Origin of the sequence: Amycolatopsis oliviviridis (genome assembly GCF_014654365.1) — a bacterium.
GTDB lineage: Bacteria > Actinomycetota > Actinomycetes > Mycobacteriales > Pseudonocardiaceae > Amycolatopsis > Amycolatopsis oliviviridis.
On record NZ_BNAY01000008.1, the window covers coordinates 1 to 56,701 of the forward strand.

Below are 56,701 nucleotides of genomic sequence, written 5' to 3' on the forward strand. Positions count from 1 at the left end.
GATCGAGGCATAAAAGTAATGCTCTCAAAGGAACCTCAAACGAGGTTCAAAATAAGCTCTACTGGCTTAGTTCACTAGCACACTGTTGAGTTCTCAAGCAACACACCCCAGATCGCACCGTGGCTACACGGCCTTATCCGAAGCGGTCATTCCTAGCAGTTTTTGGTGGGACACCCACTCAATCGCTATGAGCGAGAGCTTGGTTCGTGTCCCGGTCGGCCGCTCGGTTTCCCTGGCGACGAAGAGAACTTTACATGGCCGGAAACCCTCGAAAACAGGGGGGTACCTTAACGGCGTTTACGCAGGTCAGGAGCCATAAACAGGGTCGACCGGGCCGATCACGCGGTGATCGGCCCGGGAGACCCCAGGTGAACTCCCAGGCAAGAACATTGCTCCGAGTACATTGCACCGTATTGAACCCATCGATTGCACCGATTAGCGTCGGGCTCATGAGTACTGCGGAACTCGACGGCATCTCCGTCGCTTACGACGACCTCGGCACCGGGTTGCCCGTCGTCCTCGTCCACGGCCACCCCTTCAACCGTTCGATGTGGCGTCCCCAGGCCGAACGCTTCAGCCGGGAGGGCTACCGGGTCATCACCGCGGACCTTCGCGGGTACGGCGAGACCGCTCTCCCCGCGCAAAGCGAGAAGACGGGGCTCGACGTCTTCGCCCGGGACATCGCCCGTCTAGCCGACCGCCTCGGTCTCGGGCGGTTCGTACTCGGCGGCCTCTCCATGGGCGGGCAGATCGTCATGGAGTTCCACCGGGCCTACCCCGAGCGCGTCGCCGGCCTCCTGCTCGCCGACACCTCTCCTCAAGAGGAGACCGAAGACGGCAAGCGCGTCCGGAACGAGACGGCGGACCGGGTCCTCGCCGAGGGCATCGGCTGGTACGCCGACGAGGTGCTCACGAAGATGGTCTCCCCGGACAACGTCCGCACGATGCCGGACGTGGCGGCGCACGTCTTACAGATGATGCGCACGACTCCCCCGGAAGGAGCAGCGGCCGCGCTCAGGGGACGGGCCGAACGCCCGGACTACCGGGACAGCCTCTCCCGTGTGAAAGTGCCGAGCCTGATCGTCGTCGGGACCGAGGACGAGTTCACCCCGGTCTCGGACGCCGAACTCATGCACGACCTGATCCCCGGCTCCACCCTGGCGGTGATCGAGGGCGCCGCCCACATGCCTAACCTGGAGCGCGAGGCCGAGTTCAACGACGTGTTCGCACGGTTCTTGAAAGAGACAGACTGATGCCCTCCATGCCCCAGAAGACCGTTTTCGTGACCGGTGCCAGCGCCGGGTTCGGCGTCGAGATCGCCCGCCGGTTCGCCGCGGACGGCGCCAAGGTCGTCGCGGCCGCGCGCAGCAAGGACCGGCTCGACAAGCTGGCCGACGAGCTGGGTGACAACGTCCTGCCGATCGAGCTGGACGTCCGCGACGCCGACGCGGTGGCCGCGCTCCCCGGCACGCTGCCCGCCGAGTTCGCCGAGGTCGACCTGCTGGTCAACAACGCCGGCCTCGCGAAGGGCCTCGAGCCCGCCCATCGGGCGAAGCTCGACGACTGGGACCAGATGATCGACACGAACATCAAGGGGCTCGCGCACCTCACCCGCGCGTTGCTGCCCGGCATGGTGGAACGCGGCCGCGGGCACGTGATCAACATCGGTTCGGTCGCGGGCACGTACGCGTACCCCGGCGGCAACGCCTACGGCGCGACCAAGGCGTTCGTGCACCAGTTCAGCCTGAACCTGCGCGCGGACCTGCAGGGCACCGGCGTCCGGGTGACCAACGTCGAGCCGGGCCTGGTCGGCGGGACGGAGTTCTCGGTCGTCCGGTTCGAGGGCGACCAGAGCAAGGCCGACAACGTCTATAAGGGAACGACGCCGCTGACCGCCGCCGACGTGGCCGAGTCCGTCTTCTGGGCGGCTTCGCAGCCGGAGCACGTGAACATCAACGTCATCGAGCTGATGCCGGTGGTCCAGAGCTTCTCGGCGCTTCATATCCATCGGGAGAGCTAAGGGCGAAGAGGTCGAAGAGCGCCTGCTGTTCCGGGTTCCGCTCGGTCAGCAGGCGCCGCGTCCGCGGGCGGCCGCCGGTGGACGGATACCGCAGCACCGTCTCCCCTATCCCGGCGAGACTGTCCATCAGTTCGCGGACCGACAGGTTCATCCCGGCGCGGTCGGCCTCGCGCCGCATGAGGTGGGTGACCGTCGACGCGAGCACCGTGACCAGCGTGTGCACCGCGATCCGGTGCGGGGTCCAGTCCCAGCGCGGGGCCGGACCGGCGACGGCGGGACCGGTCAGCCAGCGGAACGTCGAGTCGAGGTGGGTCCGCGCCCGATAGGCCGTGACGACCTCGGACACCGGCCAGTCGTGGTCGGTGACCAGCACCTGTTTACCGAAGAACTCGTCATGCAGCCTCGATACGGCGGTGTCGTCGACCTTCCAGGTCAGCCGGATCTCTCCCGGTCTGGTGCCCGCGAGCGACGGCGAGAGCACCCGTTCGACGCGGCGGCCGCGGGTGATCCGCGCGATTTCGGCGTTCACCTGGCCCCGGTCGCCCCGATAGGTGCCCGACGCCAGCGCGGCGTCGAGGCCGGCGAGCTCGCGGGTCGCGGTGCCCAGCTCCTCGCCGAACGCGCGGGCCTGCGCGTTGTGCAGGGTTTCCGAATGGGTCAGGAGCACGCGCCGCCGCACGCCCGCGACGACAGCCCTGGTGTCGAAGGCGGTGAGCCCGGCGAAGCGTTCCGGGTCGACGGGCTTGCGCGCGGACGCCGGTTTCGCCAGCAGGTCCGGGTACTCCGAAAGCGGCAACGCGCCGACGAAATGCCGTCCGAGGTCCAGCTGGGCGGCTTGGCCCGCGGTGAAGATCAGCGTGACCTCGCCCGGGTGGCGGTCGCGGAGGTCGTCGGCGAGCGCGGCGAACGGCGGCGCTCCTTCCCTCGGGTACGCGTGCGACGCCAGCGGGATCGCGCCGTCCTTGGTCACCACCAGGCCGAGCCCGGCGAGTTCGCAGTGGCAGGGGTCGGCCGTGCTGAACGTAGCGAACTGCGGGACGTCGACGGCGAGCGCGGCGTTCCCCGTCCCCAGCCAGGAGAGCACCGCGTCGGCGACGGCGGCCTCGATCCGCGCGATCCGCTCGGGGGTCAGCCGTTGCAGCGCCCGCCAGTGATTCGGCAGGTCGGCCTTCAGGAACTCCCGCGCGACGCCGTCCTCCCACCAGGCGGCCAGCTCCGTGTCCGGCGCCGTCGCCCGGTGCAGGACGGCGAGCGCGAGGTGCGTGCCCAAGGTGGTCGCGGCGCGCTGGGCTCCGACGGCGTCGTCGACCCGGCGCACGAAGTCGAGCCGACGCAGCGTGGCCCATACGGCCGCGACGTCGCCGAAGGTCCGGTGCCGCGCTTCGCCGGGCGCCGAGACGTCGCCCTCCATCGCGCGCCCGATCTCTTCGGCGGTGCCGAGGTAGCGCTGGGAGACGACCCGCGGCTCGCCGTCGACCCGGGCGGAGGTGACGAGGTAGTAGTAAGTCCGCCCGCCGACCTTCTTGCCGATCACCGAAGCCACACTTTAGGTAATACACCCCGGCCTGCTGATCGGCAACGAAGATCATGCGCTGACCAGCGCAAACAGTGACCGTACCCACATGGGTGACGCGGTGGCGGGATGCACACTGGCAGGTGGAGCGAGTCCGGCCATAGCGTGCGGGAATGGCATCCCCTGCTGACGCGACCGCCCCCACCACCTCGGCGATGCGCCGTGCGCTCGCCCGGGCCCGCGACGGGAAGACCCTCGACCTCACCGAAGCCTCGATCCTGCTCCAGGCGCGCGGCGACGACCTCAAGACGCTGTCCGAGCACGCCTCGCGTGTCCGTGACGCCGGGCTCGTCGCGGCCGGCAGGCCGGGCGTGGTCACCTACAGCCGTTCGGTGTTCATCCCGCTGACCCGGTTGTGCCGGGACCGCTGCGGTTACTGCACCTTCGCGACCGTTCCCGGCCGCGTCGAATCGCCGTTCCTCTCCCCCGACGAGGTCCTCGACATCGCGCGCAAGGGTGCCGCGATGGGGGTCAAGGAAGCGCTGTTCACCCTCGGCGACCGTCCTGAGGACCGCTGGACGGCGGCGAAGGACTGGCTCGACGCGCACGGTTACGACGACACGCTGTCCTACGTCCGGGCGATGGCGATCCGGGTCCTCGAAGAGACCGGCGTGCTGCCGCACCTCAACCCGGGCGTGCTGACCTGGCAGGACTTCCAGCGGCTCAAGCCGGTCTCGGCGTCGATGGGCATGATGCTGGAGACGACGGCGAAGCGGCTCTACACCGAGAAGGGCGGCCCTCACTACGGCTCGCCCGACAAGGATCCCGACGTCCGCCTGCGGGTGCTGGAGGACGCCGGCCGCAGTTCGGTGCCGTTCACCACCGGCATCCTGATCGGCATCGGCGAGAACTTCGAGGAGCGCGCCGACGCGCTGTTCGCGATCCGCAAGGTCGCGAAGACCTACGGCGGCATCCAGGAAGTCATCGTGCAGAACTTCCGCGCGAAGCCGGACACGAAGATGCGCGCGACCCCGGACGCCGATCTCGAAGAACTCGCGGCGACCATCGCCGTCGCGCGCCTGGTGCTCGGGCCGACGATGCGCATCCAGGCGCCGCCGAACCTGATCGGCCAGCAGTACGAGCTGATGCTGAACGCCGGCATCGACGACTGGGGCGGCGTCTCCCCGCTGACCCCGGACCACGTGAACCCCGAACGCGCGTGGCCGCAGATCGACGAGCTCAAGCGCCGCACCGAGGCGCTCGGGTTCACCGTGCGCGAGCGGCTGCCGATCTACCCGGAGTACGTCAAGACCGGCGAGCCGTGGCTGGACCCGCGGATGAACGCGCACCTCGCGCCGCTCACCGAGACCGAAACCGGCCTGGCGATCGAAGAGGCCATTCCGGTGGGCATCCCGTGGCAGGAGCCGGACGGCGGCTGGAAGGAGGCCGGGCGCACCGATCTGCACGTCGAGGTCGACACCGTCGGGCGTACCGAGGACCGGCGCAGCGACTTCGACTCGGTGTACGGCGACTGGGACGAGATCAAGGGCAACATCAAGACCGGACCGCAGCGGTTCGACACCGACATCCGGGATGCCTTGCGCAGCGCGGAAAAGAACCCCGCCGGGCTGTCGGACGACGAGGCACTGGCGCTGCTGCACGCCGACGGACCGGAGCTGGAGGCGTTCACCAAGATCGCCGACGACCTGCGGCGCGAAGTGAACGGCGACGACGTCACCTTCGTCGTCACGCGGAACATCAACTTCACCAACGTCTGCTACACCGGCTGCCGGTTCTGCGCGTTCGCCCAGCGGCGCACCGACGCCGACGCGTACACGCTCTCGCTGGAGCAGGTCGGCGACCGGGTCGACGAGGCGTGGGCCGCGGGCGCGACCGAGATCTGCATGCAGGGCGGCATCCACCCGGATCTGCCGGGCACCGCGTACTTCGACCTCGCGGCCGAGGTGAAGCGCCGTCAGCCGGACATCCACCTGCACTCCTACAGCCCGATGGAGGTCGTCAACGGCGCTTCGCGGACGAACCTCTCGATCGAGGACTGGCTGGCGCGCGCGAAGGAAGCCGGCGTCGACTCGCTGCCGGGCACGGCCGCGGAGATCCTCGACGACGACGTCCGCTGGGTGCTGACGAAGGGCAAGCTGCCGACGTCGGAATGGATCAACGTCGTCACCACCGCGCACAAACTCGGCATCACGACGACGTCGACGATGATGTACGGCCACGTCGACACCCCGGCGCACTGGGTCGGGCATCTGAAGCTGCTGGCGAAGTTGCAGCGGGAAGGCCTGGAGCGCAACGGGCGGCGCGGGTTCAGCGAGTTCGTGCTGCTGCCGTTCATCCACCAGAGCTCTCCGATCTACCTCGCCGGGCTGGCCAGGGCGGGCACGACGCTGCGCGAAAACCGCGCGGTGCACGCGCTGGCCCGGCTGCTGCTGCACGGGATGATCGACAACATCCAGAGTTCGTGGGTGAAACTCGGCGAAGAGGGCAGCCGCGCGGTGCTCCAGGGCGGGGTCAACGACATCGGCGGGACGCTGATGGAGGAGACGATCAGCCGGATGGCGGGTGCGGCCAACGGGTCGTACAAGACGATCAGCGACATGCGGGCGATGGTCGAGCCGCTGGGCCGTCCGCTGCGGCAGCGGACCACCGAGTACGGCACGCCGACGGCGGAGCGGATCGCCGCGGCGCAGGCGTCCGACGGCGTCGCGACCGCGGTGCGACGGCCGCTGCTGCCGCTTGTCACCAGCTGACGAAAAGTCCGTGACGGCCCCCTGACCCTCGTACAACGGGAGACAGGGGGCCGTCACGTTCCGTGTGGCACCGCTCACAAGGCGCGGGGGTCACGGGCGTTTTCTGTGCTAAACCCGAGAATCACTTCCGGGCAGCCGAGAGGACGTCGATGACCGCGAGCGCAGTCCAAGTTGCCGACACCGCCCGCTATCCGCTCTCCGAACCGGGAAGCCCGGCGTGGCGCGAAATCGTTTCCCGGACCCGCTACGAACTGCGGGAGACGGGCTGCAGCGTACTGGCCGACTTCATCCGTCCGGAGCTTCGCGACGTCCTTCGCCACGAAGGCGCGAAGATCGCTCCGGAGGCGTACGCGAAGGTCGAACGCGTCAACGCCTACAACATCGCCATCGACACTCCGCTACCGGAAGACCATCCCGGGCGCACGATCATGGAACGCGGCAACGCCTTCGTGGCGCGGGACCGGATCCCGGCGACCGCGGTCATCCAGCAGCTGTACGCGAGCCCCGAGTTCCAGCGGTTCGTCGCCGACTGCTTCGAACTCCCCGCGCTGCACGAACTCGCCGATCCGCTTTCGGGCCTGGTGCTCAACGTGATCGAACCGGGCCGCTCGCATCCGTGGCATTTCGACACCAACGAGTACACCGTCAGCATGCTCACGCAGGAAGCGGCCGAGGGCGGTGTCTTCGAATATTGCCCGAACATCCGCTCCGAAGCGGCGGAGAACTTCGACGACGTCCGTGCCGTCCTCGCGGGCGAAGGGGATCACCTGATCCGACGACTCACTCTGCGTCCTGGCGATCTTCAACTGTTTCGCGGACGCTTCGCGTTGCACCGCGTGAGTAGTGTTCAGGGGGCAGTCGCCCGCCATTCCGCGATCTTCGCGTACAGCGAGCGCCCTGGGGTCATCGGCAGTCCGGAACGGACCAGACAACTGTTCGGCCGGGTCCTGCCGGAACACGTCGCTTCGGCGGCCGTCCGGGGCGATCAGCTGCTCGACTAAGTCAGGAGCTTGGCCGTGCCCTTGGATGCCACCGGCAAGATCAATTTCGACGACATCTACACCGAGCCCGATCCCCGTGCCTTCTTCGGCACTTTGCGCAGGCTGGACTACGACATCCCCCAGCAGGCCAAGGCCTACTTCGCGAAGCTGATCGACGAGTACCGCTCGGAGCGGGACGTCAAGGTCCCGACCGTGCTCGACCTCGGCTGTTCCTACGGCGTCAACGCGGCCCTGCACAGATGCGACACCACCATGGAGCGGTTGTACGACCACTACGCCTCCGCCGAAGCGCTGAGCCGGGACGAGCTGATCGCAGACGACCGGCGGATGGTCGAGAGGCTCGCCGTCGGCGACGAAGTCCGCTTCATCGGTCTCGACGCCTCCGCGCCCGCGTTGGACTACGCGCTCGCCGCGGGCTTCATCGACGAAGCGATCCACGCTGATCTGGAGAACGAGGACCCGACGGAGGACCAGCGCGCGCTGCTGGCCGACGTCGACATCGTCATCTCGACGGGCTGCGTCGGCTATGTCACCGAGAAGACCCTCGTCCGGATCGCGCGGGAAAACCGGCCGTGGATGGCGCATTTCGTCCTCCGGATGTTCTCCTACGGCCCGGTCGCCGACAGCCTCGGCGAGCTGGACTACGAGACCGCCGGGATCGACGGCGTCTTCCGGCAGCGGAGGTTCGCTTCGGAAGAGGAACAGACGCAGATCCTGGACAATCTGTCCGTCGCGGGTCTCGACCCGCGTGGGCTGGAGGCCAACGGCCGGCTGTACGCGCGGCTGTTCGTCTCCCGTCCGAACGGCGCGGCGGGCGGGCTCGCCTCCGCGCTGAACGCCCTTCCCCTTCGAGATCAAGGATGATCGTGAGCAGTCCGGAACTGTCCACCCGCACGTTCGGCAACGAGGACGTCCTGCCGCGGGTCCCCGTCCCCAGCCTGGAGGACACCTGCCGCCGGTTCCTCGAGTGGTGCTCGCCGCTGCTCACCCCCGGAGAACTCGCGGAGACCGAAGGCGCCGTCGCCGAGTTCCTCGCGGAGGGAAGCCCGGCGCACGAACTGCAGTGCGCGCTGGAGGCCTACGACAGCCGCGAAGACGTCCGCAGCTGGCTCGACACCTTCTGGCCGTACCGCTATCTCGGCCGCCGCGACCGGATCGCGCTCAACGCGAACTTCTTCTTCCTGTTCTCCGAATCCCCGCTGGGACAGCTGGAGCAGGCGGCCGAACTGGCCGCGTCGGCGGTGGACTACAAGCTGAAGCTCGACGAGGAACTGGTGCCGCCGATCGTGCTGCGCGGGCAGCCGCAGTCGATGGTGCAGCACAAGTTCCTGTTCTCGGCGACGCGGATCCCCGGCGCCGTGCAGGACACCGCGCGCACGCCGTACCGCGAGGACTGGCCGGGGCCGTCGAGGGCACGGCACATCGTGGTCTTCCACCGCGACACCCCGTTCCGGATGGACGTCATCGCGCCGGACGGCCGCCCGTACTCCCCGGAACAGCTGGTCGCGGGGCTGCAAGCGATCCTGAAGTCCGGGAGCTTCGTCGAAGACCCGCAGACCGCCGCCGGGCACTTCACCACCAAGGCCAGGGCCGAGTGGGCGGCGACGCGGGAGGCGTTGCTGGCCGCCGGGAACGCGGCCGCGCTCGACGACATCGAGACGGCGTTGTTCTGCCTGTGCCTGGAGGACTTCACCCCGGCGGACACCCAGGAGGCGTGCGACAAGCTGCTGCACGGCGACAGCGGGAACCGCTGGTTCGACAAGGCCGTCTCGCTGATCGTGTTCGAGGACGGCACGGCGGGGATCAACGTCGAGCACTGCGAACTGGACGGGACCACGATCCTCGGGTTCACCGACGCGCTGCTCAGCGGGACACGGCTGGAGCGGCCGCCCGCCGACGGCGTCCCGGCGTCCGAGGTCATCGAGTTCGTCCTGGGTGAGGCCCTGCGCGAAGACGCCCGTGCCGCGGCAGCGTCCTTCGCCGCGTACGCCGACGCGACCGCTACGAAGACGGTGTCCTTCACCGACTTCGGCGCGAAGCGGGCGAAGGAGCTGGGGATGTCCCCCGACGGCTTCGCGCAGATGGCGTACCAGCTCGCGCACAAGCGCGCGAAGGGCATCACCGGCGCGACGTACGAATCGATCGCGACGCGGCAGTACCAGAACGGGCGCACCGAAGCGATGCGTGTCGTGACGCCCGAGGTGCTGTGGTTCGTCCAGGTGATGACCGATCCGGAGGCCGACCGGCAAACACGTCAGGCGGCTTTCCGCGCGGCGGCCGCGAAGCACGTCACGCGGGCGAAGGAATGCCAGGCGGGCGACGCGCCGGAGCAGCACCTGTGGGAGCTGCAGCTGATCCAGAAGCGGCGCGGCGTCGAGGAGTCGCCGTCGCTGTACTCGTCGCCGGGCTGGCTGAAGATGCGCAACGACTACCTGAGCACCAGCTCGGCGCCGTCGGTGAACATCCGCTACTTCGGTTTCGGGTCGACCAGCCCGCAGTGCATCGGCGTCGCGTACGTGCTGCTGCCGGACTCGTTGAATCTGTACCTGTGCACTCCGAAGCACGTGGCGCACGAGATGGAGCTGTTCGCGGCGGAACTCGCCACGGCCGTGGTGGAACTTCAGGAGCTGCTGGCCTGATCGAGCGATGAGGCCAGGTGCCTTGGCGGGGTGAAGGGGGCTTTCCCCTCATCGCACGCGCGGAACGTCCCCTTCACCTCGGGTCCTCACGGTCCGCAGGAGGGGCACGCCGCCCGAGAGGGTTGTGAAAGCCACCTTCGCAACGTTGAAGGTTGCGAAAGTGGCTTTCACAACACCCCCGGGTCGATGCAGCGGAGGGACAGAGCACGTCAAGATCGCCTTCCCCGCATCGATAGGATCCGCGGGTGCTGGGGAAAGCGATCTTGACCGTGGCCGGGACGGCGCTGGTTGTGGCGGGGTGCAGTACGCCCCCGCCACCACCGCCGGCCCCGCCGACTGTCCTCACTCCCGTGCCGGGCGAGGTCGAACCGGCGGGCTGCCTCGGCACCGGGGTCACGGTGAAGTCCGGGCCGGTCGAGGCCGCGTTGGGCCATCGCGCGGTCGTGCTGACCCTCACCAACTGCGGCACGACTCCGCGCACACTCACCGGGTATCCCGAAGTCCGCTTGCTGGACAAGGAAAAGCGGCCGATGGCCGTCGAGGTCGAGCACGGGACGTCGTACATGGCGATCGACCCTGGCGTCAGCCCGCAGACGGTCCAGCCCGGCGGGACGCTGCTGTCGGTGGTCTCGTGGTCGAACACCGTCACCGCGGGTTCGCCGGAGGCGGGTGCCTATGTGACCGTCGCGGCCGCCCAGGGTGACCCGGAGCAGCGGATCACGGTCGACACCGACCTCGGGACCACAGGGAAGCTGACGCTGACGGCTTGGAACGCCGAGCTCAAGCACTGAGGTTTGTGACGAGACCGCACGGCTCTGCGACGGTTCCGCCGCGAATCCGGGCGAGTGCGACGAAGCGCCCTTACGATCGATGAGCCTTTCGATCTTGGGGGAATCATGCCGCGCATCCTGCTCGTCGAGGACGACGTCGCCCTGGCCGAAGCGCTCACGCTGGCGCTGAAAACGCTCGGTCACGACGTCGTCGTCGCGCCGACCGGGGAGCGGGCGCTGGAGGCGCTGTTCACCGACCGGCTCGAACTCGACTTCATCCTGCTCGACGTCATGTTGCCCGGGATGGACGGTTTCGAGGTCTGCCGCCGGATCCGGGCGCGCAGCCGGTTGCCGCTGGTTCTGCTGACCGCGCGCGGCGACCCGATCGACATCGTCGCCGGGCTGGAATGCGGCGCCGACGACTACGTGGTGAAACCCGCCGAACCGCGGGTGATCGACGCGCGGATCAAGGCGATCGGGCGGCGTGCCACCACCGCTCCCGGTCCGTCGGCGGGCCAGTTGCGGGTGGGACGGCTGGAGATCGACGCGGGCGCGATGAGCGTGACCCGCGACGGCGTCGAACTGGCGCTGACCGCGACCGAGATCCGGCTGCTCGTCGAGTTCGCCGAACATCCGAACCAGGTGCTGGGCAGGCAGATCCTGCTGAAACGGGTCTGGGACTACGGCTATGTCGGCGATTCGCGGATCGTCGACGCGGCGGTCGCGCGGCTGCGGGCGAAGATCGAGGACGATCCGGCGAATCCCGTGGTGCTGAAGACCGTGCGCGGACTCGGGTACCGGCTGGTGAGCGAATGAGGTTCGGACTCCGGGCCCGGGTGATCGCGGCGGTCGTGGCGGTGACCACGACGGCGACGGCGGTCATGGCCTTCAGCGCGGCCAGGATCCAGGAGGACGACGCGCGCGACAGGTTCACCGCCGCGGCGAAGACGTCGTTCGGAGCGATGTTCGGGCAGGCCTGGCCTCATCTCGAGCAGTTCATGACGGGCAACCCGCAGGCCTTGGACCTGTTCTCCCAGGGCATGGACAAGGCGGCGGCGGACTGGATGCTCGTCACCAGGTATCCGCAGATGACCAATGACGACTTCACGACACCCCGAGGACCTGCCGAAGTCGTCAGATCCTCGTCGATGACCGTCGATTGGACGACCGGCGCCGACAACAGGACTCCTCCGGACCGAAAGGCCGCGTTGGAAGGGGTGAAAGACGTGGTCCTGCTGCGGACCACGGGCCCGGAAAACCTGCTGTCGACGGTCACGGTCGATCCGGCGACCGGCCGCGAGCTCCTCGTGGTGAGCGCGAACTTCGTCGCGTACTGGGTGGTGCAGTTCTTCGACCTGACCAGGTTCGAGCAGGATCTGACGGCCCAGCGGTGGCAACTGGTGTGGATCGCGCTCGGCGTCACCGTGCTCGGCGTGGCGGCCGCCGTCTTCGCGGCCGGCCGGATCCAGCGGCCGGTGCGCCGGGTCGCCTCCGCCGCCCGGGAGCTGGGCGACGGGGCCTTCGACGTGCGTGTCCCGGTGAAGGGGCGTGACGAGCTCGCCGAGCTGGCCAAGTCGTTCAACACGATGGCCGATCGGGTCGGCACCGCGATCGAGGAGCTGCGCGCCAAGGACCGGCAGCAACAGCGGTTCGTCGCCGATGTCGCCCATGACCTGCGGACGCCGCTCTCGTCGATGGTCGCCACGGTCGGGACGCTCGACAGCGCCGCCCCCGAGATCAGGACCCGCGCGACCGAGCTGCTCGGCACCCAGACCCGGCGGCTGGCGCGGCTCGTCGAGGATCTGATGGAGATCTCGCGGTTCGACGCGGGTTCCGCGGATTTCCGCCCCGAGCCGGTCGACCTGCCCGCGCTCGTCGAGGACGCGATCGGGACCGCCGCGCCGGAGACGCCCGTCGAGGTGACGAGCACCGGGGACACGACCGTCGTCGCCGATCCGCGCCGTCTGCACACCATCGTGGTCAACCTGCTGGTCAACGCCGCGCGCTACGGCCGGACACCGATCACCGTGACCTTGACGGGCGGCGCGGACGCGGTTCGGATCCGCGTCGCCGACTCCGGGGCGGGTATCCCCGAGGACCTGCTCCCGATCCTGTTCGACCGGTTCGTGCGGGGCGATCACGCGCGGCAGGCGACCGAGGGCAGTGGGCTGGGGCTGGCGATCGCCCGGGAGAACGCGCTGATCCACGGCGGCTCGCTGGAAGCCCATAACGACCATGGCGCCGTCTTCACCGTAAGTCTTCCACGGGAGTCACCAGCGTGAGCCCGCGCGGCGCGTAGCCGTCGAAGTACGGCATCGGGACGTGCGTGAGGACAAGGAACAACGCGGTCAGCACGGCCATCTGCCGAAGTTTCGCTTCGCGGTGGCCGAGCCAAAGCCACAGCACGACGACGAAGTTGGTCACCAGCAGGAATCCCCAGCGGGCGTCGTCCCAGCCGCCGAACGCGAGCAGGGTCGGTGCCGCGATCGCGGCGACGGGTACCGCGGCCGCGAGCGCCGGGCGGTGCAGGTACAGGAAGCCGCCGACCACCACGATCGCGATCGGCAGCAGATAGAGCAGCACGCCGGTGATCGAGTACAGCCGCCAGCTCTCGGTCTGGGTGCGTCCGAACAGGGCCAGCGCGTCGGCACGGTAGGGGAAGTCCGCTGTGGACAGTGACCGCCGGAGCCGGTCGATCGCGCCAGGCCCGACCGGCGGCAACGCGAGGATCACCGCGCCGAGTAGCGCGGCGGGGGCGACCAGCGCGCACGCGCGCCGGAACGGAACCTTTCGCAGCAAGGCGAACCCGAACACCGGCAACACGGTGAGCAACGCGATCTCGTGCACCATAACCGAAAGCGTCATCATCGCGCTCGCGACCGCCGGCCGGTTCCGGTGCAGTGCCCACAGCGCGCCGAACAGCAGGAGATACAGCATCTGGTCGAAGTAGCCGACCTCGTGGAACAGGTACCCGCCGGTCGGCAGCAGGAGCCACGCGACGATCAGCAGCCGCCGGATTTCGGTGCGGCTACGGAAGAACGCGAGTGTCACGGCCACCAGTACCGCGCCGAGGACGACGAAACTCGCGACCGCGAAGACCAGGTAGCCGTGCCCGAACGGCTTCAGGAGCGTGCCGACGAGAAAACGCCGGTGGAACCCGTCGGTCAGGGACACGGCCTGCAGGGTCGCCGCCCACTCCCCCGGCGGCCGGAATCCGGTGTATCCGGCGACGAACAGGGCGATCACGAACAGTGCCGTGACGCTTCGCCGCGGAGTCTTCGCGGCGACGGGAACCGGAGCTCGTTCGAGCAAGGTGGTCATGTCGCCAAGCTAGGAACGGATCATGCGGTTCCCGTGATAGTCGTGAGACAGTTCCTGCACAACTCTGTTACATGGTTGTCGAAGTGAGAATCCCCTGTTCGGTCCCGTCGGCGACGAACGCGGTCCGCGCCTTGCCGTTCGCGGGCAGCTCGCAGGAAAGCCACTTCACCCCGGACGGGACGAGGCCCTTCAAAGGCTCGGGCACCGCAGGGGAACCCGCCTGGCACTTGTGCTCGTCCAGCACCTTCGCGGCGGCCTCACGACGCAGCTTCACCACCGCGGACAGCCGGTAGTCGGTCGGCCCGGGCGCCGCGACGCGGCCTTCGGCGGCGCCCATCTTCTCCTCGACCCAGGACGTCTCGACGATCTCGCCGACCTCCGGGAACGTCTCGGCGACCGGCGCCGGATCGGTGTGGACGGCCGTTTCTGCCGGCGGTGCCGGGTCACAGGCCGCGATCAGGACGACCGCGGCCGTGATCCCCAGCGTCTTCCCCATGGTGCGCATGGGGACATCTTGACTCAGACGGTGAGCTTCAGGATGTCGATTCCGCGAGTGTTGTCGGCGACGTAGACGTAACCCTTGTGCCAGTAAGGCGCCCACGCGGCGGCGTCGGCCGGGCGGAAGTAGGCGATCTGCTTCGGGTCGGTCGGGTCGCTGACGTCGAGGAACCGCGTTCCCTGCGCGTAGAACGACTGCACGAGGACCTTGCCGCGGAGGTCGAAGTAGTGCGCGGAGCAGTCACCGGTCGTCGGGTCGCTGCCCTCCTGCCCGGCGACGCTCCAGGTGCCGACGGACTTGAGGCGGAACGGCTTCTCCGGCGTCGAACGCCAGCCTTCGCCGTTGTACGAGTTCTGCAGCGACGAGATCGTCAGCACGCCGTCACCGGCGCAGCCGTCGAGGAAGCTCTCCTCGGTGGCGTAGATGAGGTCGCGGCCGTGCCAGCGGTTCGAGTCCGCGCCGTCGGCCGAGCGGCGTCCCGACGGGTGGAAGCTGTTGTGCATGAACTTCGACGGCGCCGCCGTCTCCTCGATCCCGCCGCCCGCGTACGGCACCGGACTGAACGCTGTCGCGCGGCGCACCTTGCCCTGCACGGGATCGCGGTGGTAGCCGCTGGTCCAGTAACCGCGGACACCGCCGCGACCGGACACCCACGCCACCCCCTCGTCGTCGACCTGGACGTCGTGCACGTAGTCGGTCTTGCCGTCGTTGCGCGCGAGTTCGATCGGGTCCGGGGCGGTCTTGGGGTTGCGCGGATCGCGGATGTCGGTCACCCAGATCGGGCGTCCGCCCCAGTCCGCGGGCTGGTTCGCGGCCTTGGCCGGGCCGCCGGTCCAGAGGTAGCGGCAGTCGTCGACGCAGCTGGTCGTGTGACCGGCGGGCACCTTGGTGTAGCTCAGGATGGCCGGCTTTTCCGGGTTCTTCAGGTCGATGATGTAGATACCGGACTCGCCGGTCTGCGTGGTGCCGCCGAAGGCCCGCGGGTCGCGCGCGAGGAAGACGAGCTTGCGCTTGACGTCGACCTCGGTGTCCTCGGTCTCCCACAGGCCGGGCAGGCTGACCTCACCGATCAGCTTCGGCGCGGCGGGGTTCTTGGTGAGGTCGTAGACCTTCAGGCCGAACTCGCCGGAAACCGCCATGACGTCGCGGTGGCCGTACTGGAGGAAGCCCATGGCGATGGCGCCTTGCGCGTCGGGCACGTTGCCGACGGCCTTGACGTTCTTCACCGCGCCGGGCGCCCCCGAGACCCGGACCTTCTCACTGGCCGGTTTGTCCTCTTCGCCGCACGCGGCGGCGGGCAGGCCGGTGGCGATCAGGGTCGCGGTGACCGTCGCGATCGCCAGGCTCGATCGGAGCAACCAGTTTCCTCGCACAGAAACCTCCCAGGCTGGTGACCCCACCCTATGATCACCACTTTGCCCGCACAACCGCCGATGGTCGGTCCGGGACTGCTATGACATGACCATGCGCTTGCGTCTTCTGGCCCCGCTCCTCGCCGCCGCCCTGGTCGTGGCGGGCTGCTCGGAATCCGACGAACCGCCCGCACCGGACGTACTTCGCGTGGGGTTGCCCGCGCCGGTCTCGACCAACCCCGCGGACGCCCGCGACCAGAGCGGCAGGCTCATCACGGGCGCGCTGTGGACGCCGCTGGCGGACTACGACCCGGCGACCGGGAAGACGACCCCGCGCGCGGCCGAGTCGATCGGCAGCACCGACCGGACGACGTGGACGGTCAAGCTGAAGGACGGCGGGAAGTTCCACGACGGCACCCCGGTCACCGCGCAGTCCTATGTGGACACCTGGAAGGCGGCGCCACAGGAAGGCTGGGCGAGCGCGCGGGTACTGAAGGATCTGGTGCGGGCCAAGGAGATCACCGCACCGGACGCACTGACGATCCGGCTCGTGCTCGACCGGCCGTCCGGGCAGATCCCCGCCCTCCTCTCCTCCCCGGCCCTGGTCCCGCTGCCCGCTTCGGCCCTGGCCTCGCGCGACTGGGTCCGCTTCTTCTCCCAGCCTGTCGGCAACGGCCCGTTCCGCATGGAAGGCGGCCTTCAGGCCACCGGTGCCAAGCTTGTCCGGGTCGCGGACGCGCCGGGCAAAGCCCGCGTGATCGAACTGCGGATCGGCGACCCGGCGGCCCTGTACGACGGCGTCAAGAGCGGGAAGCTCGACCTCTCCACCGTCGTCCCCGGCGAGCGGCACGAAGCGATGCACGCGGATTTCGCGCAGCGGCACGTGATGTGGGCACTCCCGAATGCCTCCTACCTCGGCTTTCCTTTGACAGCGGCACATTTCTCCGACGCCACCGTCCGGCACGGTTTCGCGCTCGGCGTCGATCGCGCCGCCCTGGAAGCCGGCGTCCTGGACAAGCAGGTGGACCCGGCGAAGTCGCTGCTACCGCCCGCCGTCGCTCCCGGGGAGCGCAGCAGCACCTGCCGTCCCTGCACGTTCGACGCCGGAGCCGGGAAGTCCCTGTTGACCCAGGCGGAGTTCCCCGCCGCGCCCGTCCAATTCGGACAGTTCCAGCCTCGCTGGCTGCGTCCGCTCGCCGAGCAGGTCACCAAGGCCGTCGGTGTCCCGCTCGCCGCAGACCCCGGCACGGGGCCGTTCGCGATCGACCTCGACCTCGTGACGCCGAGCCCGCAGGAGGTGCTGACCGAGATCGTGAAGGCCACCGGTTACGCCAGTGACGGGTTCGCCGACCTGCTGAAATCGGCCGAGGAGACCGAAGCCGCCGACAGCGGCGAGGTCTACCGCCTGGTGGAGAACCAGTTGCTGCGCGATCTCCCGGTCGCGCCGTTGTGGTCCGGGCACGGGCACGCCGTCTGGGGCGAGCGGGCGGGCGACGTCACGGCGACGACGTTCGGCGGCGTGGACCTGTCGGCGATTTCCCTGCACTGATCAGAGGGTGCACTCCCCCGCGACGACGTCGATGAAGGCCGACGTCAGCGGGTCGGGCGTGCTCCGGCAGTAGGCGGCGAGCGTGCGCCGGATCGCCGGTTCGGGGCGCAGGACGCGGCCGTGGAAGCCTTCGGGCAGCACGTTCGCCGGGACCAGCGCGGGACCGAGCCCCGCCGCCGCGAGCACCGGGGCCGCCGCGGTCTGCTCGGTCCGGACCGCCGCCCTCGGCTGGAATCCCGCCGCGGCGCAGGCCTGGTCGACGAGATCGGCCAGGCCGTTGCCCGGCGCGTAATGCACCCACGCGCAGTCGGAGAGGGTCGCGAGGTCGACGACACCGGTGCCGTCGTCCTCGCGCGGCCCGTCGATCGGCAGGACGACGACGAACTCCTCGGCGCCGAGCTCGCGCACCGGCCCGTCCCAGCCCGGCGGGACCGGGCCGACCGCGACGTCGGCCTCCCCCGCAGCCATGGCGTCCCGGAGTTCGTCCGCGTGCCGGAACTCCACCAGCCGGACGTCGACGTCCGGCCGCTCCCGGCGCCACACCCGCAACGCCGTCGGCAGGACCCCGATGCCGACCGAGTAGACCGTGGCGATCTGGAGTTCGCCGGCTTCCAGCCCGGAGGCCTGCCGGGCGGCGCACCGCGCGCGTTCGGCGTCGGCGAGGGTGGCGCGGGCGTGCGGGAGCATGGCACGGCCCATCGGCGTGAGCCGGACACTGCGCGGCAGGCGTTCGAGCAGCGGGCCACCGACCCCCTTCTCCAGTGCGCGCACCTGGTGTGACAACGCGGGCTGCGTCACGTGCAGCAGCTCCGCCGCCCGGGTGAAGGAGCCGGTGTCGACGACGGTCACCAGGTACTCGAGCTGCCGCAAGCTGGTCATGAAAAGAGTTTATCGAAGCGGTGATATCTATGCCTTGGACTTATCCACGCGACGGGTCCAGGCTCGATGACATGAACGAAGAACGCAAGGTCGCCCTGGTCGCCGGGGCCAACGGGGTCATCGGCAAGAACCTGATCGAGCACCTGGAGACCCGGCCCGGCTGGCGGGTCATCGGCCTGTCGCGGCGCGGCGGCCCCGGTCAGATCGCCGTCGACCTGCTCGACGCGGACGACACCCGCGCGAAGCTCGGCGGCCTGGACGACGTCACGCATGTGTTCTACGCGGCGTATGTCGACAAACCGACCTGGGCCGAGCTGGTTCCGCCGAATCTGGCGATGCTGACCAACCTGGTCGACGCGATCGAGCCCGCCGCCCCCGGTCTGCGCCACATCAGCCTCATGCAGGGCTACAAGGTCTACGGCGCCCACCTCGGCCCGTTCAAGACCCCGGCGCGTGAGGACGACGCCGGGCACATGCCGCCCGAATTCAATGTGGACCAGCAGCAGTTCCTGGAGCGACGGCAAGCCGGGAAGACCTGGACGTGGTCCGCGATCCGGCCGTCGGTGGTCGGCGGGACCGCGCTGGGCAATCCGATGAACCTCGCGCTGGCCATCGCCGTCTACGCGTCGATCTCGAAGGAACTCGGCCTGCCGCTGCGATTCCCCGGAAAGCCCGGCGCGTACGACAGTCTCCTGGAGATGACCGACGCCGGGCTGCTGGCGAAGGCCACCGTCTGGGCCACCGGCTCGGAAAACGAGGCGTTCAACATCGCGAACGGCGATCTGTTCCGGTGGAGCGAGCTCTGGCCGAAGATCGCGCGCTACTTCGACCTGGAGGTGGCGCCGCCGCTGCCGATGTCCCTGGACGTCGTCATGGCGGACAAGGAAGAACTCTGGACCTCGATCGCCGCGAAATACGGCCTCGAAGTGCCGTACAGCGCGGTTTCGTCGTCGTGGGGCTTCGCCGATTTCGTGTTCGGCTGGGACTACGACATGTTCGCGGACGGATCGAAGGCGCGGCGGGCCGGGTTCCACGAGTACGCCGAGACGTCGGCGATGTTCTTCCGGCTGTTCGACGAGTTCCGGAAGGCGAAGGTGATCCCGTGAGGCCAGAGGGTTAGCCCCGTCCGATGTACGGCATCGCGGTCGCCGTGACGGTCAGGAACTGCACGTTCGCCTCCAGCGGCAGCCCGGCCATGTACAGCACGGCGTCCGCGACGTGCCGGGCGTCGAAGGTCGGCTCGGCCTTCACGCTGCCGTCGGCCTGCGGGATGCCGTCCGCCATCTTCAGTGTCATGTCGGTGGCGGCGTTGCCGATGTCGATCTGTCCACAAGCGACATTCCAGGACCGGCCGTCCAGGGAGATCGACTTCGTCAGCCCGGTGACCGCGTGTTTCGTCGCGGTGTAGGCGACGGACGCGGGACGCGGGGCGTGCGCGGAGATCGAGCCGTTGTTGACGATCCGGCCGCCGCGCGGGTCCTGCGCCTTCATCAGCCGCACGGCCTGCTGCGCGCATAGGAACATCCCGGTCAGATTGGTGTCGACGACGCGTTTCCAGTCCGCGAAGGACAGTTCGTCGACGGTCCCGCCCACCGAAACACCCGCGTTGTTCACCAGAAGATCCAGCCGCCCCCACTCGGCGCGCACCGTTTCGAACAACGCGGCGACGGACTCGGGATCGCCGACGTCGGTGGGCACGGGAAGCGCTTTCGCGTCCCCGCCGGCGGTCTCGGCCAGCGCGTCCGCGCGGCGCCCGGCGAGCGCGACCCGGTAGCCGGCGCCGAGTAACGCGCGGGAGATCTCCCTGCCGAGCCCGGAACCCGCCCCGGTGACGACCGCGCTCCTGCCGTTGCCCATCGATCCTCCTCGCAGACCGTGCCGGACCGACCCGGCTCGGTGATTGTTTTCCGATTACCCGCGTCCGTTCAGGCTAGCGCGCCACCGCCGGGGCGAAACGTTCACCCGGCGGCCGTCGCGCCTTAAGGAAAACCGGTAACCCCTTCACCGCATCGAGGCGATTCACCGGATGTGCCCAGGGGGAATTCACACCGTCCACGCGTGCGAAGGAGCACGGAACGGTGAAGAAGAATCCACGCTTCCAGCTGGTTCAGACCGGCGAACAGACCATTCGATGGCGACTGCTCGGCGGCAACAACGTGTCGCTGGGTTCCGCTCCTTCCGACTATCCGCGAGCCGAGGAATGCCTCGTCGCGATCGCCTGGCTCAGTACGAACATTTCCGAGCTGACCAGCGATTTCAGCCATCTCAGCGGAGGTCGCTGGCGGTGGCGCCTGCATACGGACGACCGGATCGTCGCGATCGCCACCCACGCGTACGGACGGCGTATCGAGGCCCAGCGCGGACTCGACCGGTTCCGGTCCGCCACCACCGAGGCCGCTATCGGCGAAGGGATAGAGACCATAGCCGATTGGCGCCGGAAATACCGTCGTGATTCCGGCGGTCATTCACCGAATCGTTCTCCGTGACGATCGATCACGGAAAGTGCGTTCCCCGGAGATTAACCATCAGGACGTCGGGCGGGAAGGCGAAGCACCGCCGCCGGACAGTGTTGCGGAGCGAGGATTGTGCCAAGTCACGGAATCCCGTGACGACTTGGGGACTAGAGAAAGAGTGCAAACAAGATGCGTGCTCGTACCACTCGGTTTCTCGGCGCCACCGCGATCGCCGCGTGTGCCTGCCTCACCCTGACCTGCACCGCCTCGGCGGTCGCCCCCGCGAACGGCCTCCCGGAGGTCCTGGCGGCGGCGGGCTCGGACACCACCGTCGACATCACCGGCGCGGTCCTCGCCAACGCGAACAGCGCCGCGTGGAACACCGACCCCGACAACTACGTCAACGTCCCGCCGCTCCTGGCCCCGGGCACGACCTTCACCGTTCCCGGTGACCCGTTCAACGCTCAGGTCGTCTACAACACCACGAACAACCTGCCGCCGAACGGCTCCTCCCAGGGCAAGGCCGCGCTCAAGGCCTCGGGTGACGCCGGTGACGGCAAGATCGACATCGCGCGTTCGTCCTCGCCGCGCAGCTCGTCCGACCCGGCGACCTTCGAGTACTACGCCTTCGGCACCGACGGTGTCACCTGGTCCTCCTCGGCCACCGGTTCGGGCGCGGGCCTGACCCTGTCGCTGGCGCAGCTCAAGGGCATCTACGACGGCTCCATCACCAACTGGAACCAGGTCGGTGGCGCCAACGCCGCCATCGTCGTCTACCTGCCCCAGACCGGCTCTGGCACGCTGAGCTTCTTCACCAGCACCGTCCTCGGCTTCGACCCCACCACCAAGCCGGTCACCATCAAGCGCTTCCAGGAGCACGACGGCAACTCCATCCCGGCCGCCGACCGCGCCCGGGCGATCGCGCCGTTCTCGATCGCGCAGTGGATCGCGCAGGGCAACGCGGTCGTCGCGGACAAGCGGGCAGGCTTCACCGTCAACCCGCTGACCGGCGCCGGCTTCAACGGTTCCCCGGTCACCGGTTCGGCCGGCAACTACACCCCGGCGTTCACCACGGCGTTCCTCGGTTCGCGCAGCGTCTTCAACGTGCTCGACACCCGGACCCCGAGCTACGACCAGGCCCAGCGCGCCGTCGGCTTCGCCCCCGGTGACACGGCCGCGACCGCCGGCCCGCTGTGCGGTGGCCAGCTCACCACCACCATCAAGCGGTACGGCTTCCTGACCATCTCGGGCCCGAACGGCCTGTCCTGCGTCAAGTCCTGACCCCTCCAAGCGCGTGAAGGCCCCCTTCCCTCGGCTGAGCCGAGGGAAGGGGGCCTTCACGCGGAACGGGATACTACTTGGGCGCGACACCCAGCGCGGCGAGCGCCGGGCCGGTCATGATCACGCCGGCCCCGGTGACCGGGTCGAAGCCCGGGGCGCCGAGGTCGATCGCGGTCGAGGTCAGCGCGTTCCGGATCTCCGCCGGGGTCGCGGCGGGCTTGCCCTGCTTCAACAGCGCGGCGATGGCGGCGGCGCTCGGCGCGGCGGCGGAGGTCCCGAAGAACGGTTGGAAACCGCTCACCGAGGTCGCGACGCCGTCGGCCGCGGTGATGTCCGGCTTGTTCCGCGTCGCGCCACCGGTCGAGGACACGTTGCCGGGGGTGATCACCGAACCGTCCGGGTTGTAGAACTGGTGACGGCGACCGTCCGAAGTGAACCGCTCCCATTTGCTGGCGGCGGTGAACAGGCCGGGGAACGGACCGGCCGGGTTCGCCGGGTCACCGGTTTCGAGCGCGCGGCCGAAGGCACCGGCGGCCGGGGCGGCCGCGACGCTGAAGGCGTTGACCGCGGCCGAGTGGCCGGAGGTGACACCGTTGGTGCTGAAGGCTTTCAGCGAACCGGAGGTGACGAAGCGACCGCGGATCACGTTGAGCGCGATGAACCGGTCGGCACCGCTGTACTTGACCACGGCGACCTTGAAGCCCGAGCCGCTGGCCGGGACCTGGGCGATCTCGTACGGGTTCTGGGTGCCGTTCTGCGTGCCCTCGCTGGAGGCGACGACCGAGCCGGACGAGTTCAGGACGAACAGGTCGTAGTCGCTGGTGGCCTTGCCCCACGGGTCGGACCAGAACAGGGTGACGTAGCGGCCGACCGAGTTCGGCGAGAGCGCGTTGTACAGCTGGGTCGTGCCGCTCGGGTCGAAGTCGTGCGGAGTCCCGGTGATCCCGGAGATCTTGCTGCTGGAGCCGCGGAAGTCACCCTCGTAGTAGCCGCTGGTGCCGTCGGTCAGGTTGCCCGAGTTCCCCGCGGAGGAGAAGTAGAGCACGCCCGCCGCGGTCACGTCGTTGACGGCTTGCGCGACCGGCCCGTCCTGGAACGGCGACTCGTCGAAGTAGGACACGTCGTCGACGATGATCGTGCACTTGCCGGTCGTGCGGAGCGCGCGGATGTTGTCGGCGAAGCTCTGCTCGCTGGTGAACGCGGTCGCGAAACCGAGCGTGGCGCCGGGCGCCATGTCGTGGATGATCTCCAGCATCGCGGTGCCTTCGTCACCGCTGCCCGCCTGACCGGGGAGGACGTCGACGGCGGGGAGCTCGCCGGCGGTCTGGGACGCCTGGAGCGACTTGACGCCGTCCGAGAGCACGCAGACCTTCTGCCCGGCGCCGGTGACGCCGTACTTGGTGCGGGCGGTGTCGTTGCCGTGCGCCTTGTCGCCCTCCGCGACCTGCAGCGCGGCTGCGGCGGACTTCTTGGCGGCGACCTGCCGCCGGTCCTGCGGCGCGGACTCGTTCCAGGTCATCGCCTGGGAGGCGGCCTTGACCTCGGCGACGTCCCCGCGTCCGGCGATCGTGTCGACGGCGCCGAGGGGCAGGTCGGCGCGGATCGCACCGGCGGGAGAGGCGTAGCGGACGCTGCCGCCCGCCGCCTTGACGGCGTCCACCAGCGACTGCCCGGCGCCCTTGATGTCCACCGCGACGGTGCCGGCGTCGCTGACGCCGAGCCCGGTCCGGTATTCGGGCAGCTTGCCCGCCAGGCCCTTGTCGGCGCGCAGGCGCTTTTCGACGACGAGCTGACTCGACTGCTTGCGCTCAGCCGGGGTGAGGCTGTTCTTGATGCTCTGCAGGGCGGTGATCCCGGCCTGCGTGCGCGCCTCCTCCGACGGCTGGGCACCGGAAACCGCGGTCGACAGCAGCAAAGCGCCGACCGCGACCGGAACCGAGCATGTGACCACTCGGCTGAATCTGCTCATCGAACTCTCCCTGTTTTGCAGCAACACAGCGCACTCCGGCTAAAGCGCGCTGACGGCGTGACGCCCCGTCACAGGAATCCCTTCGGCTGCCCGAATGAATTACCCCTGATCGAGTGCAATGGGGAGAATCTAAAGAGCGATCGGTGACGAGTCCACCCACCAAAGTCTGGAACGGGCGAAGATCCACAACGTGAGACGGATTCCGGTCCGAAAAGACCGAAATCCTGGTTTACGCCCAGGCCGGGAATAATCGCCAAAGCGCCAAGGCCGCGAGCGCGCCCATCGTGAGCAGTACCGGTCCGGTGATGACGTAGGTCGAAACCGGACGCCACCGGCGATAAAGGAATGTCGCCCCGGCCGCCGCCGCCACGAAACCGCCGAAGGCCAGCACCAATCCGGCCCACGCGGCCGTGTCACCGGTCCGGCCGTCCTGCGCGTCCGCCCGGCCGTTCTGCGGGGTGGGCCGGAACGGCCGCCCCTGAAGGACCGCGGTCACCACGGTCGCCTCTTCCGACGCCAGCGGCCACCAGGACGCCGACGTCACCAAGGTCAGCCGGTCGTTCTGGGTCTTGCCGTAGTCGGCGCCCTCGTCGAGCGGCCGGGTCGCCGTCCCGGTCACCCGGTAGACGGACTTGCCCTGTGTCGTCGCGACGACGATCTCGTCTCCCTGCCGCAGCGTGTCGAGCGCGCCGAACGGGCCGCCGTATCCGGCGTTGCGGCCCGCGATCACGGCGTTGCCGGGCTGCCCGAGCCCGGCCGTTCCCGGTACGTGCCCGGGCCCGGCCGCGGTCTCGCTGCTCGACGCGCCCTCGATGACGACCTGCTGCACCTTGAGGGCGGGGATCTCCAGCACGGCCACCGGCTTGCCGAACTCGACCGGTTTCGCCGGCGGCGCGCCGCTGAACAGGCTTTGGCTGGCCCCCAGCGCCAACGCCATCTCGCCGCGGATCTCCCCCAGTGCCTTCCGCTGGTCACTCGACTGCAGCATCGGGCCCAGCGCGTAGACGACCAGCGCCAGCGCCACCAGCGTGGTGGCCAGCCAGGCGAACACGACCGCGCCGATCCAGCCGGGGCCGAACCGCAGGAACCGGGTCTCCGGTTCCGCCGCGGGAGGCGGCTCGGTCGCCGCGTGCCTGCCTTCGAGGTAAGTGCTCATGCGGCCCCACCTGCCGGTTTACGCCGCAGGAGACCGAAGAGCATGGCGAACGCGGCCCCGATCCCGGCCAGCGCCACGGTCAGCCACCTCGGCACGGGGCGCCCGGCGGCGACGTACGCCGTCGCGGACGGGAGAGTCGCGAGGATCACCAGGGCCACCAGCGGAATGAGGGCGCCCAGCACCCCCGCCCCGGCGAACTTGGGGATGGTGATCGACTCGGCGAGGTTCTTGGCCGCCAGCACGCTTTCCGGCGTGGAGGTGGCCGCGGGGGCGGGCCCCATGGCGGCGGCCGTCCCCGACGTCCCGGCCGTCGAACCCGGCCCCCCGGCGGGACCGGTCAGCGAGGAGTTGGCGACCGGCGTGGCACCGGTGCCGCCGGCCGGCGGCGGATTCTTCGCCTCTTCCCGCTCCTGGCAGGCCTCCTTGGCCGTCCCGGTGCCGATCTTGGCCGCCCGCTCGATGGCGGTGGCCGCCAGCCCCGGAGTCAACCGAGGCATCCCCGAGGCGCCCTGCCCTTGTCCGTAGCCCGCGGCGAAGTTGACGAATTTCCTCAACTGGGCCTGCTTTTCCGGCATCGGTTTGCAGGTCGCGTCGATCAACGGATTGACCGGCGCGACCATGTACTCGACAAACGTCAGCGGGTACGCGCCGTCCTTGGTCGCCGTGCCGACCTGCAGGGTCCCGTCCTCGCCGACCTTCATCGCATTGGCGGCCAGCGCCAGACTCTCGTCGGTCGGCCGCACGAAGTTGCCCTTGCCGTCCGGAATCGCGACCGGCGCCCACCCGTAGGCCCTGGCTGTCGCGAGGTCGGTGATCACCCAGTTCATGCAGCCGCCGGCGCACCCGGCTCCGCTTCCGGCGACGGCCTCGTTCACGGTTTTCCGCACGGCCAGCTGACCGGTCTTCGCATCGACGTTGTTGATCGAGAATCTCCCTGGATCAAGGGCGTTCAAATCGGAAATCACTCCCGGTGATTTCCCATCCAGTTCCCCGAAATAGTCCTTTCCTTTCGACGGGAAGACCCATCCGGCCGCCGCCGTCTCGGAAAGAACCTTGCTCAACGTGAGCGGAACGGTCCCCGGACCGCCCTCGCCGGTCACACCGAAGAAACTTGTGCTGTTGAGGACACCGGCTCGGATGATCGGCGTCGTCAATTCATTTCCGGCGTCCATCGCCGAGAGCGCGGGATTGCGGCCGACCAGCGCGGAATCATTCCGGAAAATGCCACCTCGACCCGAGGCCGCGGGGTCCTGGCCACCCTTGGTGAACATGTTCGCCAGTTCGTCACGGGTGAAGCGCATACCGCCGGTGAACTTCGCGTTGAGCCTGCCGCCGCTGTCGTCCAGGTCGGTCGGCGACCAGCCGACCGCGGCCACGACTGCCGCGTTGACACCGACCGGGACGTACTGCCTGTCGCGCACGGCCTGACCGGCGAGCACACCCCCGCTTCCGGTGATCGCGAGATCGGAGGTGCCCTTGTCGAACGCGGTGAGCCCGGCGTCTTCCGTTTCACTCACGATATTGGCGGGCTGCTCGGCTTCGGTGGGCGCGCACAAGGCCTGGTTCCAGGTGACCGCGGTCCGCCCCAGCCGTTCCGGCATGCTGGCGTTGAGCGTGTTCTGCCCGCTTCCCTTACATCCCTGGACGCCGATGTCGGGCCGCGCCGGAGTGAACTTGATCGCGTCGTCGGCCCAGGATACGAACTGTCCGGCGGAGTTCGGAGCACTTATCCGGAGCGCGAAGGTACAAGGATTCTTCTCGTCGCACTTGAAGGAGAACTGCCTTCTCGTCTTCGCGCCAGTGCCCGGATCCACAACCTCGGGATTGTCCGCCCACGGGAAGAAGTTGTTCTTCACATACGAGGTGTACAGCGGATCCATGGGGACGAACTGCGGCTTGAGGCTGCCGAGCGGCATCGAGAAGTCGAAGACGATGTCGCCGGACGTACTGCTCCGCTTCCTCTCCACATTGACTATTTCCACCCGTGCACCGACAAGCTCGTCGTTGAATTCGCCACAGTAGGAGCTCACCCTGACGTCGAGTGAATGCTCGGGCGGAAACGGCGGCTTGAACACATTTCTCTTCAACAGATTGTCCGGAACGTCTTTCGGGCAGATCAACAGCTTCGCCGTCGCACCGGCGGGCAGCCCCGACAGCGTGATCCGCACCGGATCCCCGTTCCGGACGGACGTCAGATCGGCGGGCTCGGTCTTGAGCGTGTAGGGCGGGTTCGCCGGTGCTTGCACCTGTGCCGCGGGGACGGACACTCCGGTGACCATCAGGACCCCGCAGATCAGCAAGATCCCGACTTGTCTTGCGCGGACGAAGAACACGGACGACCCCCAGGGTGCGCGGGCATACGGCGGAGAGCGGGACTCGATCACGAACCTCGCCGAAACCAACGTCCCCGAGTCGCCCATTCGGGGTCAACCGTCCCCGGACCCGCCCTGGCACAGATTCACACGCGCCCCGTCGGGCGTTCTCCGCGTGGACACCTTTCGCGGTATCGGGCCCCACATACTGGCCGCACTGAGGGGCGACGTGGTGTGCCCTCATTTCGCTTGCTTACCGAGACGAAGGAAGCCGCTCGTGACCGTCGCGCCACCCCGGCCCGACCCGTCCCCACCGGGAGCACCGGTGCGGCGGGCGATCACCGAAGTCCTTTCCCGGGCCGACCGGGCGTTCCGCCGGGTCACCACCGGCGCCGGGCTGGCCATGCTGGGAATCCTGCTGGTCATCGGCTTCTTCCTGGTGTACCGGTCCGGACCCGCCTTCGAGAACAGCGGCTTCGGCTTCTTCGGCACCATCCGGTTCGATCCGGCCTCCGGCGTGCTCGGCGTCCTGGGCCTGCTCTACGGCACGGTGGTGGTCGCGCTCATCGCCGTCCTGGTCGCCGTGCCGCTGAGCATCCTCGCGGCACTGTTCATCACCGAGTACTCCAGCGGCCGGATCCGCGGCTTCCTCACCGGCCTCGTCGACCTGCTCGCCGCCATCCCCAGCCTGCTGTACGGCCTGTGGGGATTCAGTTTCCTCGGACCGCAGATCGTCCCGGTCTCGACGTGGCTGACCGAGAACCTCGGCTGGTTCCCGCCGTTCGCGGCCAAGGAGAACACGCTGTACATCCAGTCCATGTTCATCGCCGGACTGGTGGTCTCCCTGATGGTCCTCCCGATCACGACTTCGGTGATCCGCGAAGTGTTCGCGCAGACTCCGCCCGGCGAGAAGGAAGCGGCGCTCGCTCTGGGCAGCACCCGGTGGGGGATGGTCAAAACGGTCATGCTGCCCTTCGGCCGGGGCGGGATCATCGGCGGCTCGATGCTCGGGTTGGGCCGCGCGCTCGGCGAGACGATCGCCGTTTCCCTGCTGCTGCCTCAGGTTCCGGAGATCTCGCAGCACATCGTCCAGTTCGGCGGCGCGACCATCTCCGGGTTCATCGCCAACAACTCCGGCGCGTCGGGGCTCTTCCTGTCCGGGCTGATGGCGGCCGGCCTGGTGCTGTTCATCTTCACCCTGGCCACGAACTTCACCGCGTCGGTGATCATCTCGAAGAGCCGGTCCGGCGCGGGAGTGGATGCCTGATGACCACGACAGTGACTCCCCCGGTCACGTCCGGCCCGCGCAAGCTCGTCAAACGCCGCCCGTCGGAGACCACCCGGCAGGACAGGCTGGCCGCGCTCGGCTGCGCGGTGTCGGCCACGCTGCTCACCTGGTTCGTCATGCACCTGCTGCTGGACTCCCCCGGCTGGCTGGCGGATCTGATCGTCGCCTACCTGCTGTACCTGGCGATGCTCTACCTGGTCACCCGCGACCGGCTGGGCAAACTGGTCGCGTCGGACCGGATCGTGTCGACCGTCGTGGTCTCCGGGGCGCTCACGCTGCTCGTCCCGCTGCTGTTCCTGCTGGGCTACATCGTGATCGAGGGCGCACCCTATCTGCGCCTGGGTTTCTTCTCCCACGACATGTCCGCGGTCGCGCCGACCGATCCGGTCACCGCGACCGGCGGCCTGCACGCGGTGGTCGGCACCCTTCAGCAGACCGCGCTGACCCTGGTGTTCGTCGTCCCGATGGGCCTGCTCACCGCGATCTTCCTCAACGAGACCCGGTCCCGGTTCCGCCGTCCGGTGCGGATCATGGTCGACGCGATGAGCGGCCTCCCCTCCATCGTGGCAGGCCTGTTCATCTACGCGGCGCTGATCATCCCCGGTATCCAGGCGGGCGTCGGATTGTTCAGCTACAACGGTTTGATGGCCACGCTGGCGTTGACGATGGTCATGCTGCCGACGGTGACCCGGACCGTGGACGTGGTGCTCCGGCTGGTGCCCGACGGGCTGCGCGAGGCGTCGCTGGCGCTCGGTGCGAGCCGCGCCCGGACGGTGTGGTCGGTGGTCCTGCCCACCGCCCGTACCGGTGTCACCACCGCCGTCATCCTCGGGATCGCCAGGGTGGCGGGGGAAACGGCACCGCTGCTGTTCACCTCGTTCGGCTCGCTCGCGATGAACGCCAACCCGTTCTCCGCTCCGCAGGAGAGCATTCCGCTGTTCATCTTCCGCTTCATCAAGCAGCCGCTGGAAAACGTCCAGCAGCGCGGCTACGTCGGCGCGCTCGTGCTGATCCTGCTCATCTTCAGCCTGTTCGCGATCGCCAGGTTCGCCGGGCGTGACCGATCGAAGCGCAAGGCCAAGAGTTCGAAGAAGACCTTGAGAACACAGGAGAACCGGTGACCGACACCACCGAATTGTCCGATGTGGACACCAGCAGGCCTCAGGTCACCTTGACCGGTGGTCCCCCGCCCGGCGCGGCCGCACTCGAGTCGCGGGAGATCGGCGCCTGGTTCGGTGACCGGCTGGTCCTCGAAGGCGTGTCGTTGCGGATGCCCGCCAAGGAGGTGACCGCGCTGATCGGTCCTTCGGGCTGCGGCAAGTCGACGTTCCTGCGCATCCTCAACCGGATGCACGAACTCGTGCCGTCGGCGTCCCTGACCGGCGAAGTCCTGCTGGACGGCCAGGACATCTACGCCGACGGAACCCGGCCCCAGCAGGTCCGGCTGCGCATCGGCATGGTGTTCCAGAAGCCGAACCCGTTCCCGGCGATGTCCATCCGGGACAACGTGCTCGCCGGGCTCAAGCTCGCCGGCGTCAAATGCGACGACAAGAACGCGCTGGTGGAACAGAGTCTCGAACGCGCCGGGTTGTGGCGCGAGGTCCGGGACAGGCTGAACTCCCCCGGCGGCGCCCTGTCCGGCGGACAGCAGCAGCGGCTCTGCATCGCCCGTTCTCTCGCGGTACAGCCGAACGTGCTCCTGATGGACGAACCGTGCTCCGCGCTCGACCCGACGTCCACCCGGCGGATCGAGCAGACTATCGCCGAGATCGGGCACGAGGTGACGGTCGTGATCGTCACGCACAACATGCAGCAGGCACAACGGGTTTCGGATCATTGCGCGTTCTTCCTCGCGGCCGAGAACGAACCCGGCCGGGTGATCGAACACGGTCCGACGGACACGATCTTCAACGCACCTTCGGACGAACGCACCTTCGACTACGTGAACGGGCGATTCGGATGAGGCGGAAAGAAGCCTTGCGCCGGCTGGGCTCCTTGGGCGGCGCCTCGGCGCTGCTGGTGTCGCTCTCGGTGGCGGGCGCACCCGCGGCGGCGGCGCTGAGCAGGGTCACCGGCTCCGGGTCCAGCTATGTCGGCGTCGCGATGACCGACTGGCAGAACGGCGCGACGTCGCGGGGAATCCCGGTCAACTATTCGGCCACCAACTCACCGGCCGGGGTCAACCAGTACGGCGACCGGACGGTCGACTTCGGCGGGACCGAAGCCGAGGTCTCCTCGCTCCTCGCGGCGGGCGGGGGCGGGGTGAGCGCGCAGACCCGCGGTTATCAGTACGTGCCGGACGTCGCGGGCGCGGTCGCCGTCATGTACAACGTGACCGACCAGGCCGGGAAGCGGGTCGACTACCTGCACCTCACGCGCGAGGTGATCGGCCGGATCTTCAGCCGGGACATCACCCGCTGGAGCGATCCGGCGATCACCGCGACCAACGGCGGGAAATCGTTGCCGGACCAGCCGATCACACTGGTCGGGCGGACCGGCCAGTCCGGGACGACGGCGCTGTTCTACGACTTCATCGCGTACGCGGCGCCCGACGCCTACCAACGCTTCGTCTCCCGCAACGTCGGCAACGGGATGGGCAACCTGCCCTCCGGGGTGCGCCCGATCCAGCTGCCCGAACGAGGACCGGACGCCGATTGGTACCGGCTGCTCGCGGACTCGGATCAGATCGCGCAGGCCATCGGCAAAGCGACCATCCCGTTCTCCATCGCCTACGACGAATTCGCCTACGCGCAGCGCCACAATGTGCCGTCGGCTTGGGTGCAGAACGGCGCGGGTCAATACACCCAGCCTTACGCGGAGAACATCGCGTCCGCGCTGAAGTTCGCGGAACTCCGCCCGGACCTCAGCCAGAAACTCGACAAGGTCTACTCGAACGCCGACCCGAAGACGTACCCGATTTCGGCGTATTCCTACATCATGATGCCCTGCACGACCGGCCGGGACACCTGCCGTGGCGGCTACGGCGACCAGGGCAAGACCGACACGATGACCGCGTTCCTCGAACACGTCGCGTGCGACGGCCAGATCAACATGGCCCGGATCGGCTATTCGCCGCTGCCGCCGAACCTGTCGCAGGAGATCATGAACTCCAACTCGCGGCTCACCGGGCAGCCGCCGAAACAGCTGAACGCGGGCAACTGCGGCAACCCGACCTTCCGCGGCAGCCTCGGCGCGGGTGCCACCAGCCCGGCCGACCCGCTGGTGACCGGCGGGATCATCAACCCGGACGGGAAACCCAAGGCCGGTCCGGGCGCCGCGGGTCCCAGCGCTTCCGCCGGGCCCAGCACGGGTCCGGCCGGCGGCGACAAGACCGCGACCGCGACGGCGGGCCCCGACGACGAGTCCGCGGGCGGCGGCTCGAAGAACTGGCGCGAGGCCTCACCGGCGGCGTACGACGAAGGCGGGTTCGGTGGCTTCGGTGGCTGGGCGGCGCTGGTGCTCTTCGTGGCGATCGTGGCGCCCTTGGCGATACGCGGGTTCATCCGGAAACTGCGAGGCTCTTGAGGGCGGGTCGTCGGGCAGAATGTTCGGATGCCGGCCCTCGATCCGGTTCGCCTTGCCCGGTGGTGCGTGGAGCATTTGGGCAGCCCTCCGGCGGAGGAGATCTTCAGATCAGGGCAACTGTCCGCGGTCATCGGGCTGCGGCTGGCCGACGGCCGTGAGGTCGTGGTCAAGGTGCGTCCGGACTCGCCGCGGACGGCGGCCTGCGTCGATGTCCAGCGGCGCGTGTTCCAGGCCGGTTATCCGTGCCCTCGGGCGCTCACCGGCGCCGAGCCTTTCGGCGAGGACATCGCGACCGCGGAGGCCTACGTCCCCGGCGGCGCCCCACTCCCGGGCGACGACCACGCGGCCCGGGCCTTCGCTGAAGCGTTCGCGCGGCTGATCAGGCTCGCTCCAGCACCGGCTGAGGTGTCCACGCTCGACCCGGCGCCGTCGTGGGCGGCCGGCGTCTGGACCCGGGCCTACGACGCCAAGTATCAGTACACCGTCGGACGGCCCATCACCTCGCTGTCCGAAAGTGAGGCTCGCGAGCGCCTCCGTCGCAGCGGGACCGGATCGCTGGGTCCATGACCCGGCCCGAGCCCACTGCCGAGCGGGCCCCTCGCGGTCGGCTTCAAAGTAGAGCCCTGCGGCGCGGCCTGACACTGGTCGCGGGAGAGCTGGATGCGCCCTCGACTATCCACAAGGGACAAAACCTTTAGTCAGAGTGCCCGGCTTGGGCGCTTTGACTGACTTTTCGACGGGTCGTGAGTGGTAAAGGGGGGTTCTATTTAGGGGTAAGGCAGAGGTGGCGTGTTCGTGGGCGGGTCAGTGGCTCTGCGCGATGCCGGACCTGGGGCACCCACTGTGTGGATTTTGGTGCGTTGGATGCGCGGAAATCCACACAGTCCCGCGTGACCGGACCGGTCGCGTCAACCGGACATCCTTGCCTTTCCCCCAATAAACCCTCTCTACCAGTCACGACCCCTCGACAGGGGCGGCGCTGGGCCGGTTCCGGCGGTCGGGGTCAGTGGGCATGCCGAAGGGCCCGTCGCCGGGTTGGCTGGCGGGCTCCTCGGGTCATGCGGGGTTTCAGGCGTGGTGGAGGGTGTTGCGCCGGGATCTTCGGAGCGGGTCCAGATACTGGGGCGGGATGAACTCCGGCAAGCCATCGGCCGCCATCCGGACTTCCCAGTCGCCGTGGTGGATCAGCCGGTGATGGAAGCTACAGAGCAACACCAGGTTCCGAAGATCGGTCGGGCCGCCGTCTGCCCAATGCTCAATATGGTGAGCGTGACAATTCTTCGGCCTCCGATGACACCCCGGAAACGCACAGCCCCGGTCACGGATGTTCAGCGCCCGTCGCTGGCCAGGAGTGACAAACCGGCGTAGCCGCCCCACATCCAACGGCTCGCCCGCGGCGTTCAGCACCACGGGCAGCATCAGGCAATCGCAAGCGACCATCCGCGCCTCGCGCGCGGTCATCGTCCCGACGAAGTCCAGGCACGCCTTCCCGATCCCGGACTTCAACTCATCCAGCCCGATAGTGACGTGAACCAACGTCCGGTAACCGCTCGTTCCGGGCTGGTCCGGGCACGCGATCGCGAGGTCGATGAGCTCGGCCCAGGCATCGCCCAGCCGTTCGCACTTCATCCGCAGGTCAGCTTGGCCGAATTCGTCCACCGGGCGCGGCTTCGCGTAGGCCTCCAGCGCCGCGGCGGTCCGGGCACCGGTCTCGTCGTCAAGGAGCCCGTTCAGCTTCCAGAACCCGTCCTTACGGCGCTCCAGCGTGACTTCCCGACGCGGCTGCTTCGGCTCAGGCTCCTTCGGCTCGGTCCCGTCCGGGTCCAGCCAGCCGAGAATCTTCGCCTCCGCGTCCACCAACTCCCGAGGACCAGCATTCCGGGCGAGGTCGCCGAGGATCTTCTCCGCACTCTCCCGATCCTCCGCAGAGGTGTCGGCAGGGATCCTCGCCAAGATCTCCAAGATCTGCTGGATCCGCTCGCCCCCGACCAACCCTTCCGCCGCCACAGCAGCGGTGACGGGTGCGAGCGCCGGAACTTCCGCGCCGTCCAGGGCCCGGGTCGGGTTCAACGCGATCGCCCGATTCACGATCGGACTCGCCTCACCCCGCGACAACCCCGCCACATCAGCGAACCACGCCGCCGTCGACCCATACCCGAACAAGTCCTTGACGCCCCGAGACTCGACCTCCGCCAAGTACCGCCCCAAACCGGCGGACGCTACCCGCATCACCTGCAGGAACTGCTGCACACCATGCGCAAGCTCCAGCTTGCCGGCACGCCACAACTCCTGCGGCAACTCGGGAAGAACAGTCTCGGACACCCCTCCAGAATAGCCGAACAAATCGAACAAGTGTTCGTAATTTCAAGCAACAATGGAACCCGCGCATTCACCCCTGAAGAGTGATAGCGACTCAACGGCGGCGTAACACCGCGTACAGATCGAACGAGTTCTTCCCGCAAGAGTCACGACCTAGCGGGAGAGCGTCATGTACATCCCACCCGAACCGTCCGCGTACCCGGCAAAGCCCAAACGCTGGCCGTGGATTCTCGGCGCCGTTATCGCCATAGCCGCGCTTTCGACCACCTTGGTCCTCGTCCTGCTCGGCAACGAGCGTGACGGACGCACCGACTCCGCGGACGCGAAGACGTCGACGGCATCACCTTGCAAGAGCCAGGATCTGAGGCCGCCCTGCCAAGGCGTCAACGGCTGGGTTCTGGCGGACGGCTCCTACGAAAGCACCACGCGCACGCCCACGCCCACCTATACGGCGCCGGTGACCAGTCGGCCGCCGCTCACTCCCGCCGATTTCACACTCGATTTGAAGACCTACTCCAAACAGTGCTTCGGATCCGCCGGCTGCAATGTCGTCGTCGAACCGGCCTTGACTTACAAGGGCACAGCGGACGACATGCTGGGCCATGGGACGTGCTCGATGACCTACGAAATCACCGGCGACGAATCAGGAACGATCACCGACACACTCACTTTCATCGGAACCAGCGTGACAATGCACCGTTCCGTTCTCTCGACGCCGTCCTCGAAAACCAAGGTGACCGTCAAGATCGTCAGCGTTTCCTGCCCCTGACCGAAGCAGGAAACGCCGCCCGCCCTCACGGGAAGGTCAGCACGACCTTCCCCCGCCCGTGCCCGGTCTCGATCTCCCGGTGCGCCGCCGCGGCCTCGCCGAACGGGTACGTCCGCCGCACCAGGAATCGCAGCTCTCCCTTGGCGTACAACGACGCCAGCATCCCCAGCCGCTCGGCCGACCGGGTGCCGGTGACCACTCGCGCCCCCTTCTCGGCTGCCCGCGCGTGGTCGACCATGGTGAGTACGCGGTCCGGATCCCCGACCAGTTCGAGCGAGAGGTCGAAGGCGACCCCGCCCGCGCCGTCCAGCGCGGCGTCGATACCAGCAGGCGCGAGGGCACGCACCCGGTCGGCGAGGCCGTCGCCGTAGACCACCGGCTCGGCGCCGAGGGAACGGACGTAGTCCTGGTTCGCCTCACTCGCCGTCCCGATCACCCGCGCCCCGCGCAGCGCGGCGAGCTGGACGGCGGCCGTGCCCACCGCGCCCGCCGCCCCGTGGATCAGCAGCGTCTCACCACGGGCGACGCGCAGCGCGTCCAGCGCCAGGTACGCCGCCTGTGTCCCGGCAGTGAAGCCGCCCGCGACCTCCCAGGGCATCTCCGCCGGCTTCGGCGTGACGTTCTCCGCGGGCACCACGACGTACTCGGCGTAGGCCTGCACGGCGGTGAAACCGAGCACCTCGGCCCCCGCGACGAGGCCGGTAACCCCGGAACCGACCTCGTCGACGACCCCGGCGAACTCGTTCCCCGGGACACGCGGCCAACGCAGCTCGAGCCCCGGGGGTTCCCAGCCCGCCCGCACGGCCGCGTCGTACGGCTGCACCCCCGCGGCCTTCACCCGCACCCGGACCTCCCCCGCCCCGGCGTGCGGCTCCTCCAGTTCCAGCACCCGGAGCACTTCCGGACCACCGGCTTCCGTGAACGCGGCCGCTTTCATCTCGTTCCTCCAGTTCGTTCCCCAGCTGTCGGAACCCAGCCTGGTATCTCCAGTTAACTGGAGGTCAAGAAGTGTCAGTGTGACGTTCTAAGCTGCCGACGTGACGAGCTACCGCATCTCCAGGGCAAGCGCTTCCGACGCCGACAGAGTGACAGCGCTGGTGCAAGCATCGGCCGCCTATCAAGGGGAGTACGCGTCGATTCTCGAGGACTACCGGGTCACCGAGGACTACCTCGCCACCCATCCCGCGTTCGTCGCGCACGCGCAGCGGGACGTGGTCGGCTTCTACAGCCTGATCGAGTACCCGGCCGAGCTGGATCTGCTGTTCGTCGCCGACGCGGCACAGGGCACGGGCATCGGCGCGTGGCTGGTCGAGCACATGCTCGGACAGGCCGCGGACCTCGGGATGACCGAGATCCGCGTCGTGTCCCACCCGCCCGCCGCCGGGTTCTACGAACGGATGGGCGCACGCCGGGTCGGCGCCGTGCCGCCCAGCCCGCCGAAGATCACTTGGGAACGCCCGGAGCTGGTCTTCGACGTCAAGCACCCACCGCGCGACTGAACCGGCCGATCAGTTTGCGCAGATGCCCGGCGAACTCCGGCGAGTCGACGACGTCGAAGTCGGCATCGAGCAAGCCGAGGTAGAGCGCCAGGTACTCCAGCGTGTCCGCACCGGCTTTGAGCAGGCAGGTCCGCTCGTCGACGGCCTCGACGACGACGGCGGGCGGGACCTTCGCCGCGGCTTCGGCGGCCGGGGCGTGCAGCCGGATCGTCGCGTGATGCCGCCACAACGCCGCGCCCACCCCACGCTGCAGGTAGGCGACGACACCGCCTTCGGGTGGTTCGCGCTGCTCGAAACGTCGCCCGTGGGGCGTCCGCGGCCGCACCCGATCCGCGCGGAAGGTGCGCCAATCCTGCTTGTCGACGTCCCAGCCGACGAGGTACCACCGGCGGCTCATATGCACGACACGATGCGGCTCGACCTGTCGCCGCGTCTCGGATCCGTTGTGCCCCACGTAATCGAACCGCAGGGTTTCGCGATCGCGGCAGGCGCCGGCGATCACGGAAAGCACCTCGGAGTCGACGGTGGGGCCGCCGCCCTGCACGGCGAGCGTCGCGGAATTCAGCGCCTCGACGCGGTGCCGCAGCCGTGACGGCAGCACTTGCTCCAGTTTCGCCAGCGCGCGCACCGAGGTCTCCTCGATCCCCGCGATCGTGCCGCCCGCGGCCGTCCGCAGGCCCATCGCCACCGCGACGGCTTCCTCGTCGTCGAGCAGCAGCGGCGGCATGGCCGCGCCGGCACCCAGGGTGTACCCGCCTGAAACGCCAGGGGTGGCGTCGACCGGGTAGCCCAGTCCGCGAAGCCGCTCGACGTCGTTCCGAATCGTCCTGGTCGTGACGTCGAGCCGGTCCGCCAGTTCCGGCCCCGTCCAGGTGCGCCTGGCCTGCAATAACGACAGGAGTCGCAGCAGTCTCGCCGAAGTTTCCGCCATGGACCCCACCTTGTCCGCAATCGCGGAACGAACCTTTCCGCAATGGCTTCTACCTTAGCTCCCATGAACGAAATCGAGCGCTTCCGCATCGCCGTCGACCAGGCCGAACTCGACGACCTCAAGGACCGGTTGAACCGGACCCGCTGGCCGCGCGAGGTCACCGGCGACTGGAGCCGCGGCGCCCCGGTCGCGTACCTCAAGGGACTGGCGGAGTACTGGGCCGACGGCTTCGACTGGCGCGCCCAGGAAGCGGAACTGAACAAGTTCCCGCAGTTCACCACCGAGATCGACGGCCAGACCATCCACTTCCTGCACGTCCGCTCCGCCAAGCCGGACGCGCTGCCGCTGATCCTCACGCACGGCTGGCCGAGCTCGCCGTTCGAGTTCCGGCAGGTCATCGACGAGCTCGCCGTCGACTTCCACCTGGTCGTCCCGTCCCTGCCCGGTTACGGCTTTTCGACACCGGTGCGAGGGCCTGGCTGGGGCAACCTGTTCCGCGTCGCCCAGGCGTGGACCACGCTGATGGACCGCCTCGGTTACGAGCGTTTCGGCGTCCACGGCACGGACGCCGGCGCCGGGGTCGCGGGCATCCTGTCGATGATCGCCGCGCACCGGGTCGCCGGCGTGCACCTCACCGGCACCAGCGCGGGCATGCCGTTCGGCCCGGGCGTCGATCTGGACGGGCTCTCCGGGAAAGACCGTGAGCGCGGCGAGCGCTTCAACCGGTTCCAGTCCGACGGCCTCGGCTACCTGCACCTTCAGGCGACCCGGCCGCAGACGCTGGCCTATTCGCTGAACGACTCCCCGACCGGCCAGCTCGCGTGGATGGTGGAGAAGTTCGCCGAATGGACCGACCCGGCCAAGGAAACGCCGGATCAGGCCGTCGATCTCGATCACCTGCTGACCGCTGTCAGCCTGTTCTGGTTCACCGGTGCGGGCGCGTCCTCGGCGCATGCCACGTACGAGGGCATGGAGGCGTACCGGCAGCTGTCGCAGGGCGGCTGGGACGGCGAAGCGCCCGCCGGGCCGCGACGCGGCATCGCGGTCTTCGCCGGGGACACCACGATCCGGAGCCTTCAGGACGGCCCGGTGGAACACTGGTCCGAATACGACACCGGTGGCCATTTCCCGGCGATGGAGGTCCCCGGACTGCTCGTCGAAGACCTTCGCTCCTTCTTTCTCGGGAATCGCTGATGACGACCGAAATCCTGAGCCCGCGAGCGCTCAACCGCGCGACCCTGGCCCGGCAGCTCCTGCTTGAGCGTGCCGATCTGCCCGCCGTCACCGCGATCGAGCGGCTGGCAGGCCTTCAGGCGCAGGCACCGGACTCGTCCTACGTCGGTTTGTGGTCGCGGTTGCGGGACTTCCAGGTGGACGAGCTGGCGAAACCGCTGACCGCTCGCGAGGTCGTCCGGTCGACGTTGATGCGGGGCACGGTGCATCTGGTGACGGCCGGGGACGCGCTCGCCCTGTGGCCGGCCGTGAAACCGGTGGTCGAACGCGGTTTCCTCGGCCATTACTCGCGGGAGGTCGCCGGTCTCGATCTCGCCGCGATCGCCGAGGCGGGGCGGACCCTGCTGACCGGAGGACACCGCACTCGTGCCGAGATCCGGACCGCGCTCGCGGACCGTTGGCCCGACGCCGACCCGACCACCCTCGCCTACGCGGTCAACAGCCTGCTGCCCCTCGCGCACGTGACTCCCCGAGGGCTGTGGGGCCGGTCGGGACCGGTGGCGTTCTCCCTGCTCGACGACTGGATCGGCGCACCGATCACAGACGGCATGCCGCTCGACGACCTGGTGCTGCGCTACCTCGCGGCGTTCGGCCCGGCGACCGTCCGCGACGCCCAGGTCTGGTCGGGACTCACCAAGCTCAAGGAGGTCTTCGAACGGCTCCGGCCGCGGCTGCGCGTCTTCACCGACATCGAGGGGAAGGAGCTGTTCGACCTCCCCGACGCGCCACGGCCCGACCCGGAAACCCCCGCACCGCCCCGGTTCCTGCCCGAGTACGACAATGTCCTGCTTTCGCACGCCGATCGCGTGCGCGTGATCCCGGACGGTCGTCGCGTGCCCTTGCCACCCGGGCCAGGGGGCCGGAAGGGCACTCTTCTCGTCGACGGTGAATTCCTGGCCATTTGGGCGATCAAAGGGGCGACGCTGACGATCGAGTCCCGGAAACCCTTGCCGGATCAGGATTCGATCACCGACGAGGGCCTTCGGCTCCTGGAATTCGTAATGCCGGGTGAAGCCCACGAGGTCCGTTTCGGCATCGGCGGATAACAGTCCGGCCTTTTGCCGTAACGAAGGGCGCCGTTCGGGCGAAGCACGCCGCAAGAGCCTGAAGGGAGAGCGGGCCATGAGCAAGAACTATGGATTCCTGACGGTGCTGGCCGGGCTGAGCGCGCTCGCGGTCATCGCGGTGGCGGCGGTCTGGCGGTACCCGAACACCTCGGACGTCACGGCGGTGATCACCGCGGCGGGAACGGTGATCGGCACCGTGGTGGGCGCCTTCTTCGGCGTGAACGCTGCCTCGGCGGGACGGGTGAAAGCCGAGGAAAGCCGGGATCAGGCGACGGCGGCGCTGGTGAAAGTGGCCACCAAGGCGGACGAGGACAGCGACGTCGCCAAAGCGGCGATGGAAGGCGTACGCTGACAGTCCTCTGTGGACACTGTGAGCGCTCAGCCGAGCGCGTCGAGCAGGCCGAGGTCGGGCGGGACGAGCGTGGTGGAGAGCACCAGCTCGCGCAACAGGTTGTCGTTCAACGCGTTTCCGACCGGCTCGCCGACCTCCTCGCGCCGCAGGCCGTAGACGCCGCCGGCGGACAACCGCGTCCGGACGTCAATGACGACGTGCTCGACGCGGCGGCTGGTCCATGTCTCGCTCGGGCGGAGTTCCGCGAGCACTTCGGCCGTCTGCTGGCGGGACAGCGGCTGCGGGTTGAGGTCGTGCAGCAGGTAGCGCTGCCCGAAGACGACCAGGACCAGGCGTTCCTCCGCGCTGAGGCGCCAGCGGCGGGGCGGCACGGTGACGTCATCGTGCCGGGTGGCGGGCTGCCCTCCCTCTGGACCGGCGACGTACAACTCGAGCAGGTGCTCCCTCCTGCCCGAACCGCGGACGAACAACGGCGTGTAACCATCCGACAGGGGGATCGGCTCCTCGCCCCGGGACAGCCAGCGGGAGTCCGGCATCCGGATGGGCAACTGGCCGGTGTTGCTGACCCACCACTGCCCGCCGGTGAAGTTCAGCAGCCCGTGCCTGCGGCTGACCTGCAGATCGTTCTCGCCCACACAGACGTCGACCTGCGGCCGATTGCGCCCGAAGGAGATCTCGCTGTCCTCGCCGGGGTCGACGGACACGCCGCCCGCGAGCGTGAGGGCGAACACCGCGCCGGGGGCCGACCGGGGCACGCCGAGCGCCAAGCTCTGGTGCGTCGTCGTGAGCCGCTTCATCGTGCCTCCTCCTGTCCCCGGCAGTATGCGGCACGCTCTCGGGGAGGGGTCCCCTGTCGCGTTCGTCCGTATCTTGGAGTACATGATTGACTTCTCCAAGGACACCGTCTTCAAGCTCACGCCCTGCAAGCCGAAGGACATCGCGCCCACGGTGCAGCCGATCATCATCCCGGGCGAGGAGATCATCTCGTCGTTCAAAGCGGTGCGCGACTTCGTGGTGTTCACGAACAAGCGGCTGATCGCGGTGAACGTCCAGGGCATGACCGGCAAGAAGAAGGACTTCACTTCGCTGCCCTACAACCGGATCCAGGCCTTCTCGATCGAGACCGCGGGCACCTTCGACCTGGACGCCGAGCTGGATCTCTGGTTCAGCGGGCTGGGGAACGTACGACTGGAGTTCCGGGGTTCGGACATCCGGGCGATCGGCCAGCTGATCGCCACGCACACGCTCTAGTTCCCCTCCCGCAATTAGTCGACTACTTGCGCGGCGAGCGGGCCGCGGGTGGCGCGCTGTGGGTGGGCGCTGGGTCGAGATGGTCGTGAGTGTTTCGGGTCGTTCTAACGACACTTACCACTCACGACCCACCTGCCCTCACGTTCTTGCGTCGCTCTGGCTCCCCGCGTTGTGAAAGCCACTTTCACAACGTTGAAGGTTGCGAAAGTGGCTTTCACAACACGCCCTCTGGCTCGCTCACGCGGGCCGACCACTTACATGTTGATCATGTGGCCGGCGAGGCCGTGCACGGCTTCCTTGACGGCTTCCCCCAGGGTCGGGTGAGCGTGCACGTTCCGCGAGATCTCGTGCACCGTCAGGTCCCACTGCTGCGCCAGGGTCAGTTCCGGCAGCAGTTCGGTCACCTCGGGGCCGATGAGGTGCGCGCCCAGCAGCTCCCCGTGTTCCCCATCGCTCAGGATCTTCACGAAACCGACGGCCTCGCCGAGGCCGTGCGCCTTTCCGTTGGCGGTGAAGGGGAACTTCGCCACCTGGACGTCGAAGCCCTTTTCGCGGGCCTGTTCTTCGGTCCAGCCGAAGCTGGCGATCTGCGGCTGGCAGTAGGTGGCGCGCGGGATCATGACGAAGTCGAGTTCCATGGTCTCGGCGCCCGCGATGGTCTCGGCGGCGACGACGCCCATGGACTCCGACGCGTGCGCGAGCATCAGTTTCGCGGTGACGTCGCCGATGGCGAAGATGTGCGGGACGTTGGTGCGGCCGCGCGAGTCGATGGCGATGGCGCCGCGGTCGGTGAGTTCCACGCCGGTCTTGTCCAGGCCGTAGCCTTCCACCCGCGGCTGGAAACCGATGGCCTGCAACACCTTGTCCGCTTCCAGGACCCGGGACTCGCCGTTCTTCGACACCGTGACCAGCACGCGGTCACCGGTGTCGTCGATCGTCTCGACCTTGGTCGAGGTCAGCACCTCGATGCCGAGCTTCCGGTAGCGGCGCGCGAGTTCGGCGGAGACCTCGGCGTCTTCGAGCGGGACCATCCGGTCGAGGTATTCGACGATGGTCACCTTCACGCCGTAGTTGTGCAGCACGTAGGCGAATTCGACGCCGATCGCGCCCGCGCCGGCGATGACGATGCTCTCCGGCAGTGCGTTTTCCATGATCTGCTGTTCGTAGGTGACCACGCGGTCGCTGCGCGTGGTGCCCGGCAGCAGGCGCGCGGTCGCGCCGGTGGCGATCACGCAGTTGTCGAAGGTGATCCGCTCACCGTTGACCTCGATGGTGTTGGCGTCGAGGAACGTGCCGTGCCCGTCGTACTCGGTGATCTTGTTCTTCTTCATCAGGAAGTGCACGCCCTTGACGCGACCGTCCGCGACCTTGCGGCTGCGGTCGAAGGCGGCCTGGTAGTCGAAGGTGACCTTTCCCTCGACCTGGATCCCGAAGGATTTGGCCTCTTTGGTCACGATGTGCGCGAGTTCGGCGTTGCGCAGCAGGGCCTTCGACGGGATGCAGCCGACGTTGAGGCACACCCCGCCCCAGTATTTCTCCTCCACGACCGCCGCGCTCAGCCCCAGTTGCGACGCCCGGATCGCCGCCACGTAACCGCCGACCCCGGCCCCCAGGACAACGACGTCATAGTGTGCACTCATACGTCGAAACCTACCCCTCACCGGGGCCGTCCGAAGGGTGAGACTGCCTACTCGGGGCGGGAGCCGCGGATCTCGATCAGCAGGTCCGTCACCGCGGCCATGATCCGCGCGGTCGCCTCCTCCAGCACCTCGCGCGACGGCGTGGACGTCACGAGGTCCGAAAGGTCCACCGGCGGACCCGCGACCAGGTTCACCGTCTTGCGGGGGAAGGCGCGCGGCAGCACGGCGTCCGACGGCAGCAGGTGGTGCGTGCCCCAGTTCGCCAGCGGGATCACCGGGACACCGGTCTCCAGCGCGATCCGCGCGATCCCGGTCTTGCCACGCATGGGCCACCCGTCCGGGTGATCGCTGAAGGTCGCTTCCGGGAAGATGACGACGCATTCACCCTCACGGACGGCGCTGACGGCGTCGCGATACGCGTCCGACGCGGTGGCCGCCCCTCGGTACACCGGGATGTGCCCGCCCGAGCGCATCACCGAGCCGACGACCGGCGCGTCCCAGAGACTCGCCTTCGCCAGGTACCGCGGCACGCGGCCGTGCGCGAGGCAGTACGCCGTCACCGTCGTCGGATCGGCGAAGGAGAGATGGTTCGACGCGACCAGGAACCCGCCCGTCGACGGCAGGTGCTCGCCGCCGCGCACCCGGAACCGGGTGAACAGCACCAGGAAGGGCCACACGACGTTGATCGCGAGGCTGAACCAGGCGCCCCGGCCGGCGCGGGCGAAGCGCCGGCCGAAGGCGATCATCTGGCGGAACGTCAGCAAGTCACCCGAGACGGGGCTCAGTGCGGTCCAGCGTTCACGGGGTCTCAGCACCATGGACGTAATTCGTAGCCGAACACGCTCCGGTTCGGCTGGATCCCCGCGCGAACGCGGCGCGGATCACACGCGTTCGAGGACAACCACGGGGATCTCGCGGTCGGTCTTCTTCGCGTACTCGTTGTAGTCCGGCCAGACAGCGGCGAGCTTCTCCCACAGCTTCGCGCGGTCCTCGCCCTCCAGCGTCCGGGCCCGCGCGGTGAACTTGTCCGCCTTGACCTGCGCCTTGACCTCGGGGTTCGCCTGCAGGTTCTTGTACCAGCCCGGGTCCTCCGGCGCCCCGCCCTTCGAGGCCACGATCACCGGGTTGTTCTCGTCGTCGAACTGGTAGATCAGCGCGAACTTGCGGTCCTCGCCGGTCTTGCGGCCCTTGGTGGTGAGGACGAGGCAGGGCGCGCCCTTCTCCCAGTCGTGGCCCACCTCGCCGTCGGTCTCTTCGTAGCGACGGACGTGCTCGTCACCGAAAAGCATGTCTGCGTTCCTCTCCTCGTGCTCGGGTGTCGTGGCGCCCCGCCAGTGTGACGCGAACCGGTCGGTCGCGCTGATCAACTCGTGCAGGATGCCCGGCTCGTCGAACGCGTGACCGGCGTCGCCGACCATCACCAGTTCCGCGGTCGGCAGCACCTGGCCGAGCTCCCACGCGGTGATGGCCGGGGTGACCACGTCGTAGCGTCCCTGGACCAGAACGCACGGGATGTCCCGAAGCTTCCCGGCGTCCCGGAGCAGCTGATCCTCGGCCAGCCAGCCGCCGTACCGGAAGTAGTGGTTCTCGATCCTCGCGATCGCGAGGGCGAATTCGGGATCGCTGAACGCGTCGATCACTTCGTCCCGCGGGCGCAGTTTGACCGTCTCCCCCTCCCAGCGGCTCCACGCGATCGCGGCGGGTCCGTGCACGGCGGGATCCGGATGACTCAGCAGTTCGTGGTACACCTCGATGAGGTTTTCCTGGCGGCGCGAAAACGGCACCGGGGCCAGGAAACGCGACCACGCCTCGGGGAAGAGGAACGCCGCTCCCCCGCCGTAGAGCCATTGCAGTTCCTTGGCCCGCAAAGTGGCCACCCCGCGCAGCACGAGTTCCGTGACGTGCCCGGGATGTGTTTCCGCGTAGGTCAGTCCGAGCACACTCCCCCACGAGCCGCCGAAGACCATCCAGTGTTCGATGTCCAGATGCTCGCGCAACCGCTCGATGTCGGCGACGAGGTGCCACGTCGTGTTGACCGAGAGATCCGCCTCCGGTGTGGCACAGTTCGGCGTGCTGCGCCCGCAGCCGCGCTGGTCGAAGAGGACGATCCGGTACCGCTCCGGATCGAACAGTCTCCGATGTCTCGGGCTCGAACCACCTCCGGGGCCACCGTGCAGGAAAATCACTGGTTTGCCCTCGGGATCGCCGCATTCCTCCCAATAGATCTCGTTGCCGTCACCGACAGGCAACATCCCTTGGACGTAAGGTTCGATTTCCGGGTAAAGGCCGAGCATGTCCGCCACTATGCCCCAAACGCCAGCTTGGAGGTTCGATGAAGGCCCGCCCCCACGTGACGCTGGAAGATGTGGCGCGCACCGCGGACGTGTCGCTCGCGACCGCGTCCCGCGTACTCAACGGCACCGCCACCGTCCGGGGAGATCTCCGCGAACGAGTGATCGCCGCGGCGGCCGACCTCTCCTATACCCCCAATGCTCACGCTCAGGCATTGGCCGGTGGCTCACAGCCCACGGTAGGGGTGATCTGCCATGACGTCGGTGACCCGTATTTCGCCGCGATCGCCGGCGGGGTCATGCGCGTGGCGAGCGCGAACGACCTCCTGGTGATGCTCGCGAGCACTTTCCGCGATCCGGCCAAGGAGGTCGCGTACGTTTCGACGCTGCGCGCCCAGCGCGCGTCGGCCATTCTGCTGATCGGCTCCGCGTTCGAAGACAAAGCGTGGGAAAAGGCGATGGCCGCCGAACTCGAGCCGTACCGGCGCGGCGGCGGGCATGTCGCGGCGGTCAGCAGGCATCGCGGGCTCAAAGTGGACACCGTCCAGCCCGACAACCGGGGCGGCGGCGCCGAACTGGCGAAGGCGTTGCTGGACCTGGGACACCGGAAGTTCGCCGTACTCGCCGGGCCGAAGAGCCTCACCACCGTCGTCGACCGTCTCGACGGCTTCGCCGCGGAACTGCTGGAGCACGGCGTCGAACTGGCCGAAGACGCCGTCGTCGAGGCCGCGTTCACCCGTGACGGCGGCTACGAGGCGATGGAGAAGGTTCTCGCCGGGCCGCGGAAGCACTGGCCGACGTGCGTGTTCGCGGTGACCGATGTGATGGCCATCGGCGCGATGGCCGCGCTGCGTGACGCGGGTGTCTCCGTACCCGGCGAGATGTCGATCGCCGGTTTTGACGACATCCCTGTAGTGCGCGATCTCACGCCGGCGCTGAGCACGGTCGCGCTGCCGCTGGAGAAGCTGGGCGAACGGGCCATGGACCTGGCACTCAAGGCCTCTCCAGGAACCCGGCCGCGTGTGGTGCGCATGTCCGGCGAAGTGGTCCTGCGCTCCAGCACCGCTTCCCCCGCCCGCTGAAACCCTTGTGCGGCGCCCGCGGCGTGACTTAACGTGGTCTGAGAAAGCGCTTTCTCACACCCCGCGCCACGGAGACCCGATGACCTTGATCGCCCTGCCCACCGCCGATGGCGGACTGGTGGAGTGGACGCCACAGGGGGCGGAAACGCCCGCGAAACCGGCGTCGCCGCCGACCTCCCGTATCGCCTACGCGGCCGCGCACGTGGTCGCCGACCCGTTCGCCGCCGCCGACCCCGAAGAAGGCGCGGTCCTGGACTGGGACACGACGCTCGCCTTCCGCGAACACCTGTGGTCCTGCGGTCTCGGCGTGGCCGAGGCGATGGACACCGCGCAGCGCGGGATGGGCCTGGACTGGGGCACCACCCAGGACCTCATCCGGCGCACCGGCGCGCTCGCCGCCGGACGGCCGTGGGTGGCCGGTGTCGGCACCGACCAGCTCCCCGCCGGTGGCGCGACTCCTGAGTCCATTGTGGACGCCTGGCGCGAGCAGCTGGACCTGGTCGGCGAGGCCGGGGCGATCCCGGTCGTGATGGCCAGCCGCGCGCTGGCCGCGTCGGCGTCCGGCCCCGCGGATTACCATGCCGCGTACGGGAAACTGCTCTCCGGCGCGGACCGTCCGGTCCTGCTGCACTGGCTGGGCGAGCAGTTCGACCCGGCGCTGGCGGGATACTGGGGCCACGGCGACGTCCGGGCGGCCGCCGGGGAACTGGGCAGGCTCTGCGCCGAGCACGCCGGCGCGATCGCGGGCGTCAAGGTCTCGGTGCTCGACGCGTCGATCGAGACCGCGTTCCGCCGCGCGCTGCCCGAAGGCGTCGCGTGCTACACCGGCGACGACTTCAACTACCCGGAACTGATCGCCGGGGACGATCAGGGCCACAGCGAAGCACTTCTGGGCATCTTCGACGCCGTCGCGCAGGTCGCGGGCGCCGCGCTCGCCCGGCTCGACGAAGGCGACAAGGCGGGCTTCCACGGCCTGCTGGACCCGACGGTGGCCCTGAGCAGGGCGATCTTCCGCGCCCCCACCAGGAACTACAAGACCGGCGTCGTGTTCCTCGCCTATCTCAACGGGCACCAGAACCATTTCCGGATGGTCGCGGGCCGCGAATCGGCCCGGTCCATCACGCATCTGGCCGAACTTCTCAGGCTGGCGGACGCCGCCGGTGCGCTCGCCGATCCGGACCTCGCCGTCGCGCGGATGCGGCCGCTGCTGGCCGCGGCGGGGGTGGCGTGATGGACCGGTTGAGCCTCAACCAGATCACCACCAAGGCGTGGTCGCTGCCGGAGGCCGTGGCGGGCTGTGCCGAGGCGGGCGTCCGCTGGATCGGCCTGTGGCGGGACAAGGTCGCCGAGACCGGCGTCGCGGAGACGGCCCGGCTGCTCAAGGAGTACGACGTCGGCGTGTCGTCGTTGTGCCGTGGCGGTTTCTTCACCGGGATCACCCCGGAAGGGTCCCCTGTGGACGGTGTCGCGCAGACCAGGGAGGCGATCGACGAAGCGGCCGCGCTGGGCGCGGACGTCCTCGTCCTGGTCGTCGGCGGGGTGAACGGCGATCTCGCGTCGTCGCGCCAGCGGGTCGCCGACGCGGTCGGCGAGCTCGCCCCGTACGCCGGTGAGCGCGGTGTGCGGCTCGGCCTGGAGCCCCTGCATCCCATGCAGTGCGCCGAACGGTCGGTGCTGTCCACAGTGGATCAAGCGCTGGCCGTCGCGCTGGAGCATCCGGCCGAACAGGTCGGCGTGATCGTCGACGAGTTCCACGTGTGGTGGGACCCGCGGATCGAGGAGTCGATCGCCGCGGCGGCCGGGCGGATCGCCGGATTCCATGTGTGCGACCAGAAGGTGCCGCTGACCGACACGCTGCTGGGCCGGGCGCTGCCCGGTGACGGCCCGATCGACCACCGGCGGCTGAAGGCGTGCGTCGAGGCCGCCGGGTACACCGGGCCGATCGAGGTCGAGGTGTTCGACGCCGACCTCTGGCGCCGTCCGGGCGGCGAAGTCCTCGCGGAGACCATCGCCGCGTACCGGGATCACGTCGCCTGAGACCTGACGAAAGTAAGGGGCACTCGCTGCCCTGGGTGGGCTGTCCGGGAGGCCGTGGTTTCCTAGCGTTCGCGGTATGAAACCACGGCTCCTCTGGTGGCTGGGCACAGCGCTGCTCGTGCTCGCCGTCCACAGCGACTGGAACGTCCCTCTCGCCGCGTGGGTGTTCCCGATCTTCCTGCTCCGCTACGCCCGGCAGGTCCCCGTCCGGCGCGCGATCCGGATGGTGGGCCTGTCCCTGCTGATCGGGCAGGTGTTCTGGCTAGGGGTCACCGGCCTGCTGTTCGTGCTCTCCGGTCTGCTCGCCTTCCTCCTGCTCGCGGTGCTGCAGACGACGGCGTTCCTGGCCGACCGCCTGTACGCCGATCGCGCGGTACCGTTGCGGACACTGGTGTTCCCGGTGACGCTCGTCGCGGGCGAGTACCTCTTCACCGTGATCACCGGCTTCGGCGACTTCGGCGCGCTCGGCAGCACCCAGTCCGGGAACCTGCCGCTGCTCCAGACGGCGTCGGTGACCGGCGTGTACGGCCTCACCTTCGTCCTCGCGTGGTTCGCCTCGGTGGTGAACACCGGGTGGGCGGAAGGGTGGCCGCGGGTCAGGCGCACGGCGCTCGTCCACGCCTGCGTGCTCGGCCTGGTGTTCATCGCCGGTGGCGCGCGGTTGCTGTTCGACGCCCCCACGACGAACACCGTCCGGGTCGCGGGGATCAGTCCTTCGGCCGACGCCGACAAGGCGAGTTCCGGCGCGCTGGAGCGGATCGGGGTGAAGTACTGGCGTGCCCAGGAAGTCGGCGCGGCCGACCCCGTCGCGGTCGGCGCGGCATTCGCGCCGGTCACCGAAGATCTCGTGACCAGGACCCGGCAGCAGGCGTCCGCGGGGGCGAAGATCGTTGTCTGGCCCGAAACGCATGCCCGCGTGCTGGAACGCGACCAGGACGCGCTGCTGAAGCGGGTCGGCGCCGAAGCGAGGCAAGCGGGGATCCACGTGGGGCTCGCCTACGCGCTGTACACCAAGCAGGCCCCCTATATCCGCAACCTGGCCGTGCTCGTCACGCCGACCGGCGAAGTGGCGTGGACCTACGACAAAACGCATCCGACGCCGATGGAACCGATGACTCCCGGTCCCGGCATCGTCCCCACCGCGGATTCGGCATACGGACGGCTCGCGACGGTCATCTGCTACGACGCGGATTTCCCGGGCCTGATGCGCCAGGCCGCGGACAAGGAGACCGCGCTGATGCTCGTCCCCGCCAACGACTGGCCGGGATTCGGCTCGCTGCACGCGGAAAAGGCCACGTTCCGCGCGGTGGAAAACGGTTACTCGCTCTTCCGGCACTCCACCCACGGAAATTCCACAGCCGTGGACAGTCAGGGCCGGGTACTCGGGCACGCCGACTACTTCCGCACCGATCAGCAGACGCTCGTCGCGGATCTTCCGGTACAGCCGAGAACACAGACCGTGTACAGCCGTGTCGGCGACGTGTTCGCCTGGCTGTGTCTCGCCGTCGCCGCACTCTGTCCTTTGTGGACATACCGACGCGGGCGCACAGGGAAACGTTAGCGCCCTGTTACGCAATGGGTGGTGTTCGTAACGTCTTAGCCGAAAAGAACAGTGTTCAACGGTTAAGCTCCCCCGCATGCCGAAACTGCTGGTGGTGGAGGACGACGACGCGATCGGCGGCGTCCTCGAATCGACCCTCCGTCTGCACGGCTACGAGGTTTCCTGGCAGCGTGACGGCCGCACCGCGCTCGCGGCGGCGGAGGCCGACGACATCGACTTCGTCCTGCTCGATCTCGGCCTGCCGGATCTGGACGGGGTCGAGGTCTGCCGCCGGCTGCGCGCGGCGCTCCCCGGCGCGGTCCTGGTCATCCTGACCGCCCGGCAGGAGGAGATGGACGTAGTCGTCGGCCTGGAGGCCGGGGCCGACGACTACCTCACCAAACCCATCCGGCTCGGCGAACTCCTCGCCAGGGTGCGGGCGCATCTGCGGCGCGGAACAGCGCCGCCGGAGAGCAGGCCCGCGATCGCCGTCGGGCATCTGCGGGTGGACACCGCCGGACGGCGGGTCAGCGTCGGCGGGCGGGAGATCTCTTTGCGAGCCAAGGAGTTCGACCTGCTCGCCCGGCTGGCCGAGCAGCCGGGCGTCGCGGTCAGCCGGGACACGCTGATGTCCGAGGTGTGGGACGCGCACTGGTACGGCTCCACCAAGACCCTGGACGTCCACATCGCGGCGCTGCGGCGGAAGCTGACCGAGTCGGCGCCCACCCCCGAGCAGGCGCCGAGGATCTCGACGCTGCGCGGCCACGGCTATCGCTTGGAACAGCCCTTCGAGGGCTAGTTCAGGGCACGTCCAGGCAGGCGGCACCGGAGCGCACTGGGCCGGGGTGGTCGTTGTGAAGGCCACTTTCGCAACCTTCAACGTTGCGAAGGTGGCTTTCACAACGCCGCCGACCCACCAGACCACCCCGATCCGCGCCCGCGGCGCCCACAAACCACCAACCGCGACGCGAAGGGCGCTTTCCCCGCATGGGACGCCGGGAAAGCCCCTTCACCTCACGCGACCGCCACTTTTGCCCTACCCCCTCGATAACCAGCCTCACCACTCACGACCCGCGCGCCCAGGCAAGCCGCGTTCGCCCTACTTCTCAGTAGTCCCGCAGGTCGGAAACCTCGTCGCGGGCGGCGAGTTGCGCGATCCGCGCCGACGCCGCCACGCACGACACGATCACCACCGCCCCCAGCAGCGCGAAGTACCCGTGGGGGAAGGCCACCCATTCCGCCGGGGTGAGCAGGACGAACAACACGCCCAGCAGGTGCCCGGCGATCAGGCCCCCGCCGCCGACGATCAGCGCGTCGCCCGCGATGAACGTCGCCACCTGACGGCGTTTCCCGCCGAGGGTGCTGACGATCAGCAGGTCACGACGGCGTTCGTTGAGCGCCAGTCCGAACGACGGCCCCGCGGCGGCCGCGGCGAGCACGAGCGAAGCCACCCGGTCCACATTGGCCGCGACGCAGCCATCCCTGGTCAGGGCGGACGAGATCGCGAACGCCACCGCCAGCGCGACCAGCGCCACCGACCGCGCCAGCAGCGCGCTCCGCCACGAAATGGACAGCGCGAGCACCCCGGCGAGCCCCGACACGAGCGGCCTGAGCATTCCGCCGATCACCCGTTTGCCCTTGCGCAGCCCCAGTTCCACCAGCCGCCACAACAGCATCGTGCCGCCCGCCCAGCCGAGCAGCGGCCAGACGAAGGCGAGCGCGAGCAGGACGAGGTCGAGGCCGTAGGGCGACCACCAGGGCGGACCGTCGTCGGCGGGGACGAAATACCACTCGCGCAGGACCGGCGGCAGGACGGCGATCGCCGCGACGACCAGCCCCGCGAGCAGCAAGAGAACGATTTCCCGGACGAGGGACAAGCCGGTTCCGGGGAGGAATCCCCCCACCAGCGACAGCACGACGCCGGCGAGGCCACCGGCCAGTCCGGCGACCGCGGCTTCGGCGGCGGCGAGTCCGACGACCTGCCCGCCGGTCGCGCCGCGGGCACGCAGGAGGTCGTGATCGCTCCGCAGCGAACGCTCCGACGGGGCGGCCAGCAGGACCGCCAGCACCGTTGCGGGCACCCATGGCGGCGCCGGTTCCCATTCCCAGCCGTGCGCCGCGAGCAGGGTGGTGACGAGCAGGGCCCCGGCCGCGGGCATGCCGAGCCGGACGGGGCGCACGCGCGCGATCCCGCCGACCCACAACGCCATCGCCGCGATCACCGGTCCCGCACCAGCTTCCCGTCGACCATCGCCCAGCGTTCGCCGAACAACTCCGCCGGGGCCTGCTCGGCCGTGGCCACCAGCAGCCCGGCGGCCAGCCCGTCCGCGGCCCGCACGAGCCTGCCGAGAAGCCGCTCCGCCGCCGGACGGTCCAGCCAGCCCGCCGGGTCGTCGGCGAGGATGAGTTTCGGCGCGGGCGCGAGCGCCCTGGCCAGGATGGCCAGCCGGATCTGCTCGCCGGTCAGGTCGCGGGGCGCCTTCTTGGCGAAGCCCGTCAGGCCCACCAGCTCCAGCGCGCCGTCGACGGCGTCGCGGACCGCGGTGCCGGTCCGGCCCGCGAGGACCAGCGGCAGGGCGACGTTCAGCCGGACGTCGAGATCGCGCAGCAGCCCGCCGTCCTGCAGCACCAGCCCGATCAGGTCGGGGCCGGGCGGCGACGGCTCGAACGCGGGCCAGTCGATGGTGCCCGCAGTCGGCTTCTTCATCCCGGCGAGCAGGTGCAGCAGCGTGGTCTTCCCGGCGCCCGCCCTGCCGGTCACCACCGCCCGGGTCTCCGCGCCGATCACGCAGCTGACGCCGTGCACGGCGACCACCGCGGTCAGCCCGGAACCATAGGTGTGCGCCAGCTCGTCGGTGCGGACCAGCGGGGCGGTCACGCCACTCTCACGATCCGGTGCGCGGCCGCCGCGATCTCGGGGTCACGGGTCGCCACGACGACGGCCGTCCCGCGGGCCGCGACGGCGCACAGCAGATCCATGAGTTCGAGTGCGGCGAGCCCGTCGAGTTCGCCCGCCGGTTCGTCGGCGACGACGACCTCGGGTGCCCCGGCCAGGGCGACGGCGACCCCGGCCCGCGCGCCTTCCAGCGCCGACAGCTCGTCCGGGTAGGCGTCGCCACGCCCGGCGAGGCCGACCAGTCCGAGCAGGTCGGCGGCGTTCCCGGGGGAACGGCGGCCGGCGAGCCGTCCCGCCAGCAGGATGTTCTGCCCGACGGTGAGGTGGCCGAAGAGGTTCCCGCGCCTGAGCAGCACGCCGACACCGGGAGCGCCCTCGGGGGCTTCACCACTTCCGGTGGGCAGCACGGCCACACATTCGCCCGGGACGGCGAACCGGACGAGGGGGACGGATCCGGGCCCCGAGCCTGCCATGACGGCGGCACGTCGGCGCATGGCCCCAAGGTAAAGCGAACGGGGTCAACATCGCCTTGATCTCAGGCCAACGGACGGCAAAATATCGCGTCGGGTGGGTGATCCTCTCCCGTTTCGGCCACACTTTGTCGGTGCGCCGCCGGATCGTCACCCTCACCGTGCTGGCCGCGGTGCTGGCGATCACCCTCTTCGGGGCGCCGCTGGCCATCGCGGTCGCCCGGTTCCACGAGGGCAACTCGACCCACGACCTGGAACGGGTCGCCGACACGGCCGTCCTCGACGTGACCGGCGACCTCGCCAACGGCCGGGTCCCGGAGCTCAAGCCGGTCAAACCGGACGAGGACCGGATCCGCGGCATCAAGGTCTCGGTCTACACCCCGACCGGAAGGCTCCTGGTCGGCGACGGCCCTGCCACCGAAGACCGGTATGTCCGCGAAGCGCACTACACCGACATGGCGACCGGGACGCGCGGCGACGAGGTGGTCCTGGCCGTCCCGGTGCTCAGCGGCCCGTCGCTGGTCGGGGTGGTCCGCACCGCCCATCCGCGGTCCGAACTGGACGACCGGATCCGGCTGACCTGGCTGAAGATGGCCGGGCTCGCCGTCATCGCGATCGGGACCAGCTGGCTGATCGCGCGCCGGATCGCGACCCGGCTGGCGCGGCCGCTGGAGGATCTCGCGGGCGCCGCCGACCGCCTCGGCGAGGGCGACTTCACCGTGCGCGCCGGCCGCACCGGGGTCCGCGAAATCGATCAGGTCGCCGAAGCGCTCGACTCCACCTCCGTCCGGATCGGTGAGACGCTGGAACGGGAACGGACCTTCTCCTCCGACGCCTCCCACCAGCTGCGGACGCCGTTGACCGGGCTGCGCCTGCAGCTGGAGGCGGCACTGGAGAGCCCGGATCGCGACCCCTACGCGACGATCCGCGACGGCATCGCGTCGGCCGACCGGCTGGAACGCACCATCGACGACCTGCTGGCGCTGGCCAAGCAGACCAGGGCCCCGCGTGCGCTGCTCGACCTCGGCAAACTCTTCGAGGAGGTCCGCCAGACCTGGCACGGCCTGCTCGCCGCACGCGGCCGCGCGCTGCGGATCAGCGGACGGGAGGCGCTGCCCGCCCGGGCGGCGGACGCGGCCGTGCGGCAGGTGCTCGCCGTGCTGCTGGACAACGCGGCGGCCCACGGCCGCGGCACGGTCACCGTCCTCGCCCGCGACGCCGGCGACGCGCTGGCCATCGACGTGAGCGACGAGGGCGTCCTCCCCGACGGGCACGATCCGTTCGTGACCGAGGAGCGGAGCGAGGACCGCGAAGGCCACGGGATCGGGCTGCGGCTGGCGCGGAGCCTGGCCGAGGCGGAAGGCGGGCGGCTGCGGCTGACCAGCCCGTCGCCGACGACGTTCACACTGCTCTTGCCCGCCGAACGCCCCTCCACGCAGTAAGGCCGCGCAGTAAGAAGGCCCGGGCCTGGCGAGCTAGGGGGGGTTACTCGCCAGGCCGGGCCGGTAGGAGGCAAACGCGCCCCGACAGCGCGCACGGCATGCCACCTGAAAGAAGACGGTAAAGACCAGCGGGCCAACAGACGGTACACGCCGGATTAACTGACACTTTGCTTTTATATGTCACAGCGATCCGGTGACCATCCAGCCGGGCTGAATCGATCGTGGGAAGATTGAAGGTATGACGACCGAGCCGACGCCGAAATGGCGGAGACTGGAGCCGGACGAGCGCAAAGAGCAGATCTTCGCCTGTGCGGCACGTCTTTTCGGCGAACGACCGTACTCTGAAGTGTCCACTTCGGACATCGCGGCGGAGGCCGGGGTGGCCAGGGGTCTGATCAACCACTACTTCGGCACGAAGCGCGAACTTTATCTGGAGATCATCCGGCGGGCGCTGACCGTGCCCCGGCTCGCGGTCGAGATCCTGCCGGACGGCCCACTGGAACTGCGCGCCGACGTGGCCATCGACTGGTTCCTGGACATGGTCACCAGCCAGGAGAAGATGTGGCTCGCCGCGATCGCGCCGGAAGGCATCGGCCGGGACCTCGAAGTCGAACGGATCCTCGAAGAGGCCGATCGCGAATCGGCGGACCGGGTACTCGAAGCGGTCGGCCTGTCCCGCGAGAGCGAACACGGCCAGGAGCTGAACGCGCTGGTCCGCGCGTTCGGCGGGATGGTCAAGGCGGCGGGCCGCGAATGGCTCGTCCGCGGTTCGCTCGACCGCTCCCAGGTGCACACCCTGCTCAGCAAATCGCTGGTCACGCTGGTCGGCGAGGTCTTCCCCGAGATCCAGCGCGCGACGTGAGAAGCCCCCGGCACCTCGAGGGGGAGGTTGGTGCCAGGGGCTTCGGAACCGGTGACTGAGCACCGGTATTCCTCCACACTACGCCGATTCCCTGTCAGCGCTCTGTCAAACTTCCGAGCGTGTCCAACTGGCTGAGCCGGAGTTCGAGCCCGTCGAGGCAGCGCTCGACCGCGTAACCGTAGAGCCGCTCGTAGTAACCGGCCGCGAGATCGGGGTCGGCGACCAGCGCCGCGACCGATTCGCCCAGCGCCGCCATCCCCGGCAGGTCCGTGCGGGTGCGGTACGCCGCGTAGCCCTCGGTGCGGTCCAGCTGCAGCGCCATCGCGCTCTCGCGGTCGTCCTCCATCGCGACGAACTGGCAGGCGGTGGCGAGCAGCAGGTTGTAGGCGAACGGCGCCTCGGTGCCGAACCCGGCCGCGAGCAGGCGGCCGATGCCGGTGTTCATGGTCGGCACGGCGGCGGCGACCGACGGCCCGAACAGGGCCAGCCGCCGCGCCGAACCGGGATAGCGGCGCAGCACGGTCCGCACGGTGGGCAGGAACTCGGTGAACCACTCCCGCCACGGCAGGGCCTCCTCGGGCAGGGTCAGCTCCCCGACCACCCGGTCCAGCACCGCGACGACGACGGTGTCCCGGTCGCCCACGTGGTGGTAGACCACCGCGGGGTAGGCGTCGACGGCGGCCGCGAGCTGCCGCAGGGTCCAGTTCTCCAAACCGGACTCG

51 protein-coding genes and 1 pseudogene (1 of these 52 cut by a window edge) are annotated in these 56,701 nt (G+C 69.0%); 31 read left to right on the forward strand and 21 right to left on the reverse strand.

Annotation, left to right across the window (positions count from 1 at the left end):
- Positions 1-449: 449 nt before the first annotated feature.
- Positions 450-1,253 carry an alpha/beta fold hydrolase gene (locus tag IE302_RS30095; protein ID WP_191257822.1) on the forward strand — a complete coding sequence of 268 codons (804 nt, stop codon included), beginning with the start codon at positions 450-452 and terminating at the stop codon, positions 1,251-1,253.
- Positions 1,254-1,261: 8 nt separating this feature from the next.
- Positions 1,262-2,020 carry an SDR family oxidoreductase gene (locus IE302_RS30100; RefSeq protein WP_191258196.1) on the forward strand — a complete coding sequence of 253 codons (759 nt, stop codon included), beginning with the start codon at positions 1,262-1,264 and terminating at the stop codon, positions 2,018-2,020.
- Here IE302_RS30100 and IE302_RS30105 read toward each other — a convergent pair.
- Entirely contained in the window at positions 1,959-3,563 is a 1,605-nt protein-coding gene (locus tag IE302_RS30105; protein WP_191257823.1) for an IS1634 family transposase, read from the reverse strand. The two genes, IE302_RS30100 and IE302_RS30105, sit on opposite strands and share 62 nt — an antisense overlap.
- 185 nt (positions 3,564-3,748) lie before the next feature.
- Between IE302_RS30105 and IE302_RS30110 the strand changes: the two genes are divergently transcribed.
- The 7 genes from IE302_RS30110 (at position 3,749) to IE302_RS30140 (ending at position 12,996) form a co-directional block, all read left to right on the forward strand.
- Positions 3,749-6,304, forward strand: coding sequence for a bifunctional FO biosynthesis protein CofGH (locus IE302_RS30110; RefSeq protein WP_229908064.1), 2,556 nt, complete (start codon positions 3,749-3,751; stop codon positions 6,302-6,304).
- A gap of 149 nt (positions 6,305-6,453) precedes the next feature.
- Positions 6,454-7,305: a HalD/BesD family halogenase gene (locus tag IE302_RS30115; RefSeq protein ID WP_191257825.1), complete on the forward strand. Its 852-nt coding sequence runs from the start codon at positions 6,454-6,456 to the stop codon at positions 7,303-7,305.
- A gap of 21 nt (positions 7,306-7,326) precedes the next feature.
- Positions 7,327-8,169, forward strand: a complete 843-nt coding sequence (locus tag IE302_RS30120) for a class I SAM-dependent methyltransferase (protein ID WP_191258197.1) — start codon at positions 7,327-7,329, stop codon at positions 8,167-8,169.
- Positions 8,166-9,944: a choline/carnitine O-acyltransferase gene (locus tag IE302_RS30125; protein WP_191257826.1), complete on the forward strand. Its 1,779-nt coding sequence runs from the start codon at positions 8,166-8,168 to the stop codon at positions 9,942-9,944. Before IE302_RS30120 ends, IE302_RS30125 begins: the two co-directional genes overlap by 4 nt.
- Positions 9,945-10,294: 350 nt before the next feature.
- Positions 10,295-10,735 carry a DUF4232 domain-containing protein gene (locus IE302_RS30130; RefSeq protein WP_229908020.1) on the forward strand — a complete coding sequence of 147 codons (441 nt, stop codon included), beginning with the start codon at positions 10,295-10,297 and terminating at the stop codon, positions 10,733-10,735.
- Positions 10,736-10,840: 105 nt separating this feature from the next.
- Positions 10,841-11,530, forward strand: a complete 690-nt coding sequence (locus IE302_RS30135) for a response regulator (RefSeq protein ID WP_191257828.1) — start codon at positions 10,841-10,843, stop codon at positions 11,528-11,530.
- Complete coding sequence (locus IE302_RS30140; protein WP_191257829.1) at positions 11,527-12,996, forward strand: sensor histidine kinase; 1,470 nt, start codon at positions 11,527-11,529, stop codon at positions 12,994-12,996. Before IE302_RS30135 ends, IE302_RS30140 begins: the two co-directional genes overlap by 4 nt.
- Here IE302_RS30140 and IE302_RS30145 read toward each other — a convergent pair.
- The 3 genes from IE302_RS30145 to IE302_RS30155 all read right to left on the reverse strand — a co-directional run bounded on the left by IE302_RS30145 (position 12,962) and on the right by IE302_RS30155 (position 15,892).
- Positions 12,962-14,035 carry a hypothetical protein gene (locus IE302_RS30145; protein WP_191257830.1) on the reverse strand — a complete coding sequence of 358 codons (1,074 nt, stop codon included), beginning with the start codon at positions 14,033-14,035 and terminating at the stop codon, positions 12,962-12,964. The two genes, IE302_RS30140 and IE302_RS30145, sit on opposite strands and share 35 nt — an antisense overlap.
- A gap of 67 nt (positions 14,036-14,102) precedes the next feature.
- Complete coding sequence (locus tag IE302_RS30150) at positions 14,103-14,540, reverse strand: hypothetical protein (protein ID WP_191257831.1); 438 nt, start codon at positions 14,538-14,540, stop codon at positions 14,103-14,105.
- A 14-nt stretch (positions 14,541-14,554) separates the two neighbouring features.
- Entirely contained in the window at positions 14,555-15,892 is a 1,338-nt protein-coding gene (locus IE302_RS30155; RefSeq protein ID WP_191257832.1) for an LVIVD repeat-containing protein, read from the reverse strand.
- A gap of 100 nt (positions 15,893-15,992) precedes the next feature.
- Between IE302_RS30155 and IE302_RS30160 the strand changes: the two genes are divergently transcribed.
- On the forward strand, positions 15,993-17,435 hold the full coding sequence (locus IE302_RS30160) for a peptide ABC transporter substrate-binding protein (protein ID WP_191257833.1): 1,443 nt from the start codon (positions 15,993-15,995) through the stop codon (positions 17,433-17,435).
- Here the strand turns inward: IE302_RS30160 and IE302_RS30165 are convergent, their stop codons facing one another.
- Entirely contained in the window at positions 17,436-18,314 is an 879-nt protein-coding gene (locus tag IE302_RS30165) for a LysR family transcriptional regulator (protein ID WP_191257834.1), read from the reverse strand. It lies immediately after the preceding gene.
- 71 nt (positions 18,315-18,385) lie between these two features.
- Between IE302_RS30165 and IE302_RS30170 the strand changes: the two genes are divergently transcribed.
- On the forward strand, positions 18,386-19,420 hold the full coding sequence (locus IE302_RS30170) for an SDR family oxidoreductase (RefSeq protein WP_191257835.1): 1,035 nt from the start codon (positions 18,386-18,388) through the stop codon (positions 19,418-19,420).
- Positions 19,421-19,430: 10 nt separating this feature from the next.
- On the opposite strand, the gene IE302_RS30175 is transcribed toward IE302_RS30170, so the two are convergent.
- Positions 19,431-20,171 carry an SDR family oxidoreductase gene (locus IE302_RS30175; RefSeq protein ID WP_191257836.1) on the reverse strand — a complete coding sequence of 247 codons (741 nt, stop codon included), beginning with the start codon at positions 20,169-20,171 and terminating at the stop codon, positions 19,431-19,433.
- A gap of 221 nt (positions 20,172-20,392) precedes the next feature.
- Here IE302_RS30175 and IE302_RS30180 point away from each other — a divergent pair, with 221 nt between their 5' ends.
- Positions 20,393-20,800 (forward strand): YegP family protein, encoded by a 408-nt coding sequence (locus IE302_RS30180; RefSeq protein WP_191257837.1) that lies wholly within the window; start codon positions 20,393-20,395, stop codon positions 20,798-20,800.
- A 156-nt stretch (positions 20,801-20,956) separates the two neighbouring features.
- Complete coding sequence (locus IE302_RS30185) at positions 20,957-22,048, forward strand: substrate-binding domain-containing protein (RefSeq protein WP_191257838.1); 1,092 nt, start codon at positions 20,957-20,959, stop codon at positions 22,046-22,048.
- Positions 22,049-22,121: 73 nt separating this feature from the next.
- Here IE302_RS30185 and IE302_RS30190 read toward each other — a convergent pair whose 3' ends face one another.
- The 3 genes from IE302_RS30190 to IE302_RS30200 form a co-directional block, all read right to left on the reverse strand.
- Positions 22,122-24,017, reverse strand: coding sequence for a S8 family serine peptidase (locus IE302_RS30190; protein WP_191257839.1), 1,896 nt, complete (start codon positions 24,015-24,017; stop codon positions 22,122-22,124).
- Positions 24,018-24,246: 229 nt separating this feature from the next.
- Positions 24,247-25,173: a sortase gene (locus IE302_RS30195; RefSeq protein ID WP_229908021.1), complete on the reverse strand. Its 927-nt coding sequence runs from the start codon at positions 25,171-25,173 to the stop codon at positions 24,247-24,249.
- Positions 25,170-27,452, reverse strand: a complete 2,283-nt coding sequence (locus IE302_RS30200) for a hypothetical protein (RefSeq protein ID WP_229908022.1) — start codon at positions 27,450-27,452, stop codon at positions 25,170-25,172. Before IE302_RS30200 ends, IE302_RS30195 begins: the two co-directional genes overlap by 4 nt.
- Before the next feature lie 310 nt (positions 27,453-27,762).
- On the opposite strand from IE302_RS30200, the gene pstC reads away from it, so the two are divergent.
- The 5 genes from pstC to IE302_RS30225 are packed head-to-tail and all read left to right on the forward strand — an operon-like array spanning position 27,763 to position 32,865.
- Entirely contained in the window at positions 27,763-28,752 is a 990-nt protein-coding gene (gene pstC, locus IE302_RS30205) for a phosphate ABC transporter permease subunit PstC (RefSeq protein WP_191257841.1), read from the forward strand.
- A complete protein-coding gene (pstA, locus tag IE302_RS30210; protein ID WP_191257842.1) occupies positions 28,752-29,894 on the forward strand; it encodes a phosphate ABC transporter permease PstA in 1,143 nt (380 codons plus the stop codon). Before pstC ends, pstA begins: the two co-directional genes overlap by 1 nt.
- Positions 29,895-29,944: 50 nt before the next feature.
- Positions 29,945-30,736 carry a phosphate ABC transporter ATP-binding protein gene (locus tag IE302_RS30215; protein ID WP_229908065.1) on the forward strand — a complete coding sequence of 264 codons (792 nt, stop codon included), beginning with the start codon at positions 29,945-29,947 and terminating at the stop codon, positions 30,734-30,736.
- On the forward strand, positions 30,733-32,298 hold the full coding sequence (locus IE302_RS30220) for a substrate-binding domain-containing protein (RefSeq protein WP_191257844.1): 1,566 nt from the start codon (positions 30,733-30,735) through the stop codon (positions 32,296-32,298). Before IE302_RS30215 ends, IE302_RS30220 begins: the two co-directional genes overlap by 4 nt.
- Positions 32,299-32,325: 27 nt before the next feature.
- Complete coding sequence (locus IE302_RS30225) at positions 32,326-32,865, forward strand: hypothetical protein (protein ID WP_229908023.1); 540 nt, start codon at positions 32,326-32,328, stop codon at positions 32,863-32,865.
- A 501-nt stretch (positions 32,866-33,366) separates the two neighbouring features.
- On the opposite strand, the gene IE302_RS30230 is transcribed toward IE302_RS30225, so the two are convergent.
- Positions 33,367-34,620, reverse strand: a complete 1,254-nt coding sequence (locus IE302_RS30230; protein WP_229908024.1) for an HNH endonuclease signature motif containing protein — start codon at positions 34,618-34,620, stop codon at positions 33,367-33,369.
- A 166-nt stretch (positions 34,621-34,786) separates the two neighbouring features.
- Between IE302_RS30230 and IE302_RS30235 the strand changes: the two genes are divergently transcribed.
- The gene (locus IE302_RS30235) at positions 34,787-35,386 is read left to right on the forward strand and encodes a hypothetical protein (RefSeq protein ID WP_191257846.1); all 600 of its coding nucleotides are present in this window, start codon (positions 34,787-34,789) and stop codon (positions 35,384-35,386) included.
- 25 nt (positions 35,387-35,411) lie between these two features.
- Here IE302_RS30235 and IE302_RS30240 read toward each other — a convergent pair whose 3' ends face one another.
- Positions 35,412-36,323 (reverse strand): NADP-dependent oxidoreductase, encoded by a 912-nt coding sequence (locus IE302_RS30240; protein WP_191257847.1) that lies wholly within the window; start codon positions 36,321-36,323, stop codon positions 35,412-35,414.
- Between the two features lie 100 nt (positions 36,324-36,423).
- On the opposite strand from IE302_RS30240, the gene IE302_RS30245 reads away from it, so the two are divergent.
- Positions 36,424-36,885: a GNAT family N-acetyltransferase gene (locus IE302_RS30245; protein WP_191257848.1), complete on the forward strand. Its 462-nt coding sequence runs from the start codon at positions 36,424-36,426 to the stop codon at positions 36,883-36,885.
- Here IE302_RS30245 and IE302_RS30250 read toward each other — a convergent pair.
- Positions 36,863-37,816 (reverse strand): helix-turn-helix transcriptional regulator, encoded by a 954-nt coding sequence (locus IE302_RS30250; protein ID WP_191257849.1) that lies wholly within the window; start codon positions 37,814-37,816, stop codon positions 36,863-36,865. The two genes, IE302_RS30245 and IE302_RS30250, sit on opposite strands and share 23 nt — an antisense overlap.
- Positions 37,817-37,879: 63 nt before the next feature.
- On the opposite strand from IE302_RS30250, the gene IE302_RS30255 reads away from it, so the two are divergent.
- The 3 genes from IE302_RS30255 to IE302_RS30265 all read left to right on the forward strand — a co-directional run bounded on the left by IE302_RS30255 (position 37,880) and on the right by IE302_RS30265 (position 40,468).
- The gene (locus IE302_RS30255) at positions 37,880-39,010 is read left to right on the forward strand and encodes an epoxide hydrolase family protein (RefSeq protein ID WP_191257850.1); all 1,131 of its coding nucleotides are present in this window, start codon (positions 37,880-37,882) and stop codon (positions 39,008-39,010) included.
- Positions 39,010-40,095 (forward strand): winged helix DNA-binding domain-containing protein, encoded by a 1,086-nt coding sequence (locus IE302_RS30260; protein ID WP_191257851.1) that lies wholly within the window; start codon positions 39,010-39,012, stop codon positions 40,093-40,095. Before IE302_RS30255 ends, IE302_RS30260 begins: the two co-directional genes overlap by 1 nt.
- A gap of 76 nt (positions 40,096-40,171) precedes the next feature.
- On the forward strand, positions 40,172-40,468 hold the full coding sequence (locus tag IE302_RS30265; RefSeq protein WP_191257852.1) for a hypothetical protein: 297 nt from the start codon (positions 40,172-40,174) through the stop codon (positions 40,466-40,468).
- Positions 40,469-40,494: 26 nt separating this feature from the next.
- Here the strand turns inward: IE302_RS30265 and IE302_RS30270 are convergent, their stop codons facing one another.
- Positions 40,495-41,265 (reverse strand): FHA domain-containing protein, encoded by a 771-nt coding sequence (locus tag IE302_RS30270; protein WP_191257853.1) that lies wholly within the window; start codon positions 41,263-41,265, stop codon positions 40,495-40,497.
- A gap of 82 nt (positions 41,266-41,347) precedes the next feature.
- Between IE302_RS30270 and IE302_RS30275 the strand changes: the two genes are divergently transcribed.
- Positions 41,348-41,719, forward strand: coding sequence for a PH domain-containing protein (locus tag IE302_RS30275; RefSeq protein WP_026467493.1), 372 nt, complete (start codon positions 41,348-41,350; stop codon positions 41,717-41,719).
- Positions 41,720-41,973: 254 nt separating this feature from the next.
- On the opposite strand, the gene lpdA is transcribed toward IE302_RS30275, so the two are convergent.
- From lpdA to pip, 4 genes and pseudogenes are all read right to left on the reverse strand, one after another.
- Positions 41,974-43,359 (reverse strand): dihydrolipoyl dehydrogenase, encoded by a 1,386-nt coding sequence (lpdA, locus tag IE302_RS30280; RefSeq protein WP_191257854.1) that lies wholly within the window; start codon positions 43,357-43,359, stop codon positions 41,974-41,976.
- 47 nt (positions 43,360-43,406) lie between these two features.
- Positions 43,407-44,177: a lysophospholipid acyltransferase family protein gene (locus IE302_RS30285; RefSeq protein ID WP_191257855.1), complete on the reverse strand. Its 771-nt coding sequence runs from the start codon at positions 44,175-44,177 to the stop codon at positions 43,407-43,409.
- Positions 44,178-44,240: 63 nt separating this feature from the next.
- Positions 44,241-44,648 carry a nitroreductase family deazaflavin-dependent oxidoreductase gene (locus IE302_RS43330; RefSeq protein WP_444541947.1) on the reverse strand — a complete coding sequence of 136 codons (408 nt, stop codon included), beginning with the start codon at positions 44,646-44,648 and terminating at the stop codon, positions 44,241-44,243.
- A gap of 66 nt (positions 44,649-44,714) precedes the next feature.
- A pseudogene (gene pip, locus IE302_RS30290) lies at positions 44,715-45,653 on the reverse strand (prolyl aminopeptidase); the annotation flags it as partial.
- Between the two features lie 38 nt (positions 45,654-45,691).
- Between pip and IE302_RS30295 the strand changes: the two are divergent.
- The 5 genes from IE302_RS30295 (at position 45,692) to IE302_RS30315 (ending at position 51,108) form a co-directional block, all read left to right on the forward strand.
- Entirely contained in the window at positions 45,692-46,732 is a 1,041-nt protein-coding gene (locus IE302_RS30295) for a LacI family DNA-binding transcriptional regulator (protein ID WP_191257857.1), read from the forward strand.
- A 79-nt stretch (positions 46,733-46,811) separates the two neighbouring features.
- Entirely contained in the window at positions 46,812-47,963 is a 1,152-nt protein-coding gene (locus IE302_RS30300) for a dihydrodipicolinate synthase family protein (protein WP_191257858.1), read from the forward strand.
- Positions 47,963-48,769, forward strand: coding sequence for a sugar phosphate isomerase/epimerase family protein (locus tag IE302_RS30305; protein ID WP_191257859.1), 807 nt, complete (start codon positions 47,963-47,965; stop codon positions 48,767-48,769). Before IE302_RS30300 ends, IE302_RS30305 begins: the two co-directional genes overlap by 1 nt.
- 76 nt (positions 48,770-48,845) lie before the next feature.
- Positions 48,846-50,330: an apolipoprotein N-acyltransferase gene (locus IE302_RS30310; RefSeq protein WP_191257860.1), complete on the forward strand. Its 1,485-nt coding sequence runs from the start codon at positions 48,846-48,848 to the stop codon at positions 50,328-50,330.
- 76 nt (positions 50,331-50,406) lie between these two features.
- Positions 50,407-51,108, forward strand: coding sequence for a response regulator transcription factor (locus tag IE302_RS30315; RefSeq protein WP_020634416.1), 702 nt, complete (start codon positions 50,407-50,409; stop codon positions 51,106-51,108).
- Between the two features lie 307 nt (positions 51,109-51,415).
- Here the strand turns inward: IE302_RS30315 and IE302_RS30320 are convergent, their stop codons facing one another.
- Genes IE302_RS30320 through IE302_RS30330 form a run of 3 tightly spaced genes read right to left on the reverse strand, consistent with a single transcriptional unit; the run spans position 51,416 to position 53,699 of the window.
- A complete protein-coding gene (locus IE302_RS30320; protein WP_191257861.1) occupies positions 51,416-52,531 on the reverse strand; it encodes an FtsX-like permease family protein in 1,116 nt (371 codons plus the stop codon).
- Positions 52,528-53,187: an ATP-binding cassette domain-containing protein gene (locus IE302_RS30325; RefSeq protein ID WP_191257862.1), complete on the reverse strand. Its 660-nt coding sequence runs from the start codon at positions 53,185-53,187 to the stop codon at positions 52,528-52,530. Before IE302_RS30325 ends, IE302_RS30320 begins: the two co-directional genes overlap by 4 nt.
- Positions 53,184-53,699 carry a P-loop NTPase family protein gene (locus tag IE302_RS30330; RefSeq protein WP_229908026.1) on the reverse strand — a complete coding sequence of 172 codons (516 nt, stop codon included), beginning with the start codon at positions 53,697-53,699 and terminating at the stop codon, positions 53,184-53,186. Before IE302_RS30330 ends, IE302_RS30325 begins: the two co-directional genes overlap by 4 nt.
- Before the next feature lie 77 nt (positions 53,700-53,776).
- Between IE302_RS30330 and IE302_RS30335 the strand changes: the two genes are divergently transcribed.
- Positions 53,777-55,117 carry a sensor histidine kinase gene (locus tag IE302_RS30335; RefSeq protein WP_373308039.1) on the forward strand — a complete coding sequence of 447 codons (1,341 nt, stop codon included), beginning with the start codon at positions 53,777-53,779 and terminating at the stop codon, positions 55,115-55,117.
- Positions 55,118-55,355: 238 nt separating this feature from the next.
- The gene (locus IE302_RS30340) at positions 55,356-55,979 is read left to right on the forward strand and encodes a TetR/AcrR family transcriptional regulator (RefSeq protein ID WP_191257864.1); all 624 of its coding nucleotides are present in this window, start codon (positions 55,356-55,358) and stop codon (positions 55,977-55,979) included.
- Between the two features lie 94 nt (positions 55,980-56,073).
- On the opposite strand, the gene IE302_RS30345 is transcribed toward IE302_RS30340, so the two are convergent.
- Positions 56,074-56,701, reverse strand: partial view of a TetR/AcrR family transcriptional regulator gene (locus IE302_RS30345; RefSeq protein ID WP_191257865.1) — the 3' portion only. Its footprint extends 110 nt past the window's final position; only the last 628 of its 738 coding nucleotides appear in the window; its start codon lies off the right edge, out of view; its stop codon occupies positions 56,074-56,076.

What these genes read in the sequence shown, in the direction of transcription:
- IE302_RS30145 (WP_191257830.1), bottom strand. Translation starts at nt 14,035, where the DNA reads ATGACCACCTTGCTCGAACGAGCTCCGGTTCCCGTCGCCGCGAAGACT.
- IE302_RS30305 (WP_191257859.1), top strand. Translation starts at nt 47,963, where the DNA reads ATGGACCGGTTGAGCCTCAACCAGATCACCACCAAGGCGTGGTCGCTG.
- IE302_RS30140 (WP_191257829.1), top strand. Translation starts at nt 11,527, where the DNA reads ATGAGGTTCGGACTCCGGGCCCGGGTGATCGCGGCGGTCGTGGCGGTG.
- IE302_RS30160 (WP_191257833.1), top strand. Translation starts at nt 15,993, where the DNA reads ATGACCATGCGCTTGCGTCTTCTGGCCCCGCTCCTCGCCGCCGCCCTG.
- IE302_RS30095 (WP_191257822.1), top strand. Translation starts at nt 450, where the DNA reads ATGAGTACTGCGGAACTCGACGGCATCTCCGTCGCTTACGACGACCTC.
- IE302_RS30200 (WP_229908022.1), bottom strand. Translation starts at nt 27,452, where the DNA reads ATGGTCACCGGAGTGTCCGTCCCCGCGGCACAGGTGCAAGCACCGGCG.
- IE302_RS30185 (WP_191257838.1), top strand. Translation starts at nt 20,957, where the DNA reads ATGCGTGCTCGTACCACTCGGTTTCTCGGCGCCACCGCGATCGCCGCG.
- lpdA (WP_191257854.1), bottom strand. Translation starts at nt 43,359, where the DNA reads ATGAGTGCACACTATGACGTCGTTGTCCTGGGGGCCGGGGTCGGCGGT.
- IE302_RS30170 (WP_191257835.1), top strand. Translation starts at nt 18,386, where the DNA reads ATGAACGAAGAACGCAAGGTCGCCCTGGTCGCCGGGGCCAACGGGGTC.
- IE302_RS30135 (WP_191257828.1), top strand. Translation starts at nt 10,841, where the DNA reads ATGCCGCGCATCCTGCTCGTCGAGGACGACGTCGCCCTGGCCGAAGCG.
- pstA (WP_191257842.1), top strand. Translation starts at nt 28,752, where the DNA reads ATGACCACGACAGTGACTCCCCCGGTCACGTCCGGCCCGCGCAAGCTC.
- IE302_RS30310 (WP_191257860.1), top strand. Translation starts at nt 48,846, where the DNA reads ATGAAACCACGGCTCCTCTGGTGGCTGGGCACAGCGCTGCTCGTGCTC.
- IE302_RS30220 (WP_191257844.1), top strand. Translation starts at nt 30,733, where the DNA reads ATGAGGCGGAAAGAAGCCTTGCGCCGGCTGGGCTCCTTGGGCGGCGCC.
- IE302_RS30150 (WP_191257831.1), bottom strand. Translation starts at nt 14,540, where the DNA reads ATGCGCACCATGGGGAAGACGCTGGGGATCACGGCCGCGGTCGTCCTG.
- IE302_RS30125 (WP_191257826.1), top strand. Translation starts at nt 8,166, where the DNA reads ATGATCGTGAGCAGTCCGGAACTGTCCACCCGCACGTTCGGCAACGAG.
- IE302_RS30300 (WP_191257858.1), top strand. Translation starts at nt 46,812, where the DNA reads ATGACCTTGATCGCCCTGCCCACCGCCGATGGCGGACTGGTGGAGTGG.
- IE302_RS30330 (WP_229908026.1), bottom strand. Translation starts at nt 53,699, where the DNA reads ATGCGCCGACGTGCCGCCGTCATGGCAGGCTCGGGGCCCGGATCCGTC.
- IE302_RS30285 (WP_191257855.1), bottom strand. Translation starts at nt 44,177, where the DNA reads ATGGTGCTGAGACCCCGTGAACGCTGGACCGCACTGAGCCCCGTCTCG.
- IE302_RS30195 (WP_229908021.1), bottom strand. Translation starts at nt 25,173, where the DNA reads ATGAGCACTTACCTCGAAGGCAGGCACGCGGCGACCGAGCCGCCTCCC.
- IE302_RS30275 (WP_026467493.1), top strand. Translation starts at nt 41,348, where the DNA reads ATGATTGACTTCTCCAAGGACACCGTCTTCAAGCTCACGCCCTGCAAG.
- IE302_RS30190 (WP_191257839.1), bottom strand. Translation starts at nt 24,017, where the DNA reads ATGAGCAGATTCAGCCGAGTGGTCACATGCTCGGTTCCGGTCGCGGTC.
- IE302_RS30115 (WP_191257825.1), top strand. Translation starts at nt 6,454, where the DNA reads ATGACCGCGAGCGCAGTCCAAGTTGCCGACACCGCCCGCTATCCGCTC.
- IE302_RS30260 (WP_191257851.1), top strand. Translation starts at nt 39,010, where the DNA reads ATGACGACCGAAATCCTGAGCCCGCGAGCGCTCAACCGCGCGACCCTG.
- IE302_RS30165 (WP_191257834.1), bottom strand. Translation starts at nt 18,314, where the DNA reads ATGACCAGCTTGCGGCAGCTCGAGTACCTGGTGACCGTCGTCGACACC.
- IE302_RS30235 (WP_191257846.1), top strand. Translation starts at nt 34,787, where the DNA reads ATGTACATCCCACCCGAACCGTCCGCGTACCCGGCAAAGCCCAAACGC.
- IE302_RS30265 (WP_191257852.1), top strand. Translation starts at nt 40,172, where the DNA reads ATGAGCAAGAACTATGGATTCCTGACGGTGCTGGCCGGGCTGAGCGCG.
- IE302_RS30270 (WP_191257853.1), bottom strand. Translation starts at nt 41,265, where the DNA reads ATGAAGCGGCTCACGACGACGCACCAGAGCTTGGCGCTCGGCGTGCCC.
- IE302_RS30240 (WP_191257847.1), bottom strand. Translation starts at nt 36,323, where the DNA reads ATGAAAGCGGCCGCGTTCACGGAAGCCGGTGGTCCGGAAGTGCTCCGG.
- IE302_RS30175 (WP_191257836.1), bottom strand. Translation starts at nt 20,171, where the DNA reads ATGGGCAACGGCAGGAGCGCGGTCGTCACCGGGGCGGGTTCCGGGCTC.
- IE302_RS30100 (WP_191258196.1), top strand. Translation starts at nt 1,262, where the DNA reads ATGCCCCAGAAGACCGTTTTCGTGACCGGTGCCAGCGCCGGGTTCGGC.
- IE302_RS30250 (WP_191257849.1), bottom strand. Translation starts at nt 37,816, where the DNA reads ATGGCGGAAACTTCGGCGAGACTGCTGCGACTCCTGTCGTTATTGCAG.
- IE302_RS30225 (WP_229908023.1), top strand. Translation starts at nt 32,326, where the DNA reads ATGCCGGCCCTCGATCCGGTTCGCCTTGCCCGGTGGTGCGTGGAGCAT.
- IE302_RS30255 (WP_191257850.1), top strand. Translation starts at nt 37,880, where the DNA reads ATGAACGAAATCGAGCGCTTCCGCATCGCCGTCGACCAGGCCGAACTC.
- IE302_RS43330 (WP_444541947.1), bottom strand. Translation starts at nt 44,648, where the DNA reads ATGCTTTTCGGTGACGAGCACGTCCGTCGCTACGAAGAGACCGACGGC.
- IE302_RS30295 (WP_191257857.1), top strand. Translation starts at nt 45,692, where the DNA reads ATGAAGGCCCGCCCCCACGTGACGCTGGAAGATGTGGCGCGCACCGCG.
- IE302_RS30315 (WP_020634416.1), top strand. Translation starts at nt 50,407, where the DNA reads ATGCCGAAACTGCTGGTGGTGGAGGACGACGACGCGATCGGCGGCGTC.
- IE302_RS30110 (WP_229908064.1), top strand. Translation starts at nt 3,749, where the DNA reads ATGCGCCGTGCGCTCGCCCGGGCCCGCGACGGGAAGACCCTCGACCTC.
- IE302_RS30340 (WP_191257864.1), top strand. Translation starts at nt 55,356, where the DNA reads ATGACGACCGAGCCGACGCCGAAATGGCGGAGACTGGAGCCGGACGAG.